Origin of the sequence: Kitasatospora sp. NPDC057692, from assembly GCF_042799475.1 — a bacterium.
Taxonomy (GTDB): Bacteria; Actinomycetota; Actinomycetes; order Streptomycetales; family Streptomycetaceae; genus Kitasatospora.
In genome coordinates, this window is sequence record NZ_JBHVIV010000017.1 from 1 (window position 1) to 57,671 (window position 57,671).

General features: G+C 72.6%; 46 protein-coding genes, 1 tRNA gene and 2 pseudogenes (1 of these 49 running past the window's edge). 28 read left to right on the top strand and 21 right to left on the bottom strand.

Translation table 11 applies throughout. The features are described from left to right. Positions 1-111: 111 nt before the first annotated feature. The 4 genes and pseudogenes from ACFVFS_RS12645 to ACFVFS_RS12660 all read right to left on the bottom strand — a co-directional run. A pseudogene (locus tag ACFVFS_RS12645) lies at positions 112-369 on the bottom strand (DUF6457 domain-containing protein); the annotation flags it as partial. A gap of 129 nt (positions 370-498) precedes the next feature. Beyond that, positions 499-1,083 (bottom strand): annotated as a pseudogene (locus tag ACFVFS_RS12650) (molybdenum cofactor guanylyltransferase); the annotation flags it as partial. A 22-nt stretch (positions 1,084-1,105) separates the two neighbouring features. Then, on the bottom strand, positions 1,106-2,170 hold the full coding sequence (locus tag ACFVFS_RS12655) for an MBL fold metallo-hydrolase (RefSeq protein WP_380623171.1): 1,065 nt from the start codon (positions 2,168-2,170) through the stop codon (positions 1,106-1,108). Positions 2,171-2,364: 194 nt separating this feature from the next. Then, complete coding sequence (locus tag ACFVFS_RS12660; protein ID WP_380623173.1) at positions 2,365-3,126, bottom strand: polyprenol monophosphomannose synthase; 762 nt, start codon at positions 3,124-3,126, stop codon at positions 2,365-2,367. A gap of 333 nt (positions 3,127-3,459) precedes the next feature. Here ACFVFS_RS12660 and manA point away from each other — a divergent pair, with 333 nt between their 5' ends. After that, the gene (manA, locus tag ACFVFS_RS12665; RefSeq protein ID WP_380623174.1) at positions 3,460-4,659 is read left to right on the top strand and encodes a mannose-6-phosphate isomerase, class I; all 1,200 of its coding nucleotides are present in this window, start codon (positions 3,460-3,462) and stop codon (positions 4,657-4,659) included. A 67-nt stretch (positions 4,660-4,726) separates the two neighbouring features. Here manA and dnaB read toward each other — a convergent pair whose 3' ends face one another. Further along, positions 4,727-6,199, bottom strand: a complete 1,473-nt coding sequence (gene dnaB, locus ACFVFS_RS12670) for a replicative DNA helicase (RefSeq protein ID WP_380623322.1) — start codon at positions 6,197-6,199, stop codon at positions 4,727-4,729. Positions 6,200-6,790: 591 nt separating this feature from the next. Between dnaB and ACFVFS_RS12675 the strand changes: the two genes are divergently transcribed. After that, positions 6,791-8,116: an MATE family efflux transporter gene (locus ACFVFS_RS12675; RefSeq protein ID WP_380623178.1), complete on the top strand. Its 1,326-nt coding sequence runs from the start codon at positions 6,791-6,793 to the stop codon at positions 8,114-8,116. A gap of 102 nt (positions 8,117-8,218) precedes the next feature. On the opposite strand, the gene rplI is transcribed toward ACFVFS_RS12675, so the two are convergent. From rplI to rpsF, 4 genes are all read right to left on the bottom strand, one after another. Continuing rightward, positions 8,219-8,665, bottom strand: coding sequence for a 50S ribosomal protein L9 (gene rplI / locus ACFVFS_RS12680; RefSeq protein ID WP_355362547.1), 447 nt, complete (start codon positions 8,663-8,665; stop codon positions 8,219-8,221). A gap of 17 nt (positions 8,666-8,682) precedes the next feature. After that, positions 8,683-8,919, bottom strand: a complete 237-nt coding sequence (gene rpsR / locus ACFVFS_RS12685; protein ID WP_030304537.1) for a 30S ribosomal protein S18 — start codon at positions 8,917-8,919, stop codon at positions 8,683-8,685. 78 nt (positions 8,920-8,997) lie between these two features. Continuing rightward, positions 8,998-9,603: a single-stranded DNA-binding protein gene (locus ACFVFS_RS12690; protein ID WP_380623180.1), complete on the bottom strand. Its 606-nt coding sequence runs from the start codon at positions 9,601-9,603 to the stop codon at positions 8,998-9,000. A gap of 96 nt (positions 9,604-9,699) precedes the next feature. Next, positions 9,700-9,990, bottom strand: coding sequence for a 30S ribosomal protein S6 (gene rpsF / locus ACFVFS_RS12695; protein WP_350570360.1), 291 nt, complete (start codon positions 9,988-9,990; stop codon positions 9,700-9,702). Between the two features lie 298 nt (positions 9,991-10,288). Here rpsF and ACFVFS_RS12700 point away from each other — a divergent pair, with 298 nt between their 5' ends. From ACFVFS_RS12700 to ACFVFS_RS12710, 3 genes are all read left to right on the top strand, one after another. Continuing rightward, entirely contained in the window at positions 10,289-10,588 is a 300-nt protein-coding gene (locus tag ACFVFS_RS12700) for a hypothetical protein (protein ID WP_380623182.1), read from the top strand. Between the two features lie 167 nt (positions 10,589-10,755). After that, entirely contained in the window at positions 10,756-11,874 is a 1,119-nt protein-coding gene (locus ACFVFS_RS12705) for a lipid II:glycine glycyltransferase FemX (protein WP_380623184.1), read from the top strand. Between the two features lie 57 nt (positions 11,875-11,931). Continuing rightward, positions 11,932-12,966, top strand: coding sequence for an alanine racemase (locus ACFVFS_RS12710; protein WP_380623186.1), 1,035 nt, complete (start codon positions 11,932-11,934; stop codon positions 12,964-12,966). A 10-nt stretch (positions 12,967-12,976) separates the two neighbouring features. Here the strand turns inward: ACFVFS_RS12710 and ACFVFS_RS12715 are convergent, their stop codons facing one another. Both ACFVFS_RS12715 and ACFVFS_RS12720 read right to left on the bottom strand, forming a co-directional pair. Next, the gene (locus ACFVFS_RS12715) at positions 12,977-14,515 is read right to left on the bottom strand and encodes a glycosyltransferase family 87 protein (RefSeq protein WP_380623188.1); all 1,539 of its coding nucleotides are present in this window, start codon (positions 14,513-14,515) and stop codon (positions 12,977-12,979) included. A 192-nt stretch (positions 14,516-14,707) separates the two neighbouring features. Beyond that, entirely contained in the window at positions 14,708-17,446 is a 2,739-nt protein-coding gene (locus ACFVFS_RS12720; protein WP_380623190.1) for a transglycosylase domain-containing protein, read from the bottom strand. Between the two features lie 352 nt (positions 17,447-17,798). On the opposite strand from ACFVFS_RS12720, the gene ACFVFS_RS12725 reads away from it, so the two are divergent. From ACFVFS_RS12725 to ACFVFS_RS12745, 5 genes are all read left to right on the top strand, one after another. Further along, on the top strand, positions 17,799-18,497 hold the full coding sequence (locus ACFVFS_RS12725; protein ID WP_380623192.1) for a helix-turn-helix transcriptional regulator: 699 nt from the start codon (positions 17,799-17,801) through the stop codon (positions 18,495-18,497). Between the two features lie 127 nt (positions 18,498-18,624). Further along, positions 18,625-19,707: an inositol-3-phosphate synthase gene (locus ACFVFS_RS12730; protein ID WP_344330013.1), complete on the top strand. Its 1,083-nt coding sequence runs from the start codon at positions 18,625-18,627 to the stop codon at positions 19,705-19,707. 139 nt (positions 19,708-19,846) lie between these two features. Continuing rightward, positions 19,847-21,184: an MFS transporter gene (locus tag ACFVFS_RS12735; RefSeq protein ID WP_380623194.1), complete on the top strand. Its 1,338-nt coding sequence runs from the start codon at positions 19,847-19,849 to the stop codon at positions 21,182-21,184. Positions 21,185-21,297: 113 nt separating this feature from the next. Continuing rightward, on the top strand, positions 21,298-21,918 hold the full coding sequence (locus ACFVFS_RS12740) for a hypothetical protein (protein ID WP_380623196.1): 621 nt from the start codon (positions 21,298-21,300) through the stop codon (positions 21,916-21,918). Positions 21,919-21,948: 30 nt separating this feature from the next. Beyond that, positions 21,949-23,031 (top strand): hypothetical protein, encoded by a 1,083-nt coding sequence (locus ACFVFS_RS12745; protein ID WP_380623198.1) that lies wholly within the window; start codon positions 21,949-21,951, stop codon positions 23,029-23,031. 64 nt (positions 23,032-23,095) lie between these two features. Here ACFVFS_RS12745 and ACFVFS_RS12750 read toward each other — a convergent pair whose 3' ends face one another. Beyond that, on the bottom strand, positions 23,096-24,517 hold the full coding sequence (locus tag ACFVFS_RS12750; RefSeq protein WP_380623324.1) for a CCA tRNA nucleotidyltransferase: 1,422 nt from the start codon (positions 24,515-24,517) through the stop codon (positions 23,096-23,098). A gap of 383 nt (positions 24,518-24,900) precedes the next feature. On the opposite strand from ACFVFS_RS12750, the gene ACFVFS_RS12755 reads away from it, so the two are divergent. The 7 genes from ACFVFS_RS12755 to trxA all read left to right on the top strand — a co-directional run bounded on the left by ACFVFS_RS12755 (position 24,901) and on the right by trxA (position 35,618). Then, on the top strand, positions 24,901-27,351 hold the full coding sequence (locus ACFVFS_RS12755) for a DUF6049 family protein (protein WP_380623200.1): 2,451 nt from the start codon (positions 24,901-24,903) through the stop codon (positions 27,349-27,351). A 57-nt stretch (positions 27,352-27,408) separates the two neighbouring features. Then, positions 27,409-29,949: a murein biosynthesis integral membrane protein MurJ gene (murJ, locus tag ACFVFS_RS12760; RefSeq protein WP_380623202.1), complete on the top strand. Its 2,541-nt coding sequence runs from the start codon at positions 27,409-27,411 to the stop codon at positions 29,947-29,949. Positions 29,950-30,177: 228 nt separating this feature from the next. Further along, positions 30,178-32,247 (top strand): serine/threonine protein kinase, encoded by a 2,070-nt coding sequence (locus ACFVFS_RS12765; protein ID WP_380623204.1) that lies wholly within the window; start codon positions 30,178-30,180, stop codon positions 32,245-32,247. Between the two features lie 37 nt (positions 32,248-32,284). Next, positions 32,285-33,034 (top strand): RNA polymerase sigma factor SigM, encoded by a 750-nt coding sequence (sigM, locus tag ACFVFS_RS12770; protein ID WP_380623206.1) that lies wholly within the window; start codon positions 32,285-32,287, stop codon positions 33,032-33,034. Next, positions 33,031-34,017, top strand: a complete 987-nt coding sequence (locus tag ACFVFS_RS12775; RefSeq protein ID WP_380623208.1) for an anti-sigma factor family protein — start codon at positions 33,031-33,033, stop codon at positions 34,015-34,017. Before sigM ends, ACFVFS_RS12775 begins: the two co-directional genes overlap by 4 nt. A 173-nt stretch (positions 34,018-34,190) precedes the next feature. Beyond that, positions 34,191-35,156: a thioredoxin-disulfide reductase gene (trxB, locus tag ACFVFS_RS12780; protein ID WP_380623210.1), complete on the top strand. Its 966-nt coding sequence runs from the start codon at positions 34,191-34,193 to the stop codon at positions 35,154-35,156. Between the two features lie 135 nt (positions 35,157-35,291). Then, a complete protein-coding gene (gene trxA, locus ACFVFS_RS12785) occupies positions 35,292-35,618 on the top strand; it encodes a thioredoxin (RefSeq protein WP_376086399.1) in 327 nt (108 codons plus the stop codon). Positions 35,619-35,740: 122 nt separating this feature from the next. Here trxA and ACFVFS_RS12790 read toward each other — a convergent pair whose 3' ends face one another. From ACFVFS_RS12790 to rpmH, 9 genes are all read right to left on the bottom strand, one after another. Further along, entirely contained in the window at positions 35,741-36,361 is a 621-nt protein-coding gene (locus tag ACFVFS_RS12790) for a GNAT family N-acetyltransferase (protein WP_380623212.1), read from the bottom strand. A gap of 125 nt (positions 36,362-36,486) precedes the next feature. Then, positions 36,487-37,572 (bottom strand): ParB/RepB/Spo0J family partition protein, encoded by a 1,086-nt coding sequence (locus ACFVFS_RS12795; RefSeq protein ID WP_380623214.1) that lies wholly within the window; start codon positions 37,570-37,572, stop codon positions 36,487-36,489. Next, the gene (locus ACFVFS_RS12800) at positions 37,569-38,543 is read right to left on the bottom strand and encodes a ParA family protein (protein ID WP_380623216.1); all 975 of its coding nucleotides are present in this window, start codon (positions 38,541-38,543) and stop codon (positions 37,569-37,571) included. Before ACFVFS_RS12800 ends, ACFVFS_RS12795 begins: the two co-directional genes overlap by 4 nt. Positions 38,544-38,812: 269 nt before the next feature. Next, positions 38,813-39,652: a 16S rRNA (guanine(527)-N(7))-methyltransferase RsmG gene (gene rsmG, locus ACFVFS_RS12805; protein WP_380623218.1), complete on the bottom strand. Its 840-nt coding sequence runs from the start codon at positions 39,650-39,652 to the stop codon at positions 38,813-38,815. A 174-nt stretch (positions 39,653-39,826) separates the two neighbouring features. Further along, positions 39,827-40,357, bottom strand: coding sequence for a protein jag (locus ACFVFS_RS12810; RefSeq protein WP_380623220.1), 531 nt, complete (start codon positions 40,355-40,357; stop codon positions 39,827-39,829). Positions 40,358-40,441: 84 nt separating this feature from the next. Continuing rightward, complete coding sequence (gene yidC / locus ACFVFS_RS12815) at positions 40,442-41,629, bottom strand: membrane protein insertase YidC (RefSeq protein WP_380623222.1); 1,188 nt, start codon at positions 41,627-41,629, stop codon at positions 40,442-40,444. Continuing rightward, entirely contained in the window at positions 41,626-41,997 is a 372-nt protein-coding gene (gene yidD, locus ACFVFS_RS12820) for a membrane protein insertion efficiency factor YidD (protein ID WP_376086406.1), read from the bottom strand. Before yidD ends, yidC begins: the two co-directional genes overlap by 4 nt. Further along, positions 41,994-42,422 (bottom strand): ribonuclease P protein component, encoded by a 429-nt coding sequence (rnpA, locus tag ACFVFS_RS12825; RefSeq protein ID WP_380623224.1) that lies wholly within the window; start codon positions 42,420-42,422, stop codon positions 41,994-41,996. The genes yidD and rnpA overlap by 4 nt, the downstream gene beginning before the upstream one ends. 18 nt (positions 42,423-42,440) lie before the next feature. Then, positions 42,441-42,578, bottom strand: coding sequence for a 50S ribosomal protein L34 (gene rpmH, locus ACFVFS_RS12830; protein ID WP_030059672.1), 138 nt, complete (start codon positions 42,576-42,578; stop codon positions 42,441-42,443). Positions 42,579-42,932: 354 nt separating this feature from the next. On the opposite strand from rpmH, the gene dnaA reads away from it, so the two are divergent. From dnaA to ACFVFS_RS12885, 11 genes are all read left to right on the top strand, one after another. Continuing rightward, positions 42,933-44,741 carry a chromosomal replication initiator protein DnaA gene (gene dnaA / locus ACFVFS_RS12835; RefSeq protein WP_380623226.1) on the top strand — a complete coding sequence of 603 codons (1,809 nt, stop codon included), beginning with the start codon at positions 42,933-42,935 and terminating at the stop codon, positions 44,739-44,741. Between the two features lie 951 nt (positions 44,742-45,692). Then, positions 45,693-46,823 (top strand): DNA polymerase III subunit beta, encoded by a 1,131-nt coding sequence (gene dnaN / locus ACFVFS_RS12840; RefSeq protein WP_350560580.1) that lies wholly within the window; start codon positions 45,693-45,695, stop codon positions 46,821-46,823. A gap of 95 nt (positions 46,824-46,918) precedes the next feature. Continuing rightward, entirely contained in the window at positions 46,919-47,911 is a 993-nt protein-coding gene (gene gnd / locus ACFVFS_RS12845) for a phosphogluconate dehydrogenase (NAD(+)-dependent, decarboxylating) (RefSeq protein ID WP_380623228.1), read from the top strand. A gap of 43 nt (positions 47,912-47,954) precedes the next feature. Continuing rightward, entirely contained in the window at positions 47,955-49,088 is a 1,134-nt protein-coding gene (gene recF, locus ACFVFS_RS12850; protein WP_380623230.1) for a DNA replication/repair protein RecF, read from the top strand. Between the two features lie 218 nt (positions 49,089-49,306). Continuing rightward, positions 49,307-49,834, top strand: coding sequence for a DUF721 domain-containing protein (locus tag ACFVFS_RS12855; RefSeq protein WP_380623326.1), 528 nt, complete (start codon positions 49,307-49,309; stop codon positions 49,832-49,834). Between the two features lie 247 nt (positions 49,835-50,081). Then, positions 50,082-52,112 carry a DNA topoisomerase (ATP-hydrolyzing) subunit B gene (gyrB, locus tag ACFVFS_RS12860; protein ID WP_380623232.1) on the top strand — a complete coding sequence of 677 codons (2,031 nt, stop codon included), beginning with the start codon at positions 50,082-50,084 and terminating at the stop codon, positions 52,110-52,112. A gap of 121 nt (positions 52,113-52,233) precedes the next feature. Next, a complete protein-coding gene (gene gyrA, locus ACFVFS_RS12865; protein WP_380623328.1) occupies positions 52,234-54,774 on the top strand; it encodes a DNA gyrase subunit A in 2,541 nt (846 codons plus the stop codon). Between the two features lie 273 nt (positions 54,775-55,047). Then, on the top strand, positions 55,048-55,662 hold the full coding sequence (locus tag ACFVFS_RS12870; RefSeq protein WP_380623234.1) for a DUF3566 domain-containing protein: 615 nt from the start codon (positions 55,048-55,050) through the stop codon (positions 55,660-55,662). Between the two features lie 277 nt (positions 55,663-55,939). Next, positions 55,940-57,334 carry a class I SAM-dependent methyltransferase gene (locus tag ACFVFS_RS12875; protein WP_380623236.1) on the top strand — a complete coding sequence of 465 codons (1,395 nt, stop codon included), beginning with the start codon at positions 55,940-55,942 and terminating at the stop codon, positions 57,332-57,334. A 16-nt stretch (positions 57,335-57,350) separates the two neighbouring features. Then, positions 57,351-57,427: transfer RNA gene (locus ACFVFS_RS12880), tRNA-Ile, on the top strand. A gap of 139 nt (positions 57,428-57,566) precedes the next feature. Beyond that, positions 57,567-57,671, top strand: partial view of a DUF6191 domain-containing protein gene (locus ACFVFS_RS12885; protein ID WP_380623238.1) — the 5' portion only. 291 nt of this gene lie beyond the right edge of the window; the window shows 105 of its 396 coding nt (coding positions 1-105); the start codon lies at positions 57,567-57,569; its stop codon lies beyond the right edge, outside the window.

The window sequence follows — 57,671 nt, forward strand, 5'->3', positions numbered from 1 at the left end:
GGGGGGTTTTTTTTTTTTTAATACCCCCCCGCGGGGGGGGGGCGCCCCCCGGCCCCCCCCCCCCCGGGGCGGGGGGGGCCGGGGCGGGCGCGGCGCGTTCCGTCATCACGCTCACGGCTGCCCCGGGTCGGCGGCACGGGCCGCCGCCCAGCGCTCGGCGAGCGCGGCGGTGCGCCGGGACGCCTCGGCGACCGCCTCCGGGCCGCCGCCGCGCTGCGCGGCGGCGTAGCCGATCAGAAAGGCGGTCAGCGGGGCGGCGGGCCGGTCCACCCCGTGCGCGACCACCCGGGCCAGGTCGAGCAGGCCGCGGACGTCGACCTCCAGGTCGATGTCCAGCTCGGCACGGACCTCGGCGATCCAGTCATCCAGCGTGCGCTCCATGCGAACATGCTGCCCGATCGGCGGTGGCCCCGGGATGTTGGCCCGGTGAGCGACACGCGTCGTTTCGCTCACGCCGGGCCTGCGCCGCGGTGAGCGGACCGCTCCGGGCCGCGCTCAGCCTCCGGCAGCGTCGCGCGCGCGGGCCCGTTCCAGGTCCTCCCAGGTGTCGCAGTCGTGGGCGGCGTCCTCGGTGTCGGCCAGCCGGAGGGTGGGCAGGGCCCCGGTCAGTCGGCGCAGCGGGAGCCCGGCGGGGTCGCCGGCGGCGGCCAGCGCGGCGCGCAGGGCGGCGGTGCGGTAGGCGGCGGCCAGCGGCTGGTCGCGGCCGGCGGCGTCGACCAGCACGGCCGCCGCGGTGTCCGGCCCGGCCCCGTCGAGGGCGGCGGCCAGCCGGTGGACGGTCCGCCGGTCGAGGAACGGCAGGTCGGCGGCGAACAGCAGCACCAGGTCGGCGGTCACCTCGGCGAGTCCGGCGGCGACGGCGGCCACCGGCCCGCCGCCGGGCGGGTGCTCGCGGGTCCACCGGACCCTGGGCCCGGCGGTGGGGCGGGCCGGTCCGACCACCACGGTGGTCCGGGCGTCCGCGCAGGCGGCGAGCACCCGGTCCAGCAGGGTGGTCTCACCGACGGTCAGGCCCGGCTTGTCGGCCCCGCCGAGCCGCCGGGCGGCGCCCCCGGCCGGGACGATCACGTCGTACGGCGTCATGCCGCCAGTATCCGCCGCGGGCTCAGGCGGTGTCCCCGGCGGCCTTGGCGTCCCCGGCGGCCTCGGCGTCCCCGGCCCCCCGCTCGGCGTCCAGCTCCGCGGCGGTGTCCATTTCGACGGTGTCGTCCGGCCCGGCGGCGGCCTCGTCCGCCACGGCCGTGCCCTCCGTCGCGGCGGAGGTGTCGGCATCCGTGTCAGCGGCGGCGGCGGTGCCGGCGGCGGCCGTGCTGGCGGCGGCGCTCAGCTCCAGCACGGCCGGCAGCGTCAGCTCCCCGTACCGCTCGTTCACCGCCGCGACCAGCGCCTCCGGGTCGTCCGGGTGCTCGGCCAGCAGCCGGTCGAAGTCCTGCAGGTACTCCCCGGTGAACGCCAGCACCCGGCCCGCGTCGTCGCCCTGGTCGGGCGCCCGGTGGCCGGCGATCACCCGCTCCGCACCGAGCTCGGCGATCCGCCCCAGGTTGCGGACCCACTCGGTGCGCTGCTCCGGCGTGGTGTCGGCGGTCCAGACGTGGGTGCCGTTGTACACGAAGTCGCCGGCCACCACGGTGCGGATGCTCGGCACGTGCACCACCGTGGAGCCGCCGCAGTCGCCCTGCCCGAGCAGCAGGACCGGGATCACCTGCCGGTCGACCATCAGCGGCTGGGGCAGCAGCGGCGCCGGGACCAGCGGGTGGTCCGGGATGTCGTCGCCGTACACCGGCTTCCACTGGGCGACCTTCGCGGCGGCGGTGCGCAGGATGCCGTCGACCACCGTCGGCGCGGCCAGCAGCCGCGCCTCCGGGAACAGCCGCAGCACCTCCTCGGCACCGAAGTAGTGGTCGGGGTGCTGATGGGTGATCACGATGGCGAGCAGCCGGCGGCCCTTGCCCGCCACCCACTCGGCCAGCTGGCGCCCGGCGCTGCGGGTGAGCTGGGCGTCGACCAGGATCGCCGTGTGCTCGCCGAGGATCAGCGTGGAGGTCGCGAAGAAGGCCGACTCGGGGCCGGTGAAGACGTCGACCTCCAGCGGCCGGACCGGCGCTCCGGCGGCGGGCGCCGCATCGACCGGGTCCGCACCGGCGTTCTCCTCGGACGGGGACGACGTCACTGGCTGCTCCCTCTGGTTCGGCGGTCCCGGTCCCGGCCCGGCGTCGGTGGTGCGTATACGGCGCGGCGGTGGCCGCGCGGCGGGGCCGTCGCCCTACAGCATGGGAGCACGGCGCGCGGAAAACGCGGAAGGCGCGCCCGGTGGGGCGCGCCTTCCCGATCACGTGTCCGGGCGATGGCTCTCCGCCGCGGGTGTCAGCCCTTGCGGCCGCGCAGCTTGGCGACGCGGTCGGCGACGCCCCAGGAGGTGACCCGCCAGAGCGCCTCGACGACGATGTTCCGGCTCATCTTGGACGCGCCCAGCTCCCGCTCGACGAAGGTGATCGGCACCTCGGCGACCTTGAAGCCGGCCTTCACCGTCCGCCAGGCCAGGTCGACCTGGAAGCAGTAGCCGGCCGAGGCGACCTGGTCCATGCCGAGGCCGAGCAGGGTCTCCTTGCGGAACGCCCGGTAGCCGCCGGTGACGTCCCGGATCGGCACGCCCAGCATCAGCCGGGAGTAGGTCGAGCCGCCGCGCGAGAGCAGCAGCCGGGACTTCGGCCAGTTCACCACCCGGCCGCCGGGGACCCAGCGCGAGCCCAGCACCAGGTCGGCGCCGCGCAGCGCGGTGAGCAGCCGGCCCAGCTCCTCGGGGCGGTGGGAACCGTCGGCGTCCATCTCGACGAGCACGTCGTAGCCCTCGTCGATGCCCCAGCGGAAGCCCGCCAGGTAGGCGGCGCCCAGGCCCTCCTTGCCCCGGCGGTGCATGACGTGCACCTGGGGGTCCTCGGCGGCCAGCTTGTCGGCCAGCTCCCCGGTGCCGTCCGGGCTGTTGTCGTCGGCCACGAGCACGTGCACCTCGGGCACCGCGGCGCGCACCCGGCCGACGATGAGCTCGACGTTCTCCGCCTCGTTGTAGGTGGGGATGATCACCAGCACCCGGCCCAGATCGGCGAAACCCTGCTGGTTGACGGTCACGTACTAACCTCTCGGCCGGTGGCGGGACGTGCCGGTCACCATTGCCCGCACTCATCGGAAGACACAGTCCCGGCCGGCACCCGGCCGGCCCGGACGACACCGTGGAAAACACTGGGTCCTGGCATCCTACTACCGCGTCCTGGGGCCGACTCTCCGCCCGGCCCCGGCCCGGGGCACTCCCGGCCGGCGCCCGCCGTTTCCCCGGCGGGGGCGCAGGTCGGCTAGGGTCGATGCCCGGCCTTTGCCCGGATGCCCGCCCGTCCGCCCCCGCCTGCGGCCGCCTGACGGCGGCGAGGCCCACCAGCCACTGCAGCTAGGAGCAGGACCGCGCCCATGGACAAGCTCGTCAACACCGTCCGCCCGTACGCCTGGGGTTCGGTCACCGCGCTCCCCGAGCTGCTCGGGCAGGAGCCGACCGGCGAACCGCAGGCCGAGCTGTGGATGGGGGCCCACCCCGGGAACCCGTCCCGGGCGGACCGGGGCGACGGGCCGCGCCGGCTGGACGAGTTGATCGCCGCCGACCCGGAGGGCGAGCTGGGCGCCGCCTCGGTGGCCCGGTTCGGCCCCGCCCTGCCGTTCCTGCTCAAGGTCCTCGCCCCCGGCATCCCGCTCTCCATCCAGGCCCACCCCTCGCTCGACCAGGCCCGTGCCGGATTCGCCGCCGAGAACGCCCTGGGGATCCCGCTGGACGCCCCGCACCGGAACTACCGGGACGCCAACCACAAGCCCGAACTGATCTGCGCGCTCGGCGACTTCGGCGGACTCTGCGGCTTCCGCCGGCCCGCCGGGGCGGCCGCGCTGCTGGCCGGCCTCGGGGTGCCCGCGCTGGAGCCGGTGATCGCCCTGCTGGGCGCCGAGGACGAGTCCGAGGCGCTCAGCCGCGCGCTGGCCGCCGTCCTCACCCTGTCCGGGCCCGAGGCCGCGGAGGCGGTCCGGGACACCGCCGAGGCGCTCGACAAGGCCGCCGCCGAGGACCCGGACGGGCCGTACGCGCCCTACACCCGGATCGCCCGGGACTTCCCGGGGGACGTCGGCCTGATCGCCGGGCTGCTGCTCAACCACGTCCGGCTGCGCGACGGCGAGGCGCTCTACCTGGGCGCCGGCGTCCCGCACGCCTACCTGCACGGCGTGTGCGTCGAGCTCCAGGCCAACTCGGACAACGTGCTGCGGGCCGGGCTCACGCCCAAGCACATCGACGTGCCGGAGCTGCTCCGGGTGGTCGAGTTCGCCTCCTGCTCGCCCGAGCCGCTGCGGCCGGTCGCGGTCGACGGGACGCCCGGCGAGGAGCTGTACCCGGTGCCGATCGACGAGTTCCGGCTCTCCCGGTTCGTCCTGGACGGCCGGGAGCGGACGGTGGACGGCGACGCCCCGCAGATCCTGCTCTGCACCGCCGGCACCGTCCGGCTGACCGCCGCCGACGGCACCGTGCTGGAGCTGGCCCGCGGCGGGTCCGCCTTCCTGCCCGCCACCGGGACGGCGACCCGGCTGGACGGCGCCGCCGCCACCGTCTTCCGCGCGACCGTCACGCTCTGACGGCCGCGCCGCCGGACCGGCCCTGACCGGCCCGGCCCCGACCCGGACCCGGCCCCGGACGGACCTCCTAGTCGCGGGTCATGTCGACGAAGCGGGAGTAGTGGCCCTGGAAGGCCACGGTGATGGTGGCCGTGGGGCCGTTGCGGTGCTTGGCGACGATGAGGTCGGCCTCGCCCGCGCGCGGGGACTCCTTCTCGTAGGCGTCCTCGCGGTGCAGCAGGATGACCATGTCGGCGTCCTGCTCGATCGAGCCGGACTCTCGCAGGTCGGAGACCATCGGGCGCTTGTCGGTGCGCTGTTCGGGGCCTCGGTTCAGCTGGGAGAGCGCGATCACCGGCACCTCCAGCTCCTTGGCCAGCAGCTTCAGGTTTCGCGACATGTCGGAGACCTCCTGCTGGCGGTTCTCGGCCCGGCGGGAGCCACCGGACTGCATCAGCTGGAGGTAGTCGATGACGACCAGCTTGATGTCGTTGCGCTGCTTGAGCCGGCGGCACTTGGCCCGGATCTCCATCATCGACAGGTTCGGCGAGTCGTCGATGAACAGCGGCGCCTCGCTGACGTCCGGCATCCGGCGGGCCACCCGGGTCCAGTCGTCGTCCGTCATGGAGCCGGAGCGCATGTGGTGCAGCGCCACCCGGGCCTCGGCGGAGAGCAGGCGCATGGCGATCTCGTTGCGGCCCATTTCGAGCGAGAAGATCACGCTCGGCAGCTTGTGGTGGATCGAGCAGGCCCGGGCGAAGTCCAGCGCCAGGGTCGACTTGCCCATCGCGGGACGGGCCGCGATGACGATCATCTGGCCGGGGTGGAGCCCGTTGGTGAGCGCGTCGAAGTCGGCGAAGCCGGTCGGCACACCGGACATCTGGCCGTTGCGGGAGCCGATCGACTCGATCTCGTCGAGGGCGCCCTCCATGATGTCGGCGAGCGGCGCGTAGTCCTCGTTGGTGCGCTGCTCGGTGACGGCGTAGATCTCGGCCTGGGCCGCGTTGACGATCTCGTCGACGTCGCCCTCGGCGGCGTAGCCCATGCCGGCGATCCGGGTGCCGGCCTCGACCAGCCGGCGCAGCACCGCGCGCTCGTGCACGATCTGCGCGTAGTACTCGGCGTTGGCGGCGGTCGGGACGGAGTTGACCAGGGTGTGCAGGTAGCCGGGGCCGCCGACCCGCTGGAGCTCGCCGCGCTTGGTCAGCTCGCCGGCCACGGTGATCGGGTCGGCCGGCTCGCCGCGCGCGTACAGGTCGAGGATCGCGCCGTGGATCAGCTCGTGCGCGGGCCGGTAGTAGTCGGCCGGCTTGAGCACCTCGACCACGTCGGCGATGGCGTCCTTGGAGAGCAGCATGCCGCCGAGCACGGACTGCTCGGCCGCGAGGTCCTGCGGGGGCACGCGCTCGAAGCCGTCCAGGCCGCCCTCGCCGCGCTCCTCCTCGCCGCCCTGGCGGCCCTTGCCGCCCTTCTGGAAGCCGCCGGAGCCGCCCTTGCCGCCCTTCTGGAAGCCGCCGCCCTGGCCCTGGCCCTGGCCGCCGCGGCCGCGGGAGACCGGCAGCCGGTCGCCGGGGCCGTCCGGGAACGGCGCGTCGGCGAAGGCGCCGACCGGGAAGGGGTCGTCGGCGCCCTGCCAGTCGTCCTCCGGCGGCGGAGCGTCGTGGTCGTCGTACTGGGGGCCGGTCACGCGTGTTCCCCGATCAGCGAGTGGTGCGAGTTGGAGCGGGCCTTGCCGGTGGCCGGGATGGTGCGGAACCCGACTCCGCGCCACCGCATTTTCTACGCCACCGCACCGACAAATCGGACGCCGAGGCGGATGGGAGTGTCGGCCGGAGAGCCCACGCTAAGGCGCCGGACGGCCTTCAGCCAAGGCGGTTATCCACAGGGGGTGTGGACGAGCGGCCCACGACTGTGGAGAAGTGCGGCAAACCTGTGGACGCCCCTGTGGAAAGCCCTGTGGATAACCAGACCATCGATCCACCGTCAACCCGCTGACCTGCGCTTCCCCCGTCCCGGGCCTGTGCATGAGAAATTCTTCACACGGAGCCGGGTGGCGGTGGACACACACCCGGACGGCGCAGTCGCTCGCCCGTACGAGTAAGCGGCACCAACCGCTGGCGTCACTTACCTGTGGATGAGTAGCCTGGAACCCATGACCCTCACCACCGACCGCCGCCGGCACGACCGCGAGATCCTCGCCCTCGCCGTCCCCGCCTTCGGCGCCCTGGTCGCCGAGCCGCTCTTCCTGATGGCCGACTCGGCGATCGTGGGCCACCTCGGCACCGCCCAGCTGGCCGGCGTCGGCGTGGCCTCGGCCGCCCTCACCACCGCCACCGGGGTCTTCGTCTTCCTCGCCTACGCCACCACCGCCGCGGTCGCCCGCCGGATCGGCGCCGGGGACCGCCGGGCCGCGATCCAGCAGGGCATCGACGGCATCTGGCTGGCCCTGGCGCTCTCCGCCGGGGTGGTCGCGCTGACCCTGCTGCTCGCGCCCCAGGTGGCCGACGTGCTCGGCGCCTCCCCGACGGCCGCCCCGTACGCCGTGACGTACCTGCGGATCAGCGCGCTCGGCATCCCGGCGATCCTCATGGTGATGGCCGCCACCGGGGTGCTGCGCGGCCTCCAGGACACCCGGACGCCGCTCTACGTGGCCGTCGCCGGCTTCGCCGCCAACCTCGGGCTGAACGCCGGACTGGTGTACGGCGCCGGGCTCGGGGTGGCCGGTTCGGCCTGGGGCACGGTGATCGCCCAGACCGGCATGGCCGCCGTCTACGTGTTCGTGGTGGTCCGCGGCGCCCGCCGGGAGCAGGCCTCGCTGCGGCCGGACGCGGCCGGGATACGGGCGAGTGCCAGGGCCGGCGGGCCGCTGATGGTCCGCACCCTGAGCCTGCGCGCCGTCCTGATGATCGCCACCGCGGTGGCCGCCGGACTCGGCGACGACGAGATCGCCGCGCACCAGATCGCCATGACGGTCTTCCTGTTCATCGCCTTCGCCCTGGACGCCATCGCGATCGCCGGGCAGGCCATCATCGGCCGCTACCTCGGGGCCGGGGACGTGCCGGGCACCCGGGCCGCCACCCGCCGGATGATCGAGTGGGGCATCGGCTCCGGTGTGCTGCTGGGCCTGCTGGTGGTGGTCGCCCGGCCGCTGTACGTCCCGCTGTTCACCCCGGACCCGGCGGTCCAGCACCAGCTGAACACCGTCCTGCTGCTGCTCGCGCTCTGCCAGCCGGTCTCCGGCCTGGTCTACGTCCTGGACGGCGTGCTGATGGGCGCCGGGGACGGCCCGTTCCTGGCCTGGGCGATGCTCGGCACGCTGGCGGTCTTCGCGCCCGCCGCGCTCGCCGTCCCGTCCAGCGGCACCGGGCTCGCCGGGCTCTGGTGGGCGATGAACCTCTTCATGCTGGTCCGCGGCGGCTTCCTGGCCTGGCGGGCCCGCGGCGGCCGGTGGCTGGTCACCGGCGCCGTGCGGAGCTGACCGGCGCCGCCCGGCGGACGACCGAGGGCCGGCCCCCCGGGAAGGGGGACCGGCCCTCGGGCCACTGCTACGGAGCTGACGCTACCGGTGCGTGGTCGTGGCTCAGGCGGCGACGACGGCGATGTCCAGGTTGGCCTGGACGTCCGAGTGCAGCTTGACCGAGACCTTGTGGGTGCCCACGGTCTTGATCGGCGAGGCGATCGCGACGGCGCGCTTGTCGACCGACGGGCCGCCGGCGGCCTTGATGGCCTCGACGACGTCGGCCTGGGTCACCGAGCCGAACAGACGGCCGGCCTCGCCCGAGCGGACGGCCAGCTTGACCTGGACGCCCTCCAGCTTGCCCTTGACCTCGTTCGCGGCCTCAAGGGTCTGGATCTCGTGGATCTTGCGGGCGCGACGGATGGCGTCGACGTCCTTCTGGCCGCCCTTGGTCCAGCGGATGGCGTAGCCACGCGGAACCAGGTAGTTGCGGGCGTAGCCGTCCTTGACCTCGACGACCTCGCCGGCCGAGCCCAGGCCCGGCACCTCGTGGGTGAGGATGATCTTCATTGTTCGGTCACCCTCTCTTAGCGCGCGGTGCTGGTGTAGGGCAGCAGCGCCATCTCACGGCTGTTCTTCACGGCCGTGGCGACGTCACGCTGGTGCTGGGTGCAGTTGCCGGTGACCCGGCGGGCACGGATCTTGCCGCGGTCGGAGATGAACTTCCGCAGCAGGTTCGTGTCCTTGTAGTCAACGTAGTTGACCTTGTCCTTGCAGAAGACGCAAACCTTCTTCTTCGGCTTGCGAGCAGGCGGCTTCGCCATTGTGTGCTCCATTGGGGTTCACGGCCGGGCGGGTGTCTCGCGACACCCGCGGCCAGGCCGCACGAAATCTGTCAGCTCTTAGAACGGGGGCTCTTCCGAGAAGCCGCCACCGGACGGGGCACCCCAGCCGCCGCCACCCTGGTTGCCACCAGAGGGAGCGCTGGACGCCCAGGGGTCGTCGGAGGGGCCGGACTGGCCGCCGCCGGAGTTGCCACCCCAGCCGCCGCCCTGCTGGCCGCCACCGCCGCCCCAGCCGCCGCCCTGGCCCTGGCCGCCCTGCGGGCCGCCGCCGAAGCCGCCGCCCTGGGGGCCGCCGGACCGGTTGGCCCGGGTGACCTTCGCGGTCGCCGAGCGCAGGCTCGGGCCGACCTCGTCGACCTCGACCTCGAAGACCGTCCGCTTCTCGCCTTCCTTGGTCTCGTAAGACCGCTGGCGCAGTCGGCCCTGCACGATGACGCGCATGCCGCGCTGGAGCGACTCGGCCACGTTCTCCGCCGGCTGCCGCCAGACGTTGCACGTGAGGAAGAGGCTCTCGCCGTCCTTCCACTCGTTCGTCTGGCGGTCGAAGGTGCGGGGGGTGGACGCGATGCGGAACTTCGCGACCGCCGCACCCGACGGGGTGAAGCGCAGCTCGGGGTCGTCGACGAGATTGCCGACGAGGGTGATGACGGTCTCGCCTGCCATGGTGGTGATGACCTCTCGGGAAGATGTCCGTTCACCGCTGTTTCACGTGAAACAGCGGTCGCGAGCTACCCGAGACCCGAAGGCCTCAGAGGTGGCTCAGTGGGTGTCCGGGCGCAGGACCTTGGTCCGGAGAACCGACTCGCTCAGGCCGAGCTGGCGGTCGAGCTCCTTGACGACCTCAGGCGTGGCCTGCAGGTCGATGACCGAGTAGATGCCCTCGGACTGCTTGTTGATCTCGTAGGCCAGACGGCGGCGACCCCAGGTGTCGATCTTCTCGACCTTGCCACCCGCGTTGCGGACGACAGCCATGAAGCTCTCGATCAGGGGGGAAACGGCGCGCTCCTCGACCGAGGGGTCGAGGATCACCATCACCTCGTAGTGACGCATGAGTAACCCACCTCCTTTGGACTCAGCGGCCACGGTCTCTCCGTGGCAGGAGGGTTGTGCAGCGTCGGCACCGGAGCAGTGACGACACGGCCACCGTAGCGGCCGGGTCCGACAGCCCGTCCCCGTTCACCCGGAAGAGGGCAGAGGAGGGCACAACTACACCAGTGCAGACGACACACCCTACCCGCACCCGGACGGACGAACAAAACGCATAGGGGTTGTGAGACCCGCCCAACCGCCGCAATCTGGACGGAACGGGTTCCCCGCCCGTTCGTCTCCACGCCAGGAGGTGGGACTCATGGCCCAGACCGTCCACCGCATGCCCGCCCTCACCCTGAACACCGACGGACACCCGCACCCGCGGGAGAACACCCTGGTCGGCCTCACCGCCGTACTGGGCGCGATCTCCTTCATCACGTCGTTCTTCCACAACCTGCACCTGCTGACCTCGTGGACCGGCCTGTTCGGGATCGTCACCGGCCTGCTCGGGATGTACGTCTCCGTCACCACGGCCGAGCGCTTCGTCCTGATGGTCACGCTCGGCGCCTCGGCGATCGGCTTCTACCTCGGCATCGCACGCGGCGGTCTGTGGGGTTAGCCCCGCCACTCCGAGGAACCCCCGGCGCCCCCGTGGCGTACTTGTCTTCAGGCGGACGGGTACGCGGCGGGGGCGCCGCCGTGCCCGCGGCCGACGGGACCCCGGACGATAGGGTCACCCCGAGAAGACGGGGCCCACCGCAGCCCGACCGACGAGGAGCACCGAGCATGAGCCTGCGCCTGAGGACGATCACCCGCGAGGAGCACCTCGCCTTCATCAGGAGCCGCGCCTCGGCGAGCCACATGCAGGTGCCGTCCTGGGGCGACGTGAAGGCCGAGTGGCGCTCCGAGTCGATCGGCTGGTTCGACAAGGCCAACCAGCTCGTCGGCGCCGGCCTGGTGCTCTACCGGCAGCTGCCCAAGCTCAAGCGCTACCTGGCCTACCTGCCCGAGGGCCCGGTGATCGACTGGTTCGACCGCGACCTCGACCGCTGGCTGCAGCCGATGCTGGCGCACCTGAAGTCCCAGGGCGCCTTCTCGGTGAAGATGGGCCCGCCGGTGGTCATCCGCCGCTGGAACGCCCCGACCATCAAGGAGGCCATCGCCGCCAAGCAGGCCAAGCGCCTGCGCGACGTCGAGGCCGACTGGTACGAGCCGCGCGCCTTCGAGGTCGCCGACCGGCTGCGCAAGGCCGGCTGGCTGCAGGGCGAGGACGGCGGCGCCGGCTTCGGCGACGTCCAGCCGCGCTACGTCTTCCAGGTGCCGCTGGCCAACCGCTCGCTGGACGACATCCAGAAGGGCTTCAACCAGCTCTGGCGCCGCAACATCAAGAAGGCCGAGAAGAGCGGCGTCGAGGTGGTCCAGGGCGGCTACGACGAGCTGGCCGTCTTCCACCAGCTCTACCTGGTGACCGCCGAGCGCGACAAGTTCACCCCGCGGCCGCTGGCCTACTTCCAGCGCATGTGGAAGGCCCTCACCACCGAGGACCCGAACCGCATGCGGCTGTACATCGCCTACCACGAGGGCGAGCCGCTGGCCGCGACCACGATGCTGGTCGTCGGCGAGCACGTCTGGTACTCCTACGGCGCCTCGGCCAACCACAAGCGCGAGGTCAAGCCGTCGAACGCGATCCAGTGGCGGATGATGCGCGACTCCTACGCCCTGGGCGGCGGGGTGTACGACCTGCGCGGCATCTCCGACACCCTGGACGAGAACGACCACCTGTTCGGCCTGATCCAGTTCAAGGTCGGCACCGGCGGCCAGGCCGCCGAGTACCTCGGCGAGTGGGACTTCCCGCTCAACAAGCTGCTGCACAAGGCCCTCGACCTCTACATGTCGCGCCGCTGAGCAGCGCTCGCCGAGCCACCGAGCAGCCGTGCCCAACACCCCCTGGGAGATGACCCGATGACGCTGTCGCTCTATCTCGACACCGAACGCTGGCGCACCCACCAGCGCTCCGTGCTGGCCGAGTTCCCCGGTCTGGTGCCGGTGGCGAAGGGCAACGGCTACGGGTTGGGCAACCACCGCCTGGCCGAGGAGGCGACCCTCCTCGGCACCGGCGTGCTGGCGGTCGGCACCGCGTACGAGGCCGCCGACGCGGCCGACTGGTACGGCGGCGAGCTGCTGGTGCTCACCCCCTACCGGGTGGGCGAGGAGGCGCTGCCGCTGCCGCACGCCCGGGTGATCCGGACGGTCGCGAGCGTGGACGGCCTGCGGGCGCTGCACGGGGCCCGGGTGGTGGTGGAGTGCATGACCACCATGCGCCGGCACGGCGTCTCGGCGGCCGACCTCCCCACGGTCGCCGCCGAGCTGGAGGGCGTCCACTTCGAGGGCCTCGCGCTGCACCTGCCGATGGACCGGCCGGACGGCTCCAGCCCGGTCGAGGAGGTCGCGTACTGGGTGGAGACCGCCCGGGCGGCCGGCATCCCGGTGCACACCGTGTTCGTCAGCCACCTCGGCGCGGCGGGCATGGAGCAGCTGGCCCAGCGCTTCCCCGACACCGTCTTCCGGGCCCGGATCGGCACCCGGCTCTGGCTGGGCGACCACGGTGCGCTGGAGGTCCGGGCGACGGTGCTGGACGTCACCCCGGTGCAGAAGGGCGACCGCTACGGCTACCGCCAGCACCCGGCGCCGTCCGACGGCCACCTGCTGGTGGTGGCCGGCGGCACCGCGCACGGCATCGGCCTGGAGGCGCCCAAGTACGTGCAGGGCATGTCCTCGCGCGCCAAGGGCATCGCCCGGGCCGGTCTGGCGACGGTCAACAAGACCAAGTCGCCGTACCACTGGGCCGGCAAGCAGCTCTGGTTCGCCGAGCCGCCGCACATGCAGGTCTCGCTGCTCTTCCTGGACGGGGAGGCCAAGCCGCCGGCGGTCGGCGACGAGCTCGGCCTCCAGGTGCGGCACACCACCACGCACTTCGACCGCGTGGTGGACCGCTGAGCCCCGCCGGTCAGTCCTTGACGGCCGGTTCCTCGGCGGGCGGCTCCTCCAGCCACCCCTCGGGGCCGGCCGGCGCGTACCCGGCGTAGCTCTCCTCCTCGCGCAGCCGACGGGCGGTGCCGAGCACGAAGGCGTCCGGGGCGCCGTCGAGCACCCCGCCGGACGGGTCGTCACTGCCGTCCCAGCGCACCGGGTCGCGGTCCGGCAGCAGGATGTCCCGGATCACCATGCCGACCAGGTACAGCGTGCCGAGCAGGTGCAGCACGATCGCGAAGTGGTACCAGGACTCGCCGATGCCGTGCTGCTTGGGCCCGGTGACGAAGCCCAGGTGGGACCAGATGCCCAGGGTGTAGAGCACCTCACAGGCCTGCCAGATCAGGAAGTCCCGCCAGCGTGGCCGTGCCAGCACCGCGAGCGGCAGCAGCCAGAGCACGTACTGCGGCGAGTACACCTTGTTGAACACCACGAACGCGGCCACCACCAGGAAGGCCAGCTGGACCACCCGCGGCCGGCGGGGCGCCGCGAGGCCGAGCCAAGCTATCCCCGCGCAGCTCAGCAGCATCAGGAGGGCGATGAAGGTGTCGAGGTTCGCCAGCCCCACGCCGCGGTTCTGCATGAGGACCAGCCACAGCGAGCCGTAGTCCTCGGTGCGGTGCTTGCTGAAGACGTAGAAGGTCGACCAGCCCTGCCAGTTGGCCATCATGATCGGCAGGTTGACCAGCAGCCAGGTCCCGACGGCACCGCCCAGCAGGGCCCGCAGGTCGCGGGTGCGGCCGGCCCGCCAGCAGAGCACCACCAGCGGCCCGAGCAGCAGCACCGGGTAGAGCTTGGCGGCGGTGGCCAGGCCGATGAACACCCCGGCCCAGGCCGGGCGCGAGCCGGACCACCAGGCCAGCGCGACGGCGGCCAGCGCGACGGCCAGCAGGTCCCAGTTGACGGTGGCGTTGAGCAGCAGGGTCGGCGCCAGGGCGAACATCAGCGCGTCCCAGGGGCGGCGCCGGTGGGTGCGGGAGAGCGCGACCACGGCGACCACCGCGCAGGCCATCAGCAGACCGGCGTTGATCGTCCAGAACCACCGCTCCTGGTCCTGCAGGGCGCCGCCGCCGGGCGTCAGCCAGGCCGCGATCTGCATGAACAGGCCGGTCAGCACCGGGTACTCGAGGAACTGGAGGTCACCGGTGGTGCCCGGGATCCGGTCCACGTACGGGTGCAGGCCGGCCGCGAAGCCGCGCCCCGAGAACAGGTGCGGGATGTCGCTGTAACAGGCGTGCACGTACTGCGGCGAGCCGGGCTGGAACCAGGCGGCGTCGTAGCAGGGCAGCTTCTGCGCCATGCCCAGCACCGAGACCACGATCACCACCAGCGCCAGGAAGCGCGCCGGGATCCACCAGGAGACGCCGAGCAGCGCGCGCCGTCCGGGCGGGCCGCCGATCACCTCGCTGCCGGCCGCCGCGACCGGATCCTCGTCCGCCGGCACCACCACGGTGTTGGCCTGCGGACCGGCCGGCGGCACGGGAACGGCCTCTTCGTCACGAACGCTGGACGTCATGGCGGACATCCTGCCGCACCCCGGCCGCCCGTACGAGGAGGCCCCTGGGCCTTTTCCGCGGGCGGGCGGCGAGGGCCCGGCCGCCGGGCGGCGGGGTACCGGCACGAACCGCTCCGAATACGACGAAACGGCGGCGGGGGCTCTTTCGGAGCCTCCCACCGCCGTTCCGGGTCACCGTCCTGCGGGGTCCGCCTACGGGGCCGCCGCGCTGCCGCCGCCCGCGGGCGGCGTCGCCGACCCGCTGGGCTTGGGCGGCTTGGTGGTCGGACCGCCGGTCGCGCCGCCGGCCCCGCCGCCCGGCTCGGTGGTCGTCGGCGCCGTCGGCGTGGTGCAGCCGATCGGGCCGAGCAGGCAGGTCGGGGACGGTGTGGTGCCGCCCGCGCCGCCGCCGCCGTTGCCACCGCCGCCGGTACCGCCGCCGGTGCCGCCACCGGTGCCGCCACCGGGGTTCGGGTTGGTCTTGGTCGGCACCGGCGCGGTGGGCACGGTGCCCGGGCAGTCGACGCCGGGGACGCAGGCCGGTCCCTGGGTCGTCGGCGGCTGGGCCGGCTGGCCGGCGTTCGGGTCGGCCGGGGCGGTGGGCGCGGTCTCGGTCGAGGTCGGCGTCGGCGTGGCGCTCGCCGTGCTGGGCGCGCCCGAGGAGTCGACCTGAGAGCCGACCGGCTGTGGGGTCGGGAAGTCCAGCTTCTTCTCGTTGGCCAGCGCGGCCTTCATGTACCGGGTGAAGACGTCCGCCGGGACGTCACCACCGTGCACCGAGTCCTTGCCGCCGGTGCCGTTGAGCGAGAGCCGCCCGGGGTGCGCCGCGTCCTCGCGCCACATCGCCACGCTGGTGGTCAGCTGCGGGGTGTAGCCGACCCACCAGGCCGACTTGTTCTCGTCGGTGGTACCGGTCTTGCCGGCCACCGGGCGGCCGAGGGTGTTGGTCTTCTTGCCGGTACCGTTCTTCGCCACGTTCACCAGCACGTCGGTGATGTTGTCGGCGACGGCCGGCTCCAGCGCCTGCTTGGTCTCGTGCTTGCCGAAGCCGGGCCGCTCCTTGCCGTCCATCAGCACCTTGGTGACCGAGTACGGGTCGGCCTGCTTGCCGCTGGCGGCGAAGGTCGCGTAGGCGTCGGCCATCCGGATCGGGCTGATGGTGGAGACGCCGAGCGGGAAGGTGGCGGTCTTCGCCTCCTTTTCGAGGTTCTCCTTGCGGATGCCCATCGCCTCGGCGATCTGCATCACGTTCTCGCCGCCGACGTCCTGGTTCAGCTGCACGAAGGGGACGTTGTAGGAGTACTGCATGGCCATCCGCAGCGAGACGTAGCCGCGCTTGCCCTTCTCCTCGTTCTTCTGGCGGTAGGGCTTGCCGTCGTCCCCCATCACCAGCGAGCCGTCCGGCTTGCGGATCTCCGACATGTCGTCGGAGAGGTAGCGGCTGTCGGCGTTGATCCGCTTCGGCTTGCCCTTGTCGTCGGTCGCCGTCTGCACGCCGGTCTGCATGGCGGTGGCCAGTACGAAGGGCTTGAAGGTCGAGCCGACCTGGACGCCCTGGGCGTCGGCGTTGTTGTCGTGGTGGCCGTTCTCCACGCCGTCACCGCCGTAGATGGCGACGATCGCCCCGTCGTTGGGGACGACGCTGGCCGCGCCGAACTGGACGAAGTTGTCGTTGTCCGGGCGCTTCTGCGGGTTCAGGGTCTCGGCCTTGACGTCGTCCACGGCCTGCTTCAGGGCGTCGACCTTGTCCTTCTGGAAGGTCGTGTAGATCTTGAAGCCGCCCTTCTCGATCGCCCGCTGGTCGATCGTCGGGTCCTTGGCCATGACGAACTTGTTGGCGGTCTCGACCAGGTAGCTGATCTGGCCGTTCATGTTGGCCGGCGGGACCTGTTTGATCGGCTGGGGGAAGGCGGTGCACTTCGCCCGCTCCTCGGGGGTGGTGTTCTTGGTCTCCACCATCCGGTCGAGGATCCAGGTCCAGCGCTCCTCGGCGCGGGCCTGGTTGGCCTTGATCGTCGGATCGTAGTACGACGCGCCCTTGAGCAGTCCGGCCAGCATGGCACTCTGACACAGGTCGAGGTCCTTGGCGTTGACGCCGTAGTACGCCTGCGCGGCTGCCTGGGCGCCGGTCGCGCCGCGGCCGAACCAGCTGGTGTTCAGGTAGCCCTTGAGGATTTCGGGCTTCTTGAACTCCTGATTGACCTTCAGGGTGATGAAGAACTCCTTCACCTTGCGCGAGAGCGTCTGCTCCTGCGTCAGGTAGGCGTTCTTCACGTACTGCTGGGTGATCGTCGAGGCGCCCTGGGTCTCGCCGCCCTTGGCCATGTTGACGACGGCGCGCATCATGCCCTTGGGATCGATGCCGCTGTCGGTGCGGAAGGTCGCGTTCTCCGCCGCGATGACCGCGTTCTGCAGGTTGGGCGAGATGTCGGCGAGCTCGACGATCTGCCGGTTGGTCTCTCCCTTGCGGGCCATCTCGGTGCCGTCGGCCCAGAAGTAGATGTTGTTCTGGTCGTTGACCAGGGCGTTCAGCTTGGGGATCTCGGTCGTCTGGTAGACGTAGAAGACCGAGCCCACGCAGGCCGCGACGAAGAGCAGGACGGCGCTCAGCCACTGCCGCCAGGACGGCAGCCAGCGGCGGAAGCCCTGCTTGCCGAAGCGCGGGTAGTCGATGAACCGCTTCTTGCCGGGGCCGCCGCCCGAGCCGCCCGGACCTGCCGCCGCCGCTCCGCCGGTGGCCGCCGCACCGCGCCGACCGCCCTTCTGGGCCGCCTTGCGCATCTCCGCGCGGGTCATCCGGGGCTGCTGGGCGGTGTCCCGCCCGCCCTGCGGCCGGCGCCGGCCGAGGCCCTCCGAGCCGATCTCGTCGGGCCCGGCGCCCGCCTCGCGCCCGTTGTCTCCGCCCGGGGGACGACCGTCGCCGCCTGGCGACCTGCGTCGTCGTTCGCTCATGTTCCAGCTACTCCTCGCCAGGCCGGTCGAGCCTGAAGGCAGGGTCCACGTCCGATGCCCGCAACCGCCCTAACCCCGGAGGTGGTCCTCGTGCACACGCGACAGCGTACGCAGCTCGGAAACCGACCTAATCGGGCATCAATCGCCAATAGCCACAAAACGGCGGCAGATCATTACACGGCCGTTGCCAAGCCTGCCCGCGCGTCGGCTTGTGATCACATTCACGCGCGTCCCCCTTGCCCGTTCGGAGACCCAGGCTTACTGTTCTCGATATATCGAGCCGATACATCGGAGCGACATACCGCCGAAGGAGGCGGGTCGCGGACCGGCCGGGGAAGGGAGGACGACGGCAGTGGGCAGGCGCTCAGGAGTGCTGGAGTTCGCCGTTCTCGGACTGCTCCACGACGCCCCGATGCACGGGTACGAGCTGCGCAAGCGGCTCAACGTCCTGCTCGGCTCGTTCCGCGCGTTCTCCTACGGGACGCTCTACCCCTGTCTGAAGAGCCTGGTGGCCCAGGGCTTCCTGGTCGAGGACAACCCGGACGTCGAGTACGTCCCGGCCACCGCGCTCAACGGCAAGCGGTCCAAGATCGTCTACCGGCTCTCCGCCGAGGGCAAGCAGCGGTTCGAGGAACTGCTCGCCGACTCCGGCCCGGACGCCTGGGAGGACGAGCACTTCGGCGTGCACTTCGCCTTCTTCGGCCAGACCGACCGGGCCGTGCGGATGCGTGTGCTGGAGGGCCGCCGCAGCCGGCTGGAGGAGCGCCTGGAGCGGATGCGCAACTCGCTCGCCCGCGCCCGGGAGCGGTTCGACGACTACACCGTCGAGCTGCAGCGGCACGGACTGGAGTCGGTGGAGCGCGAGGTCCGCTGGCTCAACGAGCTGATCGAGACCGAGCGGGCCAACCGCACCGGCCGGCCCGGATCGCCGGCCGGCGCGACCGGCCCGGCAGTACCCAAGACTTCGGACGGCCGAGGCGAGGAGGACGGGTCCGTGGACCCGCCCGGGCCACCGTACGACCGCCCGGGGCGCTCCGACCAGGAGCGCTGACACCGCGTCAGCCCTGTGCCGCGCGGCAGGAGTGGGCGCGCACGCGCCCGTCAAGCAGTCATCGAAGAAGCAGGACGAGTCCCGCCGACCCTCGGCGGCGCTCATGAGATCACAGGGAGCAACCGGAATGGGTTCGGTTCGCGTAGCCATCGTGGGTGTGGGCAACTGCGCCACGTCGCTGGTGCAGGGTGTCGAGTACTACAAGGACGCCGACCCGGCCGGCAAGGTCCCCGGGCTGATGCACGTCCAGTTCGGTGACTACCACGTCCGTGACGTGGAGTTCGTCGCCGCCTTCGACGTCGACGCCAAGAAGGTCGGCCAGGACCTCGCGCACGCCATCACGGCGTCCGAGAACAACACCATCAAGATCTGCGACGTGCCGCCGACCGGCATCACCGTCCAGCGCGGCCACACCTTCGACGGCCTGGGCAAGTACTACCGGGAGACCATCGAGGAGTCGGACGAGGCCCCGGTCGACGTCGTCCAGGCCCTGAAGGACGCCCAGGTCGACGTCCTGGTCTGCTACCTGCCGGTCGGTTCCGAGCAGGCCGCCAAGTTCTACGCCCAGTGCGCCATCGACGCCAAGGTCGCCTTCGTGAACGCCCTCCCGGTGTTCATCGCCGGCACCAAGGAGTGGGCGGACAAGTTCACCGAGGCCGGCGTGCCGATCGTCGGTGACGACATCAAGTCCCAGGTCGGCGCCACCATCACGCACCGCGTGATGGCCAAGCTGTTCGAGGACCGCGGTGTCGTCCTCGAGCGCACCATGCAGCTGAACGTCGGCGGCAACATGGACTTCAAGAACATGCTCGAGCGCGAGCGCCTGGAGTCCAAGAAGATCTCCAAGACCCAGGCCGTCACCTCGCAGATCCGCGACCGCGAGCTGGGCTCCAACAACGTCCACATCGGTCCCTCGGACTACGTGGCCTGGCTGGACGACCGCAAGTGGGCCTACGTCCGCCTGGAGGGTCGCGCGTTCGGCGACGTCCCGCTGAACCTGGAGTACAAGCTCGAGGTCTGGGACTCCCCGAACTCCGCCGGTGTCATCATCGACGCCGTGCGCGCCGCGAAGATCGCCAAGGACCGCGGCATCGGCGGCCCGATCCTCTCCGCCTCCTCGTACTTCATGAAGTCCCCGCCGGTCCAGTACTTCGACGACGAGGCCCGCGAGAACGTCGAGAAGTTCATCCGCGGCGAGGTCGAGCGCTGAACCTGAGCACCTCCGGGCACTGAGCCCGGTCCCGCTCCGGCACCGAACGGGCCCACGGTCGACGACCGTGGGCCCGTTCACCTTCCGCCGTCCAATGTTTCACGTGAAACACCGGCCCCTTCCATGGCACTCTGGGCACGTGGCGATCACCGAGAACGGCAGTACCCACCGTGCCGCGCACCGCGCCACGCTCCTCGACCTGCTCCGCGGCCGCGACTTCCGCCGGCTGCTGACCGCCCGGGTGCTGTCCCAGCTCTCCGACGGCGTCTTCCAGGTCTCGCTGGCCGCCTACGTCGTCTTCTCCCCGGAGAAGCAGTCCTCGCCCGCCGACATCGCCTCGGTACTGGCCGTGATGCTGCTGCCGTTCTCGGTGATCGGCCCCTTCGCCGGGGTCCTGCTGGACCGCTGGCGCCGCCGCCAGGTGCTCTACCTGGGCAACCTGGCCCGCTTCGGCCTCGGCCTGGTCACCGGCGGGCTCCTCCTGGTCCAGGCGCCGACCTGGCTCTTCTTCGCCTCCGCGCTGCTGGTCACCGCGCTCAACCGGTTCATCCTGGCCGGCCTCTCGGCGGCCCTGCCCCGGGTGGTGCGCGGCGAGCAGCTGGTCACCGCCAACGCCCTCTCCCCCACCCTGGGCACCGTCGCGGCCGCCTGCGGCGGCGGGCTGGGCTTCGTGCTGCACCAGACGATGGCCCCCGGGCCGCGGGCCGACGCCGCCCTGGTCTCGCTCGCCGCGTTCCTCTACCTCTCCGCCGCGCTGGCGGCGCTGCGGATGGACCGGGACCTGCTCGGCCCCGAGCACCACCCGGACCGGCCGGCGCTCGGCCAGGCGCTGGCCCAGGCCGCCCGCGAGCTGAAGGCCGCCGTCGTCCACCTGGTGCGCGACCGCCGTCCGGCGGCCCACGCGCTGGCCGCCGTGACCGCGGCCCGGTTCTGCTACGGCGTGCTGATCGTGGTCGTGGTGATGCTCGCCCGGTACACCTTCAACGACCCCGCCGACAGCGCGGCCGGCCTGGCCACCCTGGGGCAGGCGGTCGGCCTCTCCGCCGCCGGGTTCTTCGTCGCCGCGGTGATCAGCCCCTGGTGCAGCCGACGGCTCGGGCTGGCCGGCTGGATGACTCTCTGCCTGGCGGCGCCGGTGCTCTTCGTGCCCGTTCTGGGCCTCGGCTTCCGCCTGGTGCCCTGCCTGATCGCGGCGCTGCTGCTCGGCGTGGTCACCCAGGGCACCAAGATCTGCGCCGACACCGTGGTGCAGGAGTCGGTCGAGGACGCCTACCGCGGCCGGATCTTCGCCATCTACGACGTGCTCTTCAACGTCGCCTTCGTGGCCGCCGCCCTGGTGACCGCGCTGGTGCTGCCGCTCTCCGGCCGCTCGGTGGCGGTCGTCCTGGGCGTGGCCCTGGTGTACGCCGCCTCGGCCGTGCTCTATCTGCGCGCCGCCCGCCGCACCGGTCCGCTCCCCGGCGACCGGGCCCGCTGAGCGAAGCCCACCGGGCCGGGCGGCGGCCCCTGTCCCCCGGGAGCGTCGGCGCGAGTCGCTAAGGTACGTCAGATCTGTCGCAGCGACAGCGTTCTGTCTCGGGGGACAATCTGATGACCACACCTCCACCCTCGTACGGGCCGCCACAGGGGTACGGCCCCGCGCCGGGCCCGCAGCCCTACGGCGCACCCGGTCCGGGGACCGCCGCACCGCCTCCCCCGCCCGGCTACGGCCACCCGGGCGCCCAGGCCGCGCCCCCGTACCCGCACCAGCCGTACCCGCCGCAGCAGCCGTACCCGGCGCAGGCCCACCCGCAGGCCCCCTACGGCCAGCCCTCGCCGCACGGCTACCCCCCGGCCGCCCCGGTCCCGCCCGGCGCCCCGGCCCCGAAGGGCCGCGGCAAGGCCCGGCTGAAGGCGGTCGGCCTGGTCCTGGGCGTCCTCGCGCTGATCGTCGGCTACTTCGTCAGCGGTCCGAGCGTCAGCGGCGCCAAGGCCGGCGACTGCGTCAAGGCCGGCGGCTCGCGCGACGTCTCGGTGGTCAAGTGCACCGACGGCAAGGCGAACTACAAGGTGCTGGCGAAGTACGAGTCCACCACCGACACCACCCGGTGCCGCGAGACCGCGGGCACCACCAGCACCGTCTCGGGCAAGAGCGGCCGCCGCTGGAACAAGAAGCGGTACGTGCTCTGCCTCGGCCCGCTCGCCGGCGTCCCGCCGGTCAAGAAGTCCTGACCCGCCCGACCTTCCTCCCGGGGGATCCCCTTGTCCGTTCCGCCACCCCAGCTGCCGTACGGCTCGACGCCGCCCGCCGACGGCGCCAACCCGTACGCCACCGGCAACCCGTACGCCGGTGCCCCGGCCCCCCAGCCGCCGGCCGCCCCCGCACCGGCCGGCTACGGCTACCCGGCCGCCCCTCCGTCGGCCGCGCCGCCCGGGTACGGCGCGCCCGCCCAGGCCGCGCCCGGCGGCTACGCCTACCCGCCGCAGGCCGGGGGCTACCCGGCGCCGGCCGGCTACGCCTACCAGGGCGGGCCGGTCTGCCGGTTCTGCGGCGGCTTCCCGGCCGTCGACACCACCGTCCGGGGCCACCAGGGCATCATCATCATCATGCGGTTCCTGAAGCAGCCGGGACCGTTCTGCCGCACCTGCGGCACCGCGATGGTCCGCGACATGTCGGCCCGCACCCTGGTCCAGGGCTGGTGGGGCTACCTCTCCGGGATCTTCACCGTGGTCACCCTGCTGCGGAACCTCGCCGCCCACAACCGGATCAAGGACCTGCCGCCGCCGGCGCCCGGCACCCACGGACCGCAGCTCGACCCGGGCGTGCCGCTCACCAAGCGCCCGCACATCTTCATGCTGCTGCTGCCGGTGCTCGGGATCGGCTCGACGATCGTCCTGATCGCGACCGGGGCGTTCCTCGGTGCCCGGCACGACGACGACCCGTACCGGCCGCTGGTGCTGCCCACGCCCACCACGGTGACCATCCCGGCGCCGACCTTCCCGCCGGCCCACTCGCCGAGCTTCTCGCTGCCGCCGGCCCCGGCGCCGACGATCACGCTGCCGACGCCGACCGCCACCTCCAAGGTGCCCAGCGACATCGACTACGCCAAGGCCGGAGACTGCCTGCGCAACGAGAACGGCACCACGGCCACCCACGACGCCAACCCGCGGATCACCATGCTCCCCTGCACCGACACCCGGGCGCAGTACAAGGTGATCAAGAAGGTCTACGCGACCAGCGACAGCGAGAAGGCCTGCGACAACGTCGAGGGCGCCGAGAGCACCTACACCCGGTCCTCCAGCACCGAGGCGCTCAGCTTCGTCCTCTGCCTGAAGAAGCTCTGACCCCCGCGGACGGCGCGGGGGCGGTCCCGGGTTCCCCCGGCACCGCCCCCGCCCGCCGCCGGTGCTACTGCTGGGCGTCCCACCACGAGCGCAGCGCGGCCACCGCCGCGTCGTGCTCCATCGGGCCGTGCTCCAGCCGCAGCTCCAGCATGTGCTTGTACGCCCTGCCGACCACCGGGCCGGGCTTGAGGTCGAGCAGCTCCATGATCTGGTTGCCGTCCAGCGCGGGGCGGACGGCGTCCAGCTCCTCCTGCGCCTTGAGCTCGTCGATCCGCTCCTCCAGCCCGTCGTAGGTGCGGGAGAGCGCGGCCGCCTTCTTCCTGTTCCGGGTGGTGCAGTCCGAGCGGGTCAGCTTGTGCAGCCGCTCCAGCAGCGGGCCGGCGTCGGTGATGTAGCGGCGCACCGCCGAGTCGGTCCACTCGCCGCCGCCGTAGCCGTGGAACCGCAGGTGCAGCTCGACCAGGCGCGAGACGTCCTCGGTGAGCTCCTTCGAGTACTTCAGCTCGCGCATCCGCTTGCGGGTCATCTTGGCGCCGACCACCTCGTGGTGGTGGAAGGAGACCCGGCCGTCCGACTCGAAGCGGCGGGTGCGCGGCTTGCCGATGTCGTGCAGCAGCGCGGCCAGCCGCAGGGTGAGGTCCGGCCCGTCCTGCTCCAGGTCGACGGCCTGCTCCAGGACGGTCAGCGAGTGCTCGTACACGTCCTTGTGCCGGTGGTGCTCGTCGCGCTCCAGGCGCAGCGCGGGCAGCTCGGGCAGCACGTGGTCGGCCAGCCCGGTGTCGACCAGCAGCCGCAGGCCCTTGACCGGGTGCTTGGCCAGCAGCAGCTTGTTCAGCTCGGCCTGGACCCGCTCGGCCGAGACGATGGCGATCCGGTCGGCCATCGCGGTCATCGCCGCGACCACCTCGGGGGCCGGGTCGAAGTCCAGCTGGGCGGCGAACCGGGCGGCCCGCATCATCCGCAGCGGGTCGTCGGAGAAGGACTCCTCGGGGGTGGCGGGGGTGCGCAGCACCCGGGCCTCCAGGTCCTCCAGACCGTGGTGCGGGTCGACGAAGCCGCGTCCGGGCAGGTCCACGGCCATCGCGTTGACCGTGAAGTCGCGGCGGACCAGGTCCTCCCCGATGGTGTCGCCGTAGGTCACCTCGGGCTTGCGGGAGGTGCGGTCGTACGCCTCGGAGCGGTAGGTGGTGATCTCGATCAGGAAGGAGCCCTGCGGGGTGTCCTTGCGCGCGCCGACGGTGCCGAAGGCGATGCCGACGTCCCAGACCGCGTCGGCCCAGCCGCGCACGAGCCTGAGCACCTGTTCCGGGCGGGCGTCGGTGGTGAAGTCCAGGTCGTTGCCGAGCCGGCCCAGCAGGGCGTCCCGGACCGAGCCGCCGACCAGCGCGAGCCGGTGACCGGCCGCCTGGAAGCGGCGGGCGATCTCGTCGGCGACCGGGGACACCCGCAGCAGTTCCTGGAGGCCCAGGGTCTGGGCCTCGCTCAGGCCGGGGACGACCTGGACGGCGGAACTGGAATGATGGGCGCCGGTCGAGTGGGCGGTGGGCTCATTGGCAGTGGACACGGCTCACAAGGGTACGTGGCCCGGCGGCCCCGCCGCCCGCGCGTTTCCACCCGCTCACTCCCCGGCCCGCAACACCGCTCCCCTCACCACATCGTTACCATGCCGGTGGAACGAGTCCGGGGCACCGACGGCGGGCCGCGGTGCCGTGCGCCGTCATGGCCGCCCGGGCGACGGACGACCACATGTTCTTCAGGCTGATCCTCACGGCATCCCCCACGGCCGGCGGAGCATCCGCAGCAGCACGGCACCAGCAGCAGCAGCGATCGAGAACGGCGAGGGCGAACCCGTGAGCGAGGGCGGACCGCGTGAGTGAGCCGGCACGGTACCCGGGACAGCAGGCGGACGGCCGCCGTGGGCGGGTCCTGCAACGAACGGCCCGGCGGCTGGCCGGCGCGCTCGGCGCCGCGCTGGTGCTCGCCGGGACGCTGCCCGGCTTCCCGGCGGCCGCGGCCGGCGGATCGCGCCCGGCCGCCGACGCGACGGTCAGCGCCGAGTACCCGGTGACGCTGACCATCGACTCGGTGAACAAGCCGGTGGCCGTCCCGAACGGCATCGTGACCGTCACCGGGCACGTCACCAACGGCGGCAGGTCCGTCCTCAAGTCCGCGCACGCGACGGTCCGCAAGCCCTGGGCGGGCAAGCCGCTCACCACCCGCAGCGAGCTCGCCGGGGTGGTCACCCGGACCAGCCCGCAGGGGTCGGACGGCATCTCGCTGGACAGCCCGCAGTACGCGCTGAACGAGCTCGGCCCCGGCCAGAGCCAGCCGTACACGCTGAGCGTCGCCGTCGCCGACCTGCAGCTCTCCACCGAGGGCGTGTACGAGCTGGCGGTGGACGTCTGGGGCTCGACCGCCGACAACCAGCGGGACCGGCCGCTGGGCATCGCCCGGACCTTCCTGCCGTACGTCCCGACCAACCAGCCCGAGGCCCTGCCCTCCAAGGTCACCACCCTCTGGCCGCTGGTGCACGCCCCGGTGCTGGTCGCGCAGACCCTCGCCGAGGGCGACCAGACCGTCCCGGTGCTGCGCGACGACAGCCTGGCCGCCGAGTTCGCGCCCGGCGGGCGGCTGTACGCCCTGGTCGAGACCGGCGCCTCGCTGACCGGGCTGACCTGGGTGGTCGACCCGGACCTGCTGGACACCGCGTTCGCGATGACCAAGGACTACCGGGTGCAGAAGCCCGGCACGGCGGGCCACGCGGCCAAGGACGAGAACACCGTCCGCGGCACCGGCACGGCCGCCGCCACGGCCTGGCTGGAGAAGCTGCGGGGCGCCGTCGCCAAGCCGGGCAGCCAGGTGGTGGCGCTGCCCTACGCCGACCCGGACCTCGCCTCGATCGCGCACAACGCCCCCGAGCTGGAGGGCATCGACGCCGCGCTCGGCAAGGCGGCCACCGCCGGCCGGCTGACCGTCGAGGGCCGGCTCTCGGTGGACACCCGCGCCGACGTCGCCTGGCCCTACGGGGGCTACCTGGACCAGCGGATCGCCTCGGTCGCCCAGCGCGCCGGCGCCGGCCTGGTGCTGGTGAACGGTGCGAGCATGCCCGAGTCGGAGGCGCTGAAGTACACCCCCACGGCCCCCCGGCCGATCGGCAACGGCCAGACCGCCGTGGTCTCCGACCAGGTGGTCTCCTCGCTGTTCGAGGAGGACCTGGCGACCCCGCAGGACCAGACGCTGGCCGTGCAGCGGTTCCTCGCCGAGACCTTCGTGGTCTCCCGGCAGGAGCCGCAGAACTCGCGCGGCCTGCTCGTCATGCCGCCGCGCGAGCTCTCCGCCGGCACCGCCAAGGTGCTGGCCGGCGCCCTCCAGACGGCCCAGGACGGCAAGTGGGTGGAGCCGGTCAAGCTGGACGCGCTCGCCCAGGCGGCGCCCGACTCCAAGGCCAACACGGCCGTCCCGGCGGCCACCGACTACCCGGCCCGGGTCCGCGACTCGGAGCTGCCCGCCACCGCCCTGACCGCCACCACCCGGATCCAGGCCGACCTGGACACCCTGATGCGGGTGCTGACCCTGCCGCAGCGGGTGCGCGGGCCGTTCAGCGCGGCCATGGTCCGCTCGCTGTCCGCCGAGTGGCGCAGCCAGGCCCCGGCCGGCAGCGACTACCGCGACGGCGTGCAGAACTACCTCGACGAGCTCACCGGAGCGGTGAAGGTGCCGCCGAAGCGGGTCATCACCTTCGCCGGTGACACCGGTGTGCTCCAGGTCAGCGTCCGCAACGACCTGACCCAGACGGTCACCAACCTCAAGCTGGTGCTGAGCCCGAGCCAGCCCAACCGGCTCCGGGTCGAGATGCCGGCGGAGGAGCTGGTGCTGCCCGCCTCGCAGAGCGTCACGCTGCGCTTCCCGGCCGAGGCGAAGAACAACGGCACCGTGGGCATGACCGCCCAGCTGTACACCACCGGGCCCGACCCGCAGCCGTACGGCGAGCCGGTGCACTTCACCGTGGAGGTCACCTCGGTGACCAACGGCGTGCTGTACGTCTTCGGCGGCGGCCTGGTGCTGCTCCTGCTCGCGGGCCTGCGGTTCGTCCGCCAGCGCAAGCGGCGGGTGGCGCACGACGACGAGGGCGACGCGCCGCTCGTCCCGGCGGACGAACCGGCCGACGAACCGGCGGACGGACCGGACGCCGGAACGGCGGACGGTGCGGCGGAGGACCCGGGCGGCCTCGACGGCGCCGGCGGAACCGGGCGGACACCGCGCGACAGCCGCGCGGATGGCCGGGATCGGGCCACCAGTGATGAGAAGGTTGGTCCTTGACACCGCCGACACCGCCCGACCCCGGGGCGGCCTCCCCCACGACAGCGAAGAGGTGACATGACCGGGCGCAGCGAGGAGCGGCCTCCGGGCCGCGGAGAGGTCCGTCCGGGCGCCGAGTCGCCGTCCGGCGACTGGTACGTGGCCGACACCTACGCCCAGGACCCGTACGCGGCCGACGCGTACCAGGGCGGTCCTGGCGAGCAGGACCCGTACGGGCTGCGGGCCGCCCGGCCCGCGGCGCCGCAGCAGCCGGTCGCCGCGTACGACGTGCCGCCGCAGCTGCCGCCGCACGGCGGCGACTACCCGGCACCGGTGCCGCCGACGCCGTTCTCGCCGCCGGTGCCGCCGGTGCAGCCCGGCTGGGACACCCCGGCGCAGGCCGGCTGGCACGAGAACCTGCCGCCGCAGGCCGCCGCTCCCGCGGGGCCGGCCGCCCCGCAGGGTCCGGCCGCGCCCGCCGGGGGCTGGGGCGGTCAGCCGCAGTGGCAGCCCGGCCCGGCGCACTCCGCCTGGGACTCCGAGTCCACCGAGTACGTCGGGGTGGACGGGCTGTTCGGCGGGAACCAGGTGACCGCCGAGGCGCCCCGCCCGCCGGCCCAGCAGTCCCCCGTCCAGCAGCCCCCGGCCGACCGGCCGCCCGCCGCACCGGTCCAGCCCGCCCCGGCCGCGCCGTTCCCCCCGGCCGGCGCGTACCCGGGGCAGCACGGGCCGCAGCCGCCGTACGGACCCGGCCCCGGAACCCACCCGGCCCCCCACCCGGGCGGCCACGGCGCGGACGGGCACCGTCCCTTCGTCCCGCCGATCGAGTTCGACCCGCCGCTCGCCGAGGACGAGGCCACCCTGCAGGTGGCCGCCGTGCAGCTGCCGCCCGCGGTGGAGCCGCTCGCCGACCTCGCGGCCGAGGAGCAGTCCGCCCCGGCCTCCCCCCAGGAGAGCGCCGGCCGGACGTCCGGCGGCAAGGTCGCCTCGCTGCTGAACTCCAGTGCGATCATGGCGGCCGGCACCCTGGTCTCCCGGGGCACCGGCTTCCTGCGCACCATGGTGATCGCCGGCGCGATCGGCATCGCCGTGATGGGCGACTCCTACAACGCGGCCAACACCCTGCCGACCCTGCTCTACATCCTGATCGGCGGCGGCGCGCTGAACGCCGTCTTCGTGCCGCAGCTGGTCCGCAGCATGAAGAACGACGCGGACGGCGGCACCGCCTACGCCAACCGGCTGCTCACCCTGGTGATGGTCGGCCTGGCCGGCGTGGTGCTGCTGGCCGTGGTCGGGGCGCCGCTGCTCGTCCAGCTGATCGCCCATCCGATGATGGAGACCCCGGAGCGCGCGGACACCACCGTGGCGCTGGCCCGGTACTGCCTGCCCAGCATCTTCTTCATGGGCATCCATGTGGTGATGGGCCAGATCCTCAACGCCCGCGGCCGGTTCGGCGCGATGATGTGGACCCCGGTCCTGAACAACATCGTGGTGGTCTTCACCTTCGGCGCCTACATCTGGGTGTACGGCGGCTTCGACGGCACCCACGTCACCCCGGAGACCATCACCCCCGAGGGCGTCCGACTGCTCGGCATCGGCACTCTGGTGGGCCTCGCCGTACAGGCGCTGGCGATGATCCCGTACCTGCGGGCGGCCGACTTCTCCTTCCGCCCGCGCTTCGACTGGCGCGGCCACGGCCTGGGCAAGGCGGCCCGGCTGGCCAAGTGGACGTTCTTCTTCGTGCTCGCCAACCAGGCCGGCTACCTGGTCATCACCCAGCTCGCCACCGCCGCCGGCAGCGACGCCGAGGCGGGCGGCCACGGCGGTGTCGGCCTCGCGGCCTTCTCCAACGCCCTGCTGATCTGGCAGCTCCCGCAGGCCGTCATCACCGTCTCGATCATGAGCGCGGTACTGCCCCGGCTGTCCCGCGCGGCCGCCGACGAGGACGCCGGCGCCGTGCGCGACGACCTCTCCTACGGGCTGCGCACCACGGCCGTCGCGGTCGTCCCGGCGGCGTTCCTCTTCCTCTCGCTCGGCCCGGCCATCGGTCAGTCCATCTACGCGGTGGGCGGCGGCGACACCGCCCTGGACAACGCCCGCAACGTGGGCCTGATGCTCTCCGCCTTCGCCCTCGGCCTGATCCCCTACTCGGCGCAGTACGTGATGCTCCGCGGCTTCTACGCCTACGAGGACACCCGCACGCCGTTCTCCAACACCGTCTGGGTGGCCGTCTGCCAGGCCGGCTTCTCGCTGCTCTGCTGGGTGCTGCTGCCGGCCGAGTGGACGGTCATCGGGATGGCGCTCGGCTACGGCCTCGCGTACGCCGTCGGAGTGACGGTCGCGGTGCCCAAGCTGAAGAAGAAGATCGGCGGCCTGGACACCAAGCGGATCGGCAAGACCTACTCGCGGCTCGCCACCGCCTCCGTCCCGGCCGCCCTGGTGGGCCTGGGCGTCAGCCTGGCGATCACCCGGGTGGTCGGCGGCTGGGCCGGCGCCGTGCTGACCGTCGTGGTGGCCGGCGGGCTCCAGCTGGCCGTCTTCGTGCTCATCGCGAAGCGGCTGCGGATCGAGGAACTGAACGCCATGCTGGGTATGGTGCGCGGCCGACTGGGCCGCTGACCCGGCATCGGGCCGCCGCGCACCCCGGACCGTCCCGGGCCGGGGACGGCGGCCCGATGCCGACTGCGCCACATCTCTCCACCGTCAGGCAACCGCGCGGAGCTCCCAGCGGTCGTACCCGTGGAGAACAGTGGGCACAATTGTCCTGCGAGCACCGGGGCCACCGGCCCGGGCGCTCCAACGACTCTCTCTCAGGCCCGGGGCGACACAAGGGGAGGCTGGACCACGGTGGCTGATGGCACCAAGGCGGTCGTCGACACGTCAGCAGCTGACGGAGCGGCGGACGAGGCCGCGCTGGCCGCGGCAATCGACGAACTCGCCGACGGCACGGCCCGGGCCACCGGGGCCGACGCGCCGGCGAAGGAGCGCCCCGCCGCCCGGAAGGGCCCGGACGCCGCGGACGACACCGGGGACGACACCGCCGCGGAGGACGACACCGGGGACGGGCCCTCCACCGGGGGCGCCGCCGAGGACGACGGCGAGGACGACGGCGACGGCGACGAGCCGGCTGCGGCCACCCCGGCCGGGAGCGAGGAGACCTCGGAGATCACCGCCCCGCTGTCGGCCTCCGAGATCGCCGCCGAACTGGCCGCCGGCGACGCCGCCCGCCGGGCCGCGGCCGCCGCCGAGGCCGCCGCGAAGACCGCCGGGAAGGCCGACCCCGCCGCCGCCGAGCGCCCGCCCCGGGACCCGCAGCCCACCCACGACCCCCGGGAAACCGCCACCCTGCCGCAGACCCTGCCCGCCCCGCTGCGGCACAGCGGCGACCTCATCGGCCACCGCTACCGGCTGGAGGAGTGCATCTCCTCCACCGAGACCTTCAGCAGCTGGCGCGCGGTCGACGAGAAGCTCCGCCGCGCCGTCGGCGTCCACCTGATGGCCGCCGGCCACCAGCGCGCCCGCCAGGTCCTGGCCGCCGCCAAGTCGGCGGCCCTGCTCGGCGACCCGCGCTTCGTCCAGGTCCTGGACGCCGTCCAGGAGGGCGAGCTGGTCTACGTCGTGCGCGAGTGGCTGCCGCACGCCTCCGACCTCGCCAAGCTGCTCGCCGACGGGCCGATGGAGCCGCACGAGGCGTACCAGATGGTCCGCCAGGTCAGCGACGCGGTGGCCGCCGCCCACCGGCGCGGCCAGGCCCACCTGCGGCTCACCCCGCGCTGCGTGCTGCGCACCGACAGCGGCCAGTACCGGATCAACGGCATCGCGGTGGACGCCGCCCTGCGCGGCCTGCCCGCCGAGGACACCGACGAGGACGCCGAGCGCACCGACACCCGGGCCATCGGTGCCCTGCTGTTCGCCGCGCTCACCCACCGCTGGCCCTTCCCCGAGGACCGCTACGACCTCCAGGGCCTGCCCAGGAACGTCGGCGCGATGGCACCGGACCAGGTCCGGGCCGGGGTCCACAAGGGCCTGTCCGACCTCGCCGCCCGCGCCCTGTTCGACCACCCGCCGCACCACGCCGAGCCGATCACCACCCCCGAGGCGCTCGTCGGGGCGATCGCGCTGATGCCGCGCATCCGCCAGCCCGAACCCGAGCTGCCGGTCTTCACCAGCCCGCCGCGGCACAACACCCACGCCCTGCCGACCGCGCCCAACCCGACCCGGGTGGTCGCCGCCCCCGGCACCGGCCCCACCCCCGTGGCGGCCCCGGTGCGGCGCGCCGGACGGCGGCTGCGCCGGGTGGTCAAGGTGACCGCGTGGACGGTCGCCCTCGGCGCCATCGGCGCGGCCTCCTGGCAACTGGTCGACTACCTTCGCCCGGGGAGCTCCGCCGTCGCGGCCCCCCAGCCCAGCGGCACCTCCGCCGCGCCCACCAGCCACACGGCGACCCACGACCCGGTGGCGATCCCGGTCGCGCAGGCGATCTCCTTCAACCCGCTGGGCGACGGTCCGGAGGGCACGTCCGTCCTGGACAAGGCCACCGACGGCGACCCGAACAGCGAGTGGGTCACCAGCTGGTACAGCGACGCCTTCGGTCCGAAGGCCAAGGAGGGCACCGGCCTGCTGCTCGACCTGGGGGCGCCGCAGCCGGTCTCCAGCGTGAGCATCAAACTCGGCACCCCCGCCACGGTCGAGCTGCGGATGCCCGGCAAGGGCGTCGGCAACCCCCCGGCGGCCAAGCCGAAGGACTACAACGTCCTCGGCAAGGAGTCCGGCACCAACCTCTCCTACAAGCTGGACAGCCCGGTCACCACCCGCTACCTCTTGATCTGGATGACCAGCCTGTCCAAGAATCCTGAGGGCATGGCGCACGCGGGCCAGTACCAGGGCCACATCGCCGACGTGAAGGTCTTCGGCTGACCCGCGGGCTGCGGCGGCGGGGCGCGGACGGCGAGGGGTGGACGTGGCGGAGGACGGACCGGAGCGCGGCGACGACGCGGCGCTCCTCGCCCGGCACGTCGCGGGCGACCGGGAGGCCTTCGGCCTCCTGGTGAACCGCCACCGCGACCGGCTCTGGGCCGTCGCCCTGCGCACCCTCGGCGACCGCGAGGAGGCCGCCGACGCCCTGCAGGACGCCCTGGTCTCCGCCTTCCGCTCCGCCCACACCTTCCAGGGCCGCGCGGCCGTCACCACCTGGCTGCACCGGATCGTGGTGAACGCCTGCCTGGACCGTGCCCGGCGCACCGCCACCCGCCGGACCAGGCCGCTCGACGACGACCCGCAGCGGCTGGACGCCCTGGTCGGCTCCGCCGAGCCCGCCGACTCCCCGGTGGTCCGCGCCGAGGTGCACCGCGAGCTCTCCGCCGCGCTCGCCGAGCTGCCCGTCGAACAGCGGGCCGCGCTCGTCCTGGTCGACATGCAGGGCTACCCCGTCGCCGAGGCCGCCGTACTCCTGGGGGTGCCGGTCGGCACCGTGAAGAGCCGCTGCGCCCGCGGCCGGGCCCGGCTGCTGCCGCTCGTCCGGCACCTGCGCGAGGAGCGCGCGGAGACGGACCCGGGGGCTCCGGCGGCCGGTGTTTCACGTGAAACAGCGCCCGCGCCCGACGCCGCCCCTCCGCCCGGGAACCCACCCGGGCCCCGTACCGTCACAGGGACAGTCCCGGATCCGACCCGGCCCCTTCTGGAAGGAGACGCGAGCACGCGATGACGGCGCCCCTCTCCTCCCCCGACCCCGCCGCGGGCGCGCACCCCGAGGTCGACGAGCTGGCCGACCTCGCCGAGGACCTGCTCCCGCCCGCCCAGGCCGACGCGCTGCGCCGGCACCTGACCGACTGCGCCGAGTGCCGGGAGACCGTCGACGCGCTCGCCGGGGTGCGGACGCTGCTCGGCGAGGCCGGGCTCCCGCCGATGCCGGCCGATGTCGCCGCCCGGATCGACGCCGCCCTCGCCGACGAGGCCCTCGCGGCCGCCGAGGCCGAGGCCGCGGAGCCGCCCGTCCCGGCCCCGCCGACCGTACGGCCGACCACACTGCCGACCACCCGGACCGAGGACCCGCGCGCCGGCCGACCGGTCGCACCGCCCGCCGCTCCGCCCGCCCGGCCGGCCGCCGCCACCGGACCGGGCCGCAGCGCCCGCCCCCGGCGCCGTCGGACCCTGCTGCTGGGCTCGGCCGCCGCGCTGCTCGTCCTCGGCCTCGGCGGGGCCTTCCTGGCCCTGCCCGACGCCGCCCCGAAGCAGGACAGCAGTACCGCCGCCAACGCGCCCGCCCCCGGCGGCACGGCCGCCGCCAGGGCCGACCGGACCCCCGGCGGCACCGTCTACCGGGAGGAGCAGCTCGCCGCCCAGGTCCGGGACCTGCTCGCCGGGACCGACGCCGGCCGCCCCGTCCTGCCCGCCAAGCCGTCCCCCGGCGCCGGGGCCGGTAGCGGCGCCGGCCCCTCGGACGGCTCCGACCCGACCGCCGCACCGCCCGCCGAGGAGGGCCAGGGCCTCACCGGCGGCGGCCGATCCGCCCCGGCCTGCCCGCCCCCCAGCACCGCCGCCCTGCTGGCCACCGGCCGCGGCAGTTACGCCGGGTCCCCCGCCGAGCTGCTCGTCTACGCCCTGCCCGGCCGACCCGACCAGCTCGACGTCTACCTCCGCGCCCCCGGTTGCGAACTCCTGCTGCACCGCACCCTCCCGGCCGACTGACCGATGGTTCCCGTGCGATCCATGCCGACGGCCGCACGACACTCCCAGAGTGCGGGCGCCTGGTACTGATCCTCCTGGGAATGCGAGACACTGGTCAGTCGTTGTCCCGGGCGGCGGAGCAGGACCGCCCTCCCCGCACCAAACGCGGGTCGCGATGCGAACCAGGAGATGCAGTGAGCGACGTCCGTAACGTGATCATCATCGGTTCCGGCCCGGCCGGTTACACGGCTGCGCTCTACACGGCCCGTGCCTCCCTCAATCCGCTGGTCTTCGAGGGCGCCGTCACCGCCGGTGGCGCGCTCATGAACACCACCGAGGTCGAGAACTTCCCCGGCTTCCGGGACGGCATCATGGGCCCCGAGCTGATGGACAACATGCGGGCGCAGGCCGAGCGCTTCGGCGCCGAGCTGATCCCCGACGACATCGTGGCCGTGGACCTCACCGGTGACGTCAAGACCGTCACCGACTCCGAGGGCAACGTCCACAAGGCCCGCGCCGTGATCGTCACCACCGGCTCCCAGCACCGCAAGCTGGGCCTGCCGAACGAGGACCAGCTCTCCGGCCGCGGCGTCTCCTGGTGCGCGACCTGCGACGGCTTCTTCTTCCGCGACCAGGACATCGCGGTGGTCGGCGGCGGCGACACCGCCCTGGAGGAGGCGACCTTCCTCTCCCGCTTCGCCCGCAGCGTCAAGGTCATCCACCGCCGGGACACCCTGCGCGCCTCCAAGGCGATGCAGGAGCGCGCCTTCGCCGACGAGAAGATCAGCTTCGAGTGGGACAGCGCGGTCGAGGCGATCCACGGCGACCCGAAGCTGAGCGGTGTGACCCTGCGCGACACCACCACCGGCGAGACCCGCGAGCTCCCGGTCACCGGCCTGTTCATCGCCATCGGCCACGACCCGCGCACCGAGCTCTTCAAGGGCCAGCTGGACCTCGACGCCGAGGGCTACCTCAAGGTCGAGGCCCCCTCCACCCGCACCAACATCCCGGGTGTCTTCGCCGCCGGCGACGTCGTCGACCACACCTACCGCCAGGCCATCACCGCCTCCGGCACCGGCTGCTCCGCCGCCCTGGACGCCGAGCGCTACCTGGCCTCGCTGGCCGACCTGGAGGCCCAGGCCGCCACCGTCGCGGTCTGACCCCACCGACCCCACCGTCCGGGTGCGTGTGTTCCACGTGAAACACGCCCACCCCGCCGGGCCGAAACAGAACCGCCCCGCGCGGTGTTGTAGACCTGGCAGAGCCCCCCTCCCGCTTGACCCCTAGGAGTGATCGTGGCCGGCGCCACCACCACCGTGACCGACGCGACGTTCGATGCCGACGTCATCAAGAGCGACAAGCCCGTCCTCGTCGACTTCTGGGCCGAATGGTGCGGCCCGTGCCGCCAGGTGGCCCCGGTCCTGGAGGAGATCGCGGCCGACGAGAGCGACAAGCTCACCATCGCCAAGCTCGACGTCGACGCCAACCAGCAGACCGCTGCGGCGTACAACGTCATCTCCATCCCGACCCTGATCCTCTTCAAGAACGGCGAGCCGGTGAAGCAGATCACCGGTGCCCGTCCGAAGGCCGCGCTGCTGCGCGAGCTGGACGGCCTGATCTGAGGCCGCTCCCCCCCAGGACGCCGCGAGGGCGGGACTCCCCACCGGGGGTCCCGCCCTCGTTCGTCGCCGCCCCGTCCGGGATCGGCCTCGCTCGGAGCCGGCCCCGCTCGGAGCCGCCCCGCTCAGAACGGCCGCAGTGCCGGTTCCTTCCGCCCGCCGCCCAGCAGCCGCTCCAGCGCCCCCTCGACGTCCCCCCGCCAGGAGAGCGTGTTCCGCGCCTCCAGCCGCAGCCGCGGGTAGCGGTGGTGCGGGCGGACCGTCTTGAAGCCCACCGCCAGCAGGTGCTCGGCCGGCAGCACACAGCTGACCGGCTGCCGACCGACCGCTCCGAACGCCTCGATCGCCCGGAACCCCCGGCCCATCAGATCCTTGGCCACCGTCTGCACCAGCACCCGTCCGATCCCCTGCCGCTGGAAGCCCGGCAGCACCCGGCTGACCATCAGCTGAACGGCGTCCGAGGCGACCGGGCTGGTCGGGAAGGACTGCGAGCGCGGCACATAGGCGGGCGGGGCGTACAGCACGAAGCCGGCCGGCCGGTCGTCCACGTAGACCACCCGCCCGCAGGAGCCCCACTCCAGCAGGACGGCGGAGATCCACCCCTCCTTCTCCAGCTCGGGCTTGCCGGACTCGACCGCCGCCCGGCCGCTGACCGGGTCCAGCTCCCAGAAGACGCAGGACCGGCAGGTCGACGGCAGATCCGCGAGGTTGTCCAGCGTCAGCGGAACGATCCGGCGTCCTCCCATGCCCCGCACCTCCTCGTCCACTCCACAGTCGAGCATTCCCCCCCGAACGCCGACGGGTGCATGTTTCACGTGAAACAGCGCTCACGCGGAACATGCACCCATCGCCACCGGCCTGTAGGCCCGGCTCAGCCCTGCGACAGCCGCAGCCCGTCGTCGCCGGGCGCCATGCTGTCCAGGATCCGGTTGAGGTCCTCCACCGAGCCGAACTCCAGGACGACCTTGCCCTTGCCGAGCCTGCCGCCCCGCTGCGAGACCTCGACCTTCACCCGGGTGTCGAAGCGGTCGGAGAGCCGGCTCGCCAGGTCGTTGAAGGCCGGCGAGAGGATCTTCCCCGCCTTGGGCGACTGGCGCTTGGGCTTGGGCTCCTCACCGTTCATCACGGTGACGAGCTCCTCGGTCATCCGGACGGTGAGCGCCTCCGCGATCACCCGGGCGGCGAGCTCCTCCTGCCGCCCGGCGTCCGCGAGCCCGAGGATCGCCCGGCCGTGCCCGGCCGTGATCGTCCCGGCGGCCAGTCGGCGCTGCACCCCCGGCGAGAGCTTCAGCATCCGCAGGGTGTTGGACACGTGCGAACGGGAGCGGCCGATCCGGTCGGCCAGCTCCTCGTGGGTGCAGGAGAAGTCCCGCAGCAGCTGGTCGTAGGCGGCCGCCTCCTCCAGCGCGTTCAGCTCGGCCCGGTGCAGGTTCTCCAGCAGGGCGTCCAGCAGCAGCTTGTCGTCCTCGGTGGCCCGGACGATCGCCGGAATCTGCTCCAGCCCGGCCTCCCGGGAGGCCCGCCAGCGCCGCTCGCCCATGATGAGCTCGAAGCGCCCGGGCGTCGTCTGGCGCACCACCACCGGCTGGAGCAGGCCCACCTCCTTGATCGAGGTGACCAGCTCGGCCAGCTTGTCCTCGTCGAACACCTCGCGCGGCTGGCGAGGGTTCGGGGTGATCGCGTCCAGCGGCAGCTCGGCGAAGTAGGCGCCGGCCACCGGCGCGGGCTGTGCCTCGGCGGCCTGCTCCCGCAGGCTCTCCGCGGCCGCCTTCGCCGCCAGCGTGCCCCGGCCGGACGGCAGCACCGGCACCGCGGCCGGCGAGACCGCCCCGGGCGAGACCGCCGGGACCGCCGCCGGCTGTGCCGCGGCGCCGGTTCCGGCTCCGCCACCCGCCGGGGCGGCGGGGCCGATCAGCGCCCCGAGCCCTCGTCCCAGACCCCTGCGACCACCACTCACCGATTGCCCTCCGTCGTACCGTGCTGTGCCCCCGGGGCGCCCTGCCCCGAACCGTCCCGCTGCTGCCCCACCAACGAGCCTCCGGCCCCTGCGGACACCGCCCGCAGCGCCAGTTCCCGTGCGGCCTCCAGGTAGGAGAGCGCACCGGTGGAGCCCGGGTCGTAGGTGAGCACCGTCTGACCGTAGCTGGGCGCCTCCGAGATGCGGACCGAGCGGGGGATCGCGGTGTGCAGGACCTCCTGCTGGAAGTGCGTCCGGACCTCCTCGGCCACCTGGGCGGCCAGCCTGGTCCGGGCGTCGTACATGGTGAGCAGGATGGTGGAGACGTGCAGTGCCTGGTTGAGGTGCGCCCGGACCAGCTCGACGTTGCGCAGCAGCTGGCCGAGGCCCTCCAGCGCGTAGTACTCGCACTGGATCGGGATCAGCACCTCCTGGCCGGCGACCAGGGCATTGACCGTCAACAGGCCCAGCGAGGGCGGACAGTCGATGAGGATGTAGTCCAGCGGCTGCTCGTAGGCGGCGATCGCACGCTGCAGCCGACTCTCCCGGGCCACCAGCGACACCAGCTCGATCTCGGCGCCGGCCAGGTCGATCGTGGCGGGGACGCAGAACAGCCCCTCGACCTCGACCACCGGCTGCACCACGTCGGCGAGCGGCTTGCCCTCCACCAGGACGTCGTAGATCGAGGGCACCTCGGCGTGGTGGTCGATGCCGAGCGCGGTCGAGGCGTTGCCCTGCGGGTCGAGGTCGATCACCAGCACGCGCAGGCCGTGCATGGCCAGTGAGGCGGCGAGGTTGACGGTGGTGGTGGTCTTGCCCACCCCGCCCTTCTGGTTGGCCACCACCATCACCCGGGTGCTCGCGGGGCGGGGCAGTCCCTCGCCCGCTCGGCCGATGGCCTGGACCGCAGCCTGGGCAGCACGCGCGATGGGCGTGTCATCGATCTGGTCGATGGTCTCCGAGTCCTGCATGGGGCTCAGTGTTTCACGTGAAACCGGAGCGGCAACAGTCGCCGCCCGGCTGCGCGCGAGGATTCCCGAGAGGAGAGAGCGACGTTTCACGTGAAACACCATGCCCGCAATGTCGGAATTCTGACGATGCGACACTCCGGTGGTCCGATGTCGTCCTGTGGTCCCCCCGTCCGTCACCCGAACGCCGCCGGGGGTCGCCGGGGGGCCGAGAACGACGCGGGCGGGGCGGTCGAAGGACCACCCCGCCCGTGTCGGGCCTCACATCCGGCTCAGCGGCCGCGCCGCCGAGGGGTCCGGCCGCGGTCGCCGCCGCGCACCGGTCCGGCGGCCCGGCCGGCCCTGGCCGCGGCCTTGGCCCGGCGGGTCGCCGCCTTCACCCCGCCCGGGCTCTCCCCCACCTTGACCTGGACCACCCGGGTCGAGGTCTCCAGGGTGCCCTCGCCGACCGCGATCACCGACCACTCCACCGCACCGAGCTTCGCCAGTCCGGCCCGGGAGTCGGCCAGCTCCTGCTCGGCGCTGTCGCCCTTGAGCGCCAGCATCTGGCCGTGCGGCCGCAGCAGCGGCAGCCCCCAGCCGGCCAGCCGCTCCATCGGCGCCACCGCACGCGCGGTCACCACGTCCACCGCCAGCTTGCCGACCATCTCCTCGGCGCGGCCGCGGAGCACCGTGACGTTCTCCAGCCCCAGCTCGCGGACCACCTCCTCCAGGAAGGTGGTGCGTCGCAGCAGCGGCTCCAGCAGGGTCACCGAGACGTCCGGCCGGGCCAGCGCCACCGGGATGCCGGGCAGACCGGCCCCGGAGCCGACGTCGCAGAGGGTCGTCCCGGCGGGCAGCAGCTCGGCCAGCACGGCGCAGTTCAGCACGTGCCGGTCCCAGAGCCGGGGCACCTCGCGCGGGCCGATCAGCCCCCGGGTCACCCCCGAGGTGGCCAGCAGCTCGGTGTAGCGGACCGCGGCGTCGAACCGGTCGCCGAAGACCTCCCGGGCCACGGCCGGCGGCGCGGGCGGCGGCTCGACCGCCGGACGGCCGCCGGCCGCCACACCCTCGGTACCCGGACCACCGGCGCCCGTCTCCGGCCCTCCGGCCGGCGCGCTCTCCGTGTCCATCTCGAACTCTCCGCTCCCCGGATCCACCGACCCGCTCCTGCACCGTTTCACGTGAAACATCTCTCGCGGGGCCACCGCCCGCGAAGGGACGACGACCCCGCCCGCGCGTGGCGGACGGGGTCGGGTCCTCGTGTCGCATACCGACCGCCGAAGCCGTCGGCGGTCACCCTGCCGTCAGGCCGGCAGGACGACCACGCACCGCTGGGGCTCCTCGCCCTCCGACTCGCTGCGCAGACCGGCCGCGGCCACCGCGTCATGGACGACCTTGCGCTCGAACGGGGTCATCGGGCGCAGCTTGACCTGCTCCCCCGAGCTCTTCACCTGATCGGCGGCCTGGGCGCCGAGGGCGGCCAGCTCCGAGCGCTTGCGCGCCCGGAAGCCGGCGATGTCCAGCATGAGGCGGCTGCGCTCGCCGGTCTCCCGGTGGACGGCCAACCGGGTCAGCTCCTGCAGCGCCTCCAGCACCTCGCCGTCCTGGCCGACCAGCCGCTGCAGCGAGCGGTCGTTGCCGTCGCCGACGATGGAGACCAGGGCGCGGTCGCCCTCGACGTCCATGTCGATGTCACCGTCGAGGTCGGCGATGTCGAGCAGACCCTCCAGGTAGTCCGCCGCGATATCGCCCTCCTGCTCCAGGCGGGAGACGAGGCTTTCGTCGGCGCCGGCCTCGGCCTCGGCCTCGACGGCGGAGGTGATGCCTTCCGTCACTGATGGACTCCTTCGGAGATGGGCCCGGGTGGTGGGCCGGTAACGAGGTTCAGGGGGCCGCGGGAACGATCCGGAGCGGACCGGTCACTTCTTCTTCGGCCGCTGACCGCCGCCGCGCTTGGGCTGCTGCCGGCCGCTCTGCTGACGGGCCGCACCCGGCTTGGCGCCGGCGGGACGGGCCGCGGTCTGCTTGGCCGCACCGGTACCGGCGGACGCCGCGGACGTCCCGGTGGCGCCGCTGTCGGCGGGCTCCGCCGGAACCGCGTCGGCGGGCTGATCGGCCGGGGCGTCCTTGGTCAGGCCGACCGGCTGGGCGCCGCCGTGCTGGCGCTGCGACTTGCTCTGCTTCCGCGGCTGCTGCCGGCGCACCTGCACCGACTCCTCGACCACGGCCTCCGCGCTGACGGCCGACTTCTTCGCCGGGAGCAGGCCGAACAGCGGGCCCTTGATGACCGAGCCGTCCGGGTTCAGCCGGCCGGCCTTCTTCAGGCGGGCCTGGCGCTCGTCCCAGGCCTTGCTGCCCGGCGTCGGGTTGTTGCGGATGACGATCAGCTGCTGGCCCATCGACCAGACGTTGGTGGTCAGCCAGTAGACCAGGACACCGACCGGGAAGTTGATGCCCATCACGGCGAACATGATCGGGAAGACGTACATCAGCATCTTCTGCTGCTGCATGAACGGCGTCTTCACGGTGAGGTCGACGTTCTTCGTCATCAGCTGGCGCTGGGTGACGAACTGCGACAGCGACATCATGATGATCATCACCGCGACGACGATCTTGACGCTGACGTCGCTGCTGCCGACGAAGGTCGCCGAGAGCGGGGCACCGAAGATGTGGGCCTGCTGGGCGCTGTCGAGCAGGGTGCCGTCGATCACGCCGATCGGCTTGCCGTCGGCGACCTTGGCCAGCACGCCGTAGAGCGCGGTGAAGAACGGCGCCTGCACGAGGATGGGAAGGCAGCTGGAGAACGGGTTGGTACCCGCCTCCTTGTACAGCTTCATCATCTCTTCGGACTGGCGCTGGCGGTCGTTCTTGTACCGCTCCTGGATGGCCTTCATCTTCGGCTGGATCGCCTGCATGGCCCGGGTCGCCTTGATCTGCTTCACGAAGAGCGGGATCAGGCAGATCCGGATGACGACCACCATCGAGGCGATGGCCAGACCCCAGGCCCAGCCACCGTTCGGGTCGAAGACGTGGCTGTACAGCGAGTGGAACTGGACGATGATCCAGGACACCGCTGTGTACAGGGGGTTGAGGAACGAGAAGGTCACCGGTCAGGCTCCTTGGACATTGGGATTGGCCCCATGGGGCCAATGGTCGCCGGGCCCTCGGGGTCCGGACCGGCGGGGGGCATGATCACCGGCTGATCGGCGGCGGACCGGCCCTTCAGCCGGTCCCGCAGCCGGCGGTGCCACACCGGATGCTTGCGCGGCGGGACATGGTCGACCCCGCCGGGAGTCCACGGATTGCAGCGCAGGATGCGCCACACGGTCAGCGCGCCGCCCTTCACCGCCCCGTGCGTCCGCACGGCCTCGAAGCCGTAGTGGGAGCAGGACGGGTAGTAGCGGCACACCGGACCGAGCAGTGGGCTGATGGTCCACTGGTAGACCCTGATCAGACCCATTAGCAGGTACTTCATCGCCCTGCTCCCGTCGGCGCCGAGGCGGCGTGCTCGACCTTGAGCAGCCGCTTGAGCGCCGCGTCCAGGTCGCGTTCGAGTTCCTGGTACGAGGCGGACGCGGCCGGGGGCAGCGCACGCACCACTATCAGGCTACCGGCGGGCAGCCGGGACAGACGATCACGCACAAGGTGGCGCAACCGGCGCTTGACCAGGTTGCGCGTGACCGCCGGGCCGACGGCCTTGCTCACGACGAAACCCGCACGCGCCGAAGGAGTCCCCTCGGCGACGTGCGGGCGGGTGTCGCTGGTCCGGTCGGTGCGGCCCCCGGGGGCGTCCTCTCTGGCGAGATGGACGACCAGCAGGGGCCTACCGGCCCGGCGACCGCGTTTCACCGCGGTCGCGAAGTCCTGGCGCCGCCGCAGCCGATTCTCGGAGGGCAGCACAACAGACTCTGGTGCGGATCAGGCGGACAGGCTGGCGCGGCCCTTGCCACGGCGGGCAGCCAGGATGGCGCGGCCGGCGCGGGTACGCATCCGCAGCCGGAAGCCGTGGGTCTTCGCGCGACGACGGTTGTTCGGCTGGAAGGTGCGCTTGCTCACTCGGGGGCTCCTGAGGTGAATCGTAGGATGACGGGGAGTCGCTTGGCCGTCACCGTGCGTCCGCGTGATCTCCCCATGTATCGGAAATCCGGCCCATCGCCCCAGTTCGGCTGAGGTTTGAGGCAATCCACGGCGCCCGTGCTGCGCGCCTTATGGAGCGGGTGGACCCGCGGACATGCGGCAGCGGCCATCGACAACTCGACCTGGTTACGGTACGCGGGACGGGGCGCGAGGGTCAAACCAGCCGCCTGGAGGCCGTTTACCCACAGCCTGTGGACAACGACTTGATCCGTCTCTGTTCGCTGACTACCGTTGCAGGACTTGTCTGGTTTGTTCATCGGAAAGCGTGCACCAGTGGCTGATGTCAACAGCGACCTTGTCCCGGTCTGGGCGAGGGTCGTCGAGCGGCTGGTCGGCGACCCGGACATCGGGGAGATGGACAAGCAGTGGGTGCAGCGCACCCAGCCCATGTGGATGATGCACGACACCGCCCTGCTGGCGGCCCCGAACGAGCGGGCCAAGCAGGTGCTGGAGGGCCGGCTGCTGCCGCAGCTGACCGAGGGGCTCTCGCGCGAGCTGGCCCGCCCGGTGCGGATCGCCGTGATGGTCGACGCCAACGCCGTGCCGACCACCCCCGCCCCGCAGGCCCCCGCCGAGCCGTACCCGAGCCCGTCCGAGCAGGACGCCGGCGGCTACGGCGACCAGGGCTACCCGCAGGGGTACGACCAGGACTACGAGCAGGGCTACGAGCGGCCCTCCTACGACACCGGCGGCTACGAGCAGCACCCCTCGCCCTACGGCGGCCCGCCGGCCGCCCAGGCCTGGCCCGGCTACCAGGAGCAGCCGCCGGCCTACCGCGAGCCCGAGGAGCCGGCCCCCCGGCCCGCGCCCCGGCCGCTGCCCGCACCGCCCTCCACCACCCAGGGCGACCTCTTCGGCGGCGCCTACGGACCCGGCCCGGGCGAGCACCCGCGGACCGCCGCGGGCCGCCGTTCCCCCGGGGCCCGCCCGGCCGCCGGACGCGGGGGCGACAAGGGCCCCGCCGAGCGCGGCACCGACCGCCCCGCGGTCCCCGGCGTGCCCGCCCCGCCCGGCGCGCCCCCGGCCGGCGGCCCCCGCAAGGACGAGCCGGCCGCCCGGCTGAACCCCAGGTACCTGTTCGACACCTTCGTCATCGGCGCGAGCAACCGCTTCGCGCACGCGGCGGCGGTGGCGGTCGCCGAGGCCCCGGCCAAGGCGTACAACCCGCTCTTCATCTACGGCGAGTCCGGGCTGGGCAAGACCCACCTGCTGCACGCCATCGGGCACTACTCGCGCAGCCTCTTCCCGGGCACCCGGGTGCGGTACGTGTCCTCGGAGGAGTTCACCAACGAGTTCATCAACTCCATCCGGGACGGCAAGGCGGACACCTTCCGCAAGCGCTACCGGGACATGGACATCCTGCTCGTGGACGACGTGCAGTTCCTGGCGAGCAAGGAGTCCACGCAGGAGGAGTTCTTCCACACCTTCAACACCCTGCACAACGCCAACAAGCAGATCGTCCTCTCCTCCGACCGGCCGCCCAGGCTGCTGACCACGCTGGAGGACCGGCTGCGCAACCGCTTCGAGTGGGGGCTGATCACCGACGTCACCCCGCCGGAGCTGGAGACCCGGATCGCGATCCTGCGCAAGAAGGCGATCCAGGAGCAACTCAACGCTCCCGCCGACGTGTTGGAGTTCATCGCGTCCCGGATCACCCGGAACATCCGGGAGTTGGAGGGGGCCCTCATCCGGGTCACCGCCTTCGCCAACCTCAACCGGGCGCCGGTGGACCTGGAGCTGGCCGGGATCGTCCTCAAGGACCTCATCCCGGGCGGCGACGAGGACGCCGGTCCGGAGATCACCGCCCAGGTGATCATGCAGCAGACCGCCGCCTACTTCGGGCTGGGGGTCGACGACCTCTGCGGATCCTCGCGCAGCCGCGTGCTGGTGACCGCGCGTCAGATCGCCATGTACCTCTGCCGGGAGCTCACCGACCTCTCGCTGCCGAAGATCGGCGCGCAGTTCGGCGGCCGCGACCACACCACCGTGATGCACGCCGACCGCAAGATCCGGTCACTCATGGCCGAGCGGCGCTCGATCTACAACCAGGTCACCGAGCTGACCAACCGCATCAAGAGCTAGCCGGACGGCCCGTCGGGGCAGGTCCCGCGATGGCCGGAAAAGGGCGTCAGGAGCGATCCTGACGCCCTTTCGGCATGTCCACAGGTGTGCGCGGCGGGCCGGCGGGGCAGGGATGCCGGTGACGGACCGTCCGCCGGTCCACAGCCCGCGCCGAACATCTGACCGGTGATTCGAACTCCACCGGCGCGCGAGGCCGAAATCCACAGGCCGGGGCGGTTCTCCGTCATCCACAGGCCGGGGCGCCGTGAGTTATCCAGAATTCCTCCACAGGGCGCCCGCCGCTACGCTCTTCTGCGCAGGTCAGGTGCCTGTGGACTTGTGCACAACCGTTATCCACAGGGTGTGGACAATTGGCGGCCCGTCAGTGGGCCGGCCGGGTTGTCCACCGGTTGTCCCCAGGCAGGGCGGGGTTATCCCCAGGTTGTCCACAGCCGTGTCCACAGTTCGACAAGCTTCCGCCGTCGTTCATGCCCAGGTGTGAAAGCCGTCACGAAAAGTTGACCGGGGCCCGTGGATAACCGCCTCCGGATCTGGGGATGGTGCTGGGGATAACCTGTGGATACCCAGCGTGCCCTGTGGGTAACGCTCCGCCGTCCACAGCGGGCCGTGTTCGTCCACAGCCGCCATCCACATGTCCTGTGGACAAAAAACCGGGCCTGACCTGCGCAAACAGGGTTATCCACGGTTTCCACAGGCCCTACTACTACCACTACACCTATAGACCGTTCGCCTGCTTCAAAAGCGGGTGGGCCCGAAATCTGTGGACAACCGCTCCCCGACATCCGTTCGAGTTGCTTCCGCCCGTCTGCCCCGTCTGTCGGTGGAGTACGTCAGACTGTCCTCGGCGACTGGAAGCGGAGCGGCGGAGCTCGGCGGACAGCCGCACCGAAGACCAAGATCAGAAGAACCAGACGTGCGAGCGGGAGCGCTCGATCCAGGAGGCGGTTACCGGTGAAGTTCCGGGTGGAGCGTGACGTCCTCGCGGAGGCGGTGGCCTGGGCTGCCCGCAGCCTCCCGGCACGGCCGCCGGTGCCGGTGCTGGCCGGCCTGCTGCTGACGGCCCAGGACGGCAGCCTGGCGCTGTCCGGCTTCGACTACGAGGTCTCGGCCCGGGTCGAGCTGGAGGCCGACATCGAGGAGGCCGGCACCGTGCTGGTCTCCGGCCGGCTGCTCAACGACATCTCGCGCAACCTCCCCAACCGGCCGGTGGAGATCTCCACCGACGGCCAGCGGGTCAGCGTGGTCTGCGGCAGTTCCCGGTTCACCCTGCCGACCCTGCCGGTGGACGAGTACCCGGCCCTGCCCCAGATGCCCACCGCGACCGGCACCGTCCCCGGTGACGTCTTCGCCTCCGCGGTCAGCCAGGCCGCCGTGGCCGCCGGGCGGGACGACACCCTGCCGGTGCTCACCGGCGTCCGGGTCGAGATCGAGGGCGACCGGATCACCCTGGCCGCCACCGACCGCTACCGCTTCGCGGTCCGCGAGCTGCTGTGGAAGCCGGAGCAGGCCGACATCTCGGCGGTCGCGCTCGTCCCGGCCAAGACCCTGCAGGACATCGCCAAGTCCTTGGGCAGCGGCGACAGCGTCTCCATCGCGCTCTCCTCGGGCGGCGCGGGCGAGGGCCTGATCGGCTTCGAGGGCGCCGGGCGGCGGACCACCACCCGCCTGCTGGAGGGCGAGTTCCCCAAGTACCGCAGCCTGTTCCCGACCGAGTTCAACGCGATCGCGGCGATCCAGACCCAGCCCTTCCTGGAGGCGCTCAAGCGCGTCTCGCTGGTCGCCGAGCGCAACACCCCGGTCCGGCTGAACTTCGAGGAGGGCGTGCTCACCCTGGAGGCCGGCTCCGGCGACGACGCCCAGGCCACCGAGCGCATCGACGCCTCCCTGGAGGGCGACGCCATCTCGATCGCGTTCAACCCGGGCTACCTGGAGGAGGGCCTCAAGGCCATCGACTCCGCCTACGCCCAGCTGAGCTTCACCACCCCGACCAAGCCCGCGCTGCTCAGCGGCAAGGCCGCGGTGGACTCCGAGGCGGACGAGGCCTACCAGTACCTGATCATGCCGGTGCGCCTCTCCGGCTGAGCCGGCCTCCGCTCCCCGGACCGGGTCGGCCGCCATCGGCCCGGTCCGGGGAGTCGTTCGTCCACGGCTCCGTCCACAGCCCTGTGAACAAACCTGTGGAAGCCCCCGGTCGGCCCGACCGCGAGGGGGCCTTCCGGCTCCAACACGTAGGCTCAAGGAGGCGCGGCAACGGCGCCGCCCGCAGGGACGTCACCACAGGTAAGGATTTGGCTATGGAGCTCGGCCTCATCGGTCTCGGCAAGATGGGCGGCAACATGCGCGAGCGGATCCGCCGCGCCGGCCACACCGTCATCGGCTACGACCGCAACCCCGACATCTCCGACGTCGAGAGCCTCCAGGAGCTGGTCACCAAGCTGCAGGGCCCGCGCGTCGTCTGGGTCATGGTCCCGGCGGGCGCCGCCACCCAGGCCACCGTGGACGAGCTGGCAGAGCTGCTCTCCCCCGGCGACGTGGTCGTCGACGGCGGCAACTCCCGCTGGACCGACGACATCAAGCACGCCGAGGCGCTGGCCGCCAAGGGCATCGGCTTCGTCGACTGCGGCGTCTCCGGCGGCGTCTGGGGCCTGGAGAACGGCTACGCGCTGATGTACGGCGGCGACGCCGAGCACGTCGCCAAGGCGCAGCCGGTCTTCGACGCGCTCAAGCCCGAGGGCGACTTCGGCTCGGTGCACGCGGGCGCGGTCGGCGCCGGCCACTTCGCCAAGATGGTCCACAACGGCATCGAGTACGCGATGATGCAGGCCTTCGCCGAGGGCTGGGAGCTGCTGGAGGCGGCTCCCGAGGTCACCGACGTCCGCGAGGTCTTCCGCAGCTGGCAGGAGGGCACCGTGATCCGCTCCTGGCTGCTCGACCTGGCCGTCCGCGCCCTGGACGAGGACGAGCACCTGGGCAAGCTCAAGGGCTGGGCCGCCGACTCCGGCGAGGGCCGCTGGACCGTCGAGGCCGCGATCGACCACGCCGTCCCGCTGCCGGCGATCACCGCCTCGCTGTTCGCCCGCTTCGCCTCCCGCCAGGACGACTCGCCGCAGATGAAGATGATCGCCGCGCTGCGCAACCAGTTCGGCGGCCACGCGGTCGAGTCGAAGTAGTCCCCGCAGGTCCCTCCCCAGAAGGCGAGCGCAGTCCACCGTCATGCACGTCGCGCACCTGTCGCTCGCCGATTTCCGCTCCTACGCCCGGGCCGAGGTCGCCCTCGACCCGGGCGTGACGGCGTTCGTCGGCCCCAACGGCCAGGGCAAGACCAACCTGGTCGAGGCGGTCGGCTACGTCGCCACCCTGGGCAGCCACCGGGTGGCCACCGACGCCCCGCTGATCCGGCTGGGCGCCGAGCGCGCGGTGATCCGCACCTCGGTGGTGGACCGCGGCCGCTCCACCCTGGTCGAGCTGGAGATCACCCCCGGCAAGGCCAACCGGGCCCGGATCAACCGCTCCGACAACGTCCGCCCGCGCGATGTGCTGGGCCTGCTGCGCACCGTGCTGTTCGCCCCCGAGGACCTCGCCCTGGTCAAGGGCGACCCGGGGGAGCGCCGGCGCTTCCTGGACGAGCTGCTGACCGCCCGCGCGCCCCGGCTGGCCGGGGTCCGGCAGGACTACGAGCGGGTGCTCAAGCAGCGCAACGCCCTGCTGAAGACCGCCGCGATGGCCCGCCGGGCCGGCGGCGGCAAGGGCGCCGACCTGTCCACCCTGGAGGTCTGGGACGGCCACCTGGCCCGGGCCGGCGCCGAGCTCACCGCCTTCCGCCTCCAGCTGGTGGCCTCCCTCCAGCCGCTGGTCACGGCCGCCTACGGGCAGCTCGCGCCGGGCGGCGGGGAGACCGCGCTGGAGTACCGCAGCTCCTTCGAGGGCGGGCTGCCGACCAGCCGGGAGCAGGCCGAGGAGCAGCTGCTGGAGGCGCTGCGCACGCTCCGCAAGCAGGAGGTCGAGCGCGGGGTCACCCTGGTCGGCCCGCACCGCGACGAGCTGGTGCTCAAGCTCGGCCCGCTGCCCGCCAAGGGCTACGCCAGCCACGGCGAGTCCTGGTCGTTCGCGCTGGCTCTGCGGCTGGCGTCGTACGAGCTGCTGCGCGCCGACGGGGGGGAGCCGGTGCTGATCCTGGACGACGTCTTCGCCGAACTGGACGCCGCCCGCCGCGACCGGCTGGCCGAGCTGGTGGCCGGCGGCGAGCAGGTGCTGGTGACCGCGGCGGTGGCCGAGGACGTCCCGAAGGCGCTGGCCGGCGCCCGGTACGCGGTCGCCGACGGCGCCGTCCAGCGCGTCACCGGCTGACCGCGCCCCGGCGCCGCAGCCTCCCCCGGCCGTTCCGGCTTCCGGCCGTCCCGCCCCCGGCCGCTTCGGGCCGCGCCCGACCGGCCCCGACCGGCCGCCGCCGGCGGTCGCACACCCCGTCCCCGTCCCCCCGGGAGCGCCGACCCGAGCCGCCGCGTGCCTCCCCGGCTCCCGTACGCTGGACGGCTCACCGTTGTCCACAGGGTGGGGATAAGGAGATCGCCGTGAGCGATTCGGCGGAGCACCCCGAGCCGACCGGTGCCGACCTGGCGCGCTCGGCGCTGCGGGCGGCCCGGGCGCAGGCCCGCCAGCGCGGTGAGCAGGTGCGCGAGAAGCGCGAGGCGAAGCGGCACGGCCTGCGCAGCGGGGCCCGCTCGGACGGCCGCGACCCGGTGCCGCTGGGGGCGGCGCTGACCCGGCTGCTGACCGAGCGGGGCTGGGAGTCCTCGGCCGCGGTCGGCGGGGTGATGGGCCGTTGGCCGCAGATCGTCGGCCCCGACATCTCCGCGCACTGCACGCCCACCTCCTACGACGACGAGGCCGCGGTGCTCACGGTGCAGTGCGACTCCACCGCCTGGGCCACCCAACTCCGCTGGCTGGCGCGACAGTTGGTGGCCCGTCTGAACCACGAGCTGGGCCACGGCACGGTCCGCGCCATCAAGGTGCTCGGCCCCGCCGCCCCGGTGCGCGGCTACGGCCGGCTGCGCGCCCCCGGCAGCAAGGGCCCCGGCGACACCTGGGGGTGAGGGGCGGGGGCGCGGGCGGAGCGGACCGCAATCCTCCGGAACCCCTGACGGCCCTGCCAGGCGGTCTGAGCCCCCCTGGCGAGTATCGGGACATGTCCCGAGGGGATTCAGGGCGCCATTTCTGCCCTCAGAGGCTGCCAAACGCCCATCGATGTCAGTCGTACCGGTAGACTGGGGGCCAAACACTGTTGCTAGTGGCAACCGAGTCGAAACGCCGTGGTCGCACGCCCGCCCGTAGGGAGCGGGGATGCGGCCCGCGCTGTGCCAGAGAGGGCGCTTCGTGGCCGATTCCGGCAACCCCAGCCAGATCCCAGACCAGACCGACCAGTCCGACAGGTCGTACGACGCGAGCGCCATCCAGGTGCTGGAGGGCCTCGACGCCGTCCGCAAGCGCCCCGGCATGTACATCGGCTCGACCGGCGAGCGCGGCCTGCACCACCTGGTGCAGGAGATCGTGGACAACTCCGTCGACGAGGCGATGGCCGGGCACGCGGACACCATCACCGTGACGCTCCTGGCCGACGGCGGCGTCCGTGTGGTCGACAACGGCCGCGGCATCCCGGTCGGCATCATGCCGGGCCAGGGCAAGCCGGCCGTCGAGGTCGTGCTGACGGTTCTGCACGCGGGCGGCAAGTTCGGCAACGGCGGCTACGCGGTCTCCGGCGGTCTGCACGGCGTCGGCGTCTCCGTGGTGAACGCGCTGTCCACCCGCCTCGCGGTGGAGATCCACACCGACGGCCACCGCTGGACGCAGGAGTACAAGGCCGGCGCCCCGGTCGCCCCGCTGGCCCAGCACGAGGCCGCCGAGCGCACCGGCACCAGCGTCACCTTCTGGGCCGACCCGGAGATCTTCGAGACCACGGTCTACTCCTTCGAGACGCTCTCCCGCCGGTTCCAGGAGATGGCGTTCCTCAACAAGGGCCTGACCATCGCGCTGACCGACGAGCGCCCCGAGCACGTCGACGAGGAGGGCAGGCCGCTCTCCGTCACGTACAAGTACGACGGCGGCATCGCCGACTTCGTCGCGCACCTGAACTCCCGCAAGGGCGAGGTCGTCCACCCCTCGGTGATCGACTTCGAGGCGGAGGACAAGGACAAGGCGATCTCGGTGGAGATCGCCATGCAGTGGAACTCCTCGTACACCGAGGGGGTCTACTCCTTCGCCAACACCATCCACACCCACGGCGGCGGCACCCACGAGGAGGGCTTCCGCGCCGCGCTGACCGGCCTGGTCAACCGCTACGCGCGGGACAAGAAGCTGCTCCGCGAGAAGGACGACAACCTCTCCGGCGAGGACATCCGCGAGGGTCTGACCGCGATCATCTCGGTCAAGCTCGGCGAGCCGCAGTTCGAGGGCCAGACCAAGGACAAGCTGGGCAACACCGAGGCGAAGACCTTCGTCCAGAAGGTCGTCCACGAGCACCTGAACGACTGGCTGGACCGCAACCCCAACGAGGCCGCGGACATCATCCGCAAGTCCATCCAGGCCGCCACCGCGCGCGTCGCCGCCCGCAAGGCCCGCGACCTCACCCGCCGCAAGGGCCTGCTGGAGTCCGCCTCGCTGCCCGGCAAGCTCAGCGACTGCCAGTCCAAGGACCCGGCCGAGTGCGAGATCTTCATCGTCGAGGGCGACTCCGCCGGCGGCTCGGCCAAGCAGGGCCGTGACCCGCGCATCCAGGCGATCCTCCCGATCCGCGGCAAGATCCTGAACGTCGAGAAGGCCCGGATCGACAAGGTGCTGCAGAACACCGAGGTCCAGGCGCTGATCTCGGCCTTCGGCTGCGGCATCCAGGAGGACTACGACGAGTCCAAGCTGCGGTACCACAAGATCGTGCTGATGGCCGACGCCGACGTCGACGGACAGCACATCCGCACCCTGCTGCTCACCCTGCTGTTCCGCTTCATGCGGCCGCTGGTCGAGGCCGGCTACGTGTACCTGGCGATGCCGCCGCTGTACAAGATCAAGTGGGGCAAGGACGACTTCGAGTACGTCTACTCCGACCGCGAGCGCGACGCCGTGATCGCGGCGGGCGTGGCCGCCGGGCGCCGGCTGCCGAAGGACGACGCGATCCAGCGGTTCAAGGGTCTCGGCGAGATGAACGCCGAGGAGCTCCGGGTCACCACCATGGACCAGGCCCACCGCCTGCTGCTCCAGGTCACCCTGGAGGACGCCGCCCGCGCCGACGAGCTGTTCTCGATCCTCATGGGCGAGGACGTCGAGGCCCGTCGCTCCTTCATCCAGCGCAACGCCAAGGACGTCCGCTTCCTGGACGTGTGACGCCTGCCCGCAGGCCCCGCACGTACCAGTCCGCGTGAAAGGAAACTGACCACCAGTGGTCGACGACAACCGTCCCGAAGGCGAGCAGCCCGAGACCCCCGAGGCCGCCAACGCGGTCACCCTGCGGATCGAGCCGGTCGAGCTCGAGACCGAGATGCAGCGCTCGTACCTCGACTACGCGATGAGCGTCATCGTCAGCCGGGCCCTGCCCGAGGTGCGCGACGGCCTGAAGCCGGTGCACCGCCGTGTGCTGTACGCGATGTACGACGGCGGCTACCGCCCCGAGAAGGGCTACTACAAGTGCGCCCGCGTCGTCGGCGACGTCATGGGCAACTACCACCCGCACGGCGACACCTCGATCTACGACACCGTGGTCCGCCTGGCCCAGCCGTGGTCGATGCGGATGCCGCTGGTGGACGGCAACGGCAACTTCGGCTCCCCGGGCAACGACCCGGCCGCGGCCATGCGCTACACCGAGTGCAAGATGGCGCCGCTGGCGATGGAGATGATGCGCGACATCGACGAGGAGACCGTCGACTTCGCGCCGAACTACGACGGCCGCTCGCAGGAGCCCACCGTCCTGCCCGCGCGCTTCCCCAACCTGCTGGTCAACGGTGCCACCGGCATCGCGGTCGGCATGGCCACCAACATCCCGCCGCACAACCTGCGCGAGGTCGCCTCCGGCGCGCTCTGGTACCTGGAGAACCCGGAGGCCTCCGCCGAGGAGCTGCTGGACGCCCTGATCGAGCGGATCAAGGGCCCGGACTTCCCCACCGGCGCGCTGATCGTCGGCCGGCGCGGCATCGACGAGTACTACCGCACCGGCCGCGGCTCGGTCACCATGCGGGCCGTGGTCGAGGTCGAGGAGATCCAGGGCCGGCAGTGCCTGGTGATCACCGAGCTGCCCTACCAGGTCAACCCGGACAACCTCGCGCTGAAGATCGCCGACCTGGTCAAGGACGGCAGGATCGCCGGCATCGCCGACGTGCGGGACGAGTCCTCCTCGCGCACCGGCCAGCGCCTGGTGATCGTGCTCAAGCGCGACGCGGTCGCCAAGGTCGTGCTGAACAACCTCTACAAGCACACCGACCTGCAGACCAACTTCGGCGCCAACATGCTGGCCCTGGTCGACGGCGTGCCGCGCACCCTGTCGCTGGACGCCTTCATCCGGCACTGGGTGAACCACCAGGTCGACGTCATCGTCCGGCGCACCACCTTCCGGCTGCGCAAGGCCGAGGAGCGCGCCCACATCCTGCGCGCGCTGCTGCGCGCCCTGGACATGATCGACGAGGTCATCGCGCTGATCCGGGCCTCGGCGAGCGCCGACGCCGCCCGCACCGGCCTCATGGACCTGCTGTCGATCGACGAGCTCCAGGCCAACGCCATCCTGGAGATGCAGCTGCGCCGCCTGGCCGCCCTGGAGCGCCAGCGCATCATGGACGAGCACGACGAGCTGCAGCGCAAGATCGACGAGTACAACGCGATCCTGGCCTCGCCGACCCGCCAGCGCGGGATCATCTCCGAGGAGCTCACCGCGATCGTCGAGAAGTACGGCGACGAGCGGCGCTCCACCCTCATCCCCTCCGACGGCGACCTCTCCATCGAGGACCTCATCGCCGAGGAGGACATCGTCGTCACGATCACCCGCGGCGGCTACGTCAAGCGGACCCGCTCCGACCTCTACCGCTCGCAGAAGCGCGGCGGCAAGGGCGTGCGCGGCGCCCAGCTCAAGCAGGACGACATCGTCGACCACTTCTTCGTGACGACGACCCACAACTGGATCCTGTTCTTCACCAACAAGGGCCGGGTCTACCGCGCCAAGGGCTACGAGCTGCCGGACGCCGGGCGCGACGCCCGCGGCCAGCACGTGGCCAACCTGCTGGCCTTCCAGCCGGACGAGCACATCGCCCAGGTGATGGCCGTCCGCACCTACGAGGACAAGCCCTACCTGGTCCTCGCCACCCGGGCCGGCCTGGTGAAGAAGTCCCCGCTGAAGGACTACGACTCCCCGCGCTCCGGCGGTCTGATCGCGATCAACCTGCGCCAGGACGACGAGGGCCGGGACGACGAGCTGATCGGCGCCGAGCTGGTCTCCGCCGAGGACGACCTGCTGCTGGTCTCCCGCAAGGCGCAGTCGATCCGCTTCACCGCCACCGACGAGGCGCTGCGCTCCACCGGCCGCGCCACCTCCGGCGTCAAGGGCATGGCCTTCCGCGAGGACGACGAGCTGCTCTCGATGAACGTGGTCCGTCCGGGCACCTACGTCTTCACCGCGACCGACGGCGGTTACGCCAAGCGCACCGGGGTGGACGAGTACCGTGTCCAGGGACGCGGCGGCTACGGCACCAAGGCGGCGAAGATCGTCGAGGGCCGGGGCTCGCTGGTCGGCGCGCTCGTCGTCGACGAGACCGACGAGATCATGGCGATCACCCTGTCCGGTGGAGTGATCCGCACGAGGGTTTCCGAGGTTCGTGAAACCGGACGTGACACCATGGGCGTCCAACTGATCAACCTGGGCAAGCGCGATGCGGTCGTGGGAATGGCCCGCAACGCGGAGGCCGAGGACGAGGAGTCGGCGGAGGACGAGGAGTCGGGTACCGAGTCCACCGAGGTGGCCGAGGGTACGGAGACGGCGCCGGGCGGCGGAACCGCCCAGGCCTGACCTCGTACCGCGTCGGCCGGTACCGTCACGTCCGTACACGACGTGGCGGTACCGGCCGCCGACCAGTACCGGGCAATCCCGCCGGGCGCTGGATGACGAGTGACGAAGCAGGGCGGTGCGCCGTCCCTGGTGGGAAGTGCGGGAGGACCAGTGAGTGGAGCCACGGGTGCTGGGGGAGGCGCCGCCGGCGGCCGTCCGGGCGCAGCACAGGGCGGTGGGGCGTACGGCGTTCCGCAACCGCCGGCCGAGCACTCGTCCGCGTCCACCTCGCTGATGCCGCCGGTCGGCGGGGCGGGTCAGGGCGGGACGTACGGCGGCCAGCCGACGCCTCCGCCGCCGCCGGGCGCTCCGGCGGCGGGCAACGGCTTCTCCCAGCCGACCACCTACGCCAAGGGGCAGCCGACCCCGGCCCGGGGCACCCGGGTCGGCGGCGGCAACACCCCGCCCGGCGGGACGCCCGCCGCGGGCGTGCGCCGTCCGGCCGCGCCGCCGGTCTCCGGCGGCGGTCTCGGCCGGACCAGGAAGGCCAGGCTGCGGGTGACCAAGGCCGACCCGTGGTCGGTCATGAAGGTCAGCTTCCTGCTGTCGCTGGCGGTCGGGATCATCATCATCGTGGCGGCCGCGGTGCTGTGGATGACGCTGGACTCGCTCGGCGTCTTCGACTCGCTCGGCAAGACCCTGAAGGACGTCACCGGCTCGGACACCAACGGCGGCGGCCTGAACATCATGGACTACGTGGGCTTCGGCAAGGTGATGACCTTCACCTCGCTGATCGCGGTGGTCGACGTGGTGCTGCTGACCGCGCTCTCCACGCTCTCGGCGTTCATCTACAACGCGGCGGCCGGCTTCACCGGCGGCATCGAGCTCACCCTGGCCGAGGAGGACTGATCCCCCGGGCGTGATCCGGGCTCAGTTCCCGCCCGGTGCGGGGGACTTCCGTCCGCGGGCGGAATCATCGGGCCCCATCGGCTGTTGCAGCCGGTGGGGCCCGTCGGCATTCGGGTGACAGCCGCGTAGCGCGGCGTGCCGCCCGGACGGGCCGGGGTCGCGGTGGGCTTGGATGGGTCCGCTCGTTCCGCGCCACCCGGCCGTGCCGCAGGCCTCCCCGGTCCCCACCGGACGGGTCCGGGACGGCTGCTCAGGCACGGCAGGACGGAGACGCGCGATGGCGGAGCTCGCAAGGCGGCTGGTCGAGGCCCTGGACGGGCTGCTGGGGGTCCCGGTACCGCTGCGGGTGCAGGCCTGGGACGGCAGCGTCGCCGGCCCGCCGGGGGCGCCCACCGTGGTGCTGCGCAACCGCCGGGCGCTGCGCCGGCTGCTCTGGCACCCGAACGAGCTGGGGCTGGCCCGCGCCTACGTCTCGGGGGATCTGGAGGTCGCCCCGGGCACCGACCTGTACGAGGTGCTGCGGGCGGTGGCGCAGTTCGCCGAGCGCCCGGAGATCCGTACGCTGCGGCTGGGGCCCGGCGACGTGCTGGGCGTCCGGGGCCGCCGGGTGATGGGCGCGCTGCTGCGGGCCGGGGCGCTCGGCCCCGAGCCGGTGCCGCCGCCGGAGGAGGCCCCGGTGGGCCGCGGGCGGCTGCACAGCCGAGGCCGGGACCGCGCCGCGATCCACCACCACTACGACGTCGGCAACGACTTCTACGGCCTGGTGCTGGGGCCGTCGATGGTCTACTCGTGCGCCTACTGGGAGCCCGCCGCGAAGAGCCTGGAGGCGGCGCAGGAGGCCAAGCTGGACCTCATCTGCCGCAAGCTCGGCCTGCGGCCCGGGATGCGGCTGCTGGACGTCGGCTCCGGCTGGGGCTCGCTGGTGCTGCACGCGGCCCGGCACTACGGGGTGACGGCGGTCGGCGTCTCGATCTCCGAGGAGCAGGTGGCGCTGGCCCGCAGGCGGATCGAGGAGGCCGGCCTGTCCGACCGGGTGGAGGTCCGGCTCCAGGACTACCGGGAGATCCCGGACGGCCCGTTCGACGCGATCTCCAGCGTGGGCATGGCCGAGCACGTCGGCGAGGCCCAGTACCGGGTGTACGCCGAGGGCCTGTACGGGCTGCTGGCGCCCGGCGGCCGGCTGCTCAACCACCAGATCGCCCGCCGCCCCGACCACCCGGGTGAGCCGTACCGCCCCAGCCCGTTCATCAACCGCTACGTCTTCCCGGACGGCGAGCTGTCCCCGGTCGGTTCCACCGTCTCCCGGTTGGAGGAGGCCGGCTTCGAGGTACGGGACGTGGAGTCGCTCCGCGAGCACTACGGGCTGACCCTGCGTGAGTGGGTGGCCAACCTGGAGGCGCACTGGACGGAGGCGGTCGGGCTGGTGGGGCGCGGCCGGGCGCGGGTCTGGCGGCTCTACATGGCGGCCTCGGCGCTGGCCTTCGAGGAGAACCGGATCGGGGTCAACCAGATCCTCGCGGTGCGCACCACCGCGGGGGGCGCCGCGCACCTGCCGGCGACCCGCGCGGAGTGGCTGGCCGCCTCCGGCACCGCCTCCGACCTGCCGGTCCCGGAGGGGCCCGGCGCGGGCCCGGCCGCAACGGATTTGGGGGATCGGGGATCGGTCCGCTAATCTTTCAGTGCGGCAAGGGGCTATAGCTCAGACGGTTAGAGCGCTTCCCTGATAAGGAAGAGGCCACAGGTTCAAGTCCTGTTAGCCCCACCACCGCGAAGGGCCCGGAGCATCGCTCCGGGCCCTTCGGCGTTGTGGCCGCGCTCCCGGAACCTCGGGCGCCCGCCGGGTGTTCTACCGGTGGAGGCCGGGGTCCGCCCCGGCGGCGTCCGACGGTGGAGGCGGTGACGCAATGGGCCTGGTCTTCGCGATGACCATCCCGGGCCTGGTCTGTCTGCTGGTGGTGCTGGCGTTCGTCGACCAGCTGGCGCTCAGGGCGCGCCGGTCGCGCCTGGTG

What these genes read in the sequence shown, in the direction of transcription:
- ACFVFS_RS12790 (WP_380623212.1), bottom strand. Translation starts at nt 36,361, where the DNA reads ATGGGAGGACGCCGGATCGTTCCGCTGACGCTGGACAACCTCGCGGAT.
- gyrB (WP_380623232.1), top strand. Translation starts at nt 50,082, where the DNA reads ATGCGGCCCGCGCTGTGCCAGAGAGGGCGCTTCGTGGCCGATTCCGGC.
- ACFVFS_RS12675 (WP_380623178.1), top strand. Translation starts at nt 6,791, where the DNA reads ATGACCCTCACCACCGACCGCCGCCGGCACGACCGCGAGATCCTCGCC.
- murJ (WP_380623202.1), top strand. Translation starts at nt 27,409, where the DNA reads ATGACCGGGCGCAGCGAGGAGCGGCCTCCGGGCCGCGGAGAGGTCCGT.
- ACFVFS_RS12720 (WP_380623190.1), bottom strand. Translation starts at nt 17,446, where the DNA reads ATGAGCGAACGACGACGCAGGTCGCCAGGCGGCGACGGTCGTCCCCCG.
- ACFVFS_RS12715 (WP_380623188.1), bottom strand. Translation starts at nt 14,515, where the DNA reads ATGACGTCCAGCGTTCGTGACGAAGAGGCCGTTCCCGTGCCGCCGGCC.
- rpsR (WP_030304537.1), bottom strand. Translation starts at nt 8,919, where the DNA reads ATGGCGAAGCCGCCTGCTCGCAAGCCGAAGAAGAAGGTTTGCGTCTTC.
- ACFVFS_RS12705 (WP_380623184.1), top strand. Translation starts at nt 10,756, where the DNA reads ATGAGCCTGCGCCTGAGGACGATCACCCGCGAGGAGCACCTCGCCTTC.
- yidD (WP_376086406.1), bottom strand. Translation starts at nt 41,997, where the DNA reads ATGAAGTACCTGCTAATGGGTCTGATCAGGGTCTACCAGTGGACCATC.
- ACFVFS_RS12740 (WP_380623196.1), top strand. Translation starts at nt 21,298, where the DNA reads ATGACCACACCTCCACCCTCGTACGGGCCGCCACAGGGGTACGGCCCC.
- ACFVFS_RS12690 (WP_380623180.1), bottom strand. Translation starts at nt 9,603, where the DNA reads ATGGCAGGCGAGACCGTCATCACCCTCGTCGGCAATCTCGTCGACGAC.
- manA (WP_380623174.1), top strand. Translation starts at nt 3,460, where the DNA reads ATGGACAAGCTCGTCAACACCGTCCGCCCGTACGCCTGGGGTTCGGTC.
- ACFVFS_RS12710 (WP_380623186.1), top strand. Translation starts at nt 11,932, where the DNA reads ATGACGCTGTCGCTCTATCTCGACACCGAACGCTGGCGCACCCACCAG.
- ACFVFS_RS12700 (WP_380623182.1), top strand. Translation starts at nt 10,289, where the DNA reads ATGGCCCAGACCGTCCACCGCATGCCCGCCCTCACCCTGAACACCGAC.
- rsmG (WP_380623218.1), bottom strand. Translation starts at nt 39,652, where the DNA reads ATGGACACGGAGAGCGCGCCGGCCGGAGGGCCGGAGACGGGCGCCGGT.
- ACFVFS_RS12775 (WP_380623208.1), top strand. Translation starts at nt 33,031, where the DNA reads ATGACGGCGCCCCTCTCCTCCCCCGACCCCGCCGCGGGCGCGCACCCC.
- ACFVFS_RS12875 (WP_380623236.1), top strand. Translation starts at nt 55,940, where the DNA reads ATGGCGGAGCTCGCAAGGCGGCTGGTCGAGGCCCTGGACGGGCTGCTG.
- ACFVFS_RS12800 (WP_380623216.1), bottom strand. Translation starts at nt 38,543, where the DNA reads ATGCAGGACTCGGAGACCATCGACCAGATCGATGACACGCCCATCGCG.
- ACFVFS_RS12870 (WP_380623234.1), top strand. Translation starts at nt 55,048, where the DNA reads ATGCCGCCGGTCGGCGGGGCGGGTCAGGGCGGGACGTACGGCGGCCAG.
- recF (WP_380623230.1), top strand. Translation starts at nt 47,955, where the DNA reads ATGCACGTCGCGCACCTGTCGCTCGCCGATTTCCGCTCCTACGCCCGG.
- rpsF (WP_350570360.1), bottom strand. Translation starts at nt 9,990, where the DNA reads ATGCGTCACTACGAGGTGATGGTGATCCTCGACCCCTCGGTCGAGGAG.
- rplI (WP_355362547.1), bottom strand. Translation starts at nt 8,665, where the DNA reads ATGAAGATCATCCTCACCCACGAGGTGCCGGGCCTGGGCTCGGCCGGC.
- ACFVFS_RS12730 (WP_344330013.1), top strand. Translation starts at nt 18,625, where the DNA reads ATGGGTTCGGTTCGCGTAGCCATCGTGGGTGTGGGCAACTGCGCCACG.